A 55,984-nucleotide genomic window follows, 5' to 3' on the forward strand; every position below is an offset into this window, starting at 1 on the left:
CAGTCGGCGCTCGACAAGGTGAAGCCCGCCGGAGGCGGCGCGGAGTCGGGGAGCGGGGCGGAGGCCGGCGCAGGCGCCGGCCCCGGCGCCCCTGCTGGTGCGGGCGGCGATGCCGGTGCCGATGCCGATGCTGGTGCCGATGCCGGGCAGGACGCCGGCGGTGGTGTCACCAATGGGACCGGGACCGTCACCGGCGAGGTCGCGCAGACCGAGTACGGGCCGGTGCAGGTCCGGATCACGATGCGCGACGGCAAGATCGTCCAGGCTTCGGCGGTGCAGGCGCCCAGTGGCGGGAAGAGCACCCAGGTCTCCAACAACGCGGTGCCCAAGCTCAACCAGGAGACGGTGGCCGCGGGCAGCGCGGACATCGACTCGGTGTCGGGGGCGACCTACACCAGCGCCGGGTACAAGAAGTCCCTGCAGTCGGCGTTGGACCAGGCCGGTGTCTGAGTCGGTGGCCGAGCACGCCGAATCGTCAGCAGCTCCCGCCGCGGTGCGTCATGTGGAGGAGGTCATGGGGACCGTCTTCTCCTTCGACGTCCGCGGCGGGGATCCCGGTGCGGTCAAGGCGGCGCTGGAAGAGGCGGTTGCCGGGCTGCACCAGGTGAACGAGGTGTTCAGCACCTACCGGGAGGACAGCCAGGTGTCGCGGCTGGCCCGCGGTGAGCTGAGCGTCGGTGGCTGTGATCCCGAGGTCGCCGAGGTGCTGGAGCTGGCCGCGGAGGCGGAGCGGCTGAGCGAGGGCTGGTTCAGCACGTCGTACGAGGGGCGGCTCGATCCGACCGGGATCGTCAAGGGCTGGGCCGTCGAACGGGCGGCGCGGTCGCTGGCGGCGGTCGGGGCGAGCGGGGTGAGCGTGAACGGCGGGGGTGACGTCCAGATGCTCGGCATCCCCGGGCCGCAGCGGCCGTGGCGGGTCGGGGTGGCGGATCCCTTGCGGCCGGGGGGACTCGCGGCGGTCGTGTCGGCTGCCGGGGTGGATGAACTGGCCGTCGCCACGTCCGGGACGGCCGAGCGCGGCGCGCATATCGTCGATCCGCGGACCGGGCGGTCCGCCGTGACCGATCTGGTGGCGGTGACCGTGGTGGGGCCTTCACTGACCTGGGCGGACTGCTGGGCCACCGCTGCGTTTGCGATGGGTTCGCGGGCGGGGTTGCGGTGGCTGGAGTCGCTGCCGGATGTGGAGGCGTTGCTGGTGACGGCGGGGGACGAGGTGCGGTGCACCGGGGGGCTGGCGGCGCGGTTGGGGTGACCGGTCGCGGTGGCTGGGGCGGGGGTGGGTCGCGCGGCCCGGCGCTGACGGGGTGCCGCCTGCGCCCACCCGTGCCGCCCCAGGCGGCACGCATGCCCGCAGCTGCGACTGGGTGGGCAGAAAAAAAGTCGCCCGGTGATGTCGAGAACCCGTGGTCGGCTCCGTCCCTGCAGTGAACGCGGCCACAATGGGTCGCATCACACGGAGGAGAATCACCATGGCCAAGTACCTGCTGCTCAAGCACTACCGCGGTGCCCCGGCTGCGGTCAACGACGTGCCCATGGACCAGTGGACGCCGGAGGAGATCTCGGCGCACGTGCAGTACATGCGGGACTTCGCGGAGCGGCTGGAGAAGACCGGCGAGTTCGTCGGCGAGGTGGCCCTCGCCCCTGAGGGGACGTGGGTCCGGTACGACGGTGAGGGGCGCCCGCCGGTCACCGACGGACCGTTCGCCGAGACCAAGGACCTCATCGCCGGCTGGATGGTGATCGACGTCGACAGCTACGAGCGCGCCGTCGAGCTGGCCGGGGAACTGTCGGCCGCGCCCGGGGCGGGCGGGAAGACGATCCACGAGTGGCTGGAACTGCGCCCGTTCTACGGCGTGCAGCCCACCGTCACGGAGTGACCTCATCCATGGACGAGGCCCTGCTCCGCAGCCTCACGCCGAGCGTGCTCGCCGTCCTCGTCCGCCGCGGAGCAGACTTCGCGGCGGCCGAGGACGCCGTACAGGACGCGCTCGTCGAGGCGGTCCGCGTCTGGCCGTCCGACCCGCCTCGGGATGCGAAGGGCTGGCTGGTCACCGTGGCCTGGCGCAAGTTCCTCGACGCGACCCGGGCGGACACCGCCCGACGCCGACGCGAGGACGTCGTAGAGGAGGAGCCGGTACCAGGCCCCGCGCCCGCGGTGGACGACACCCTCCAGCTCTACTTCCTCTGCGCGCACCCCTCCCTGACACCCTCGTCCGCCGTCGCGCTCACGCTGCGCGCCGTCGGCGGCCTCACCACCCGTCAGATCGCCCAGGCCTACCTGGTGCCCGAGGCGACGATGGCGCAGCGCATCAGCCGGGCCAAGCGGACCGTTTCCGGCGTGCGGTTCGACCAGCCCGGCGATGTCGCCACCGTGCTGCGCGTCCTCTACCTGGTCTTCAACGAGGGCTACTCCGGCGACGTCGACCTCGCCGCCGAGGCCATCCGGCTCACCCGGCAGCTCGCGGCGGCGATCGACCACCCCGAGGTGGCCGGGCTGCTCGCCCTCATGCTGCTCCACCACGCCCGGCGCGCGGCCCGGACCGCGCCCGACGGCAGCCTGGTGCCGCTCGCCGAGCAGGACAGGAGCAGGTGGGACACCAAGTCGATCGCCGAGGGCGTCGAGATCCTGCAGACGGCCCTCGCCCGCGACCGGCTCGGCGAGTTCCAGGCCCAGGCCGCCATCGCGGCCCTCCACGCGGACGCGCCCTGCGCCGAGGAGACCGACTGGGTGCAGATCGTCGAGTGGTACGACGAGCTGACCCGCCTCACCGACAACCCGGTCGTCCGGCTCAACCGCGCGGTCGCCGTAGGCGAGGCAGACGGACCGCGCGCCGGCTTGGCAGCGCTCGCGGAGCTGGACGACTCACTCCCCCGCTACACCGCGGTCGCCGCCTACCTCCACGAGCGCGACGGCCACCTGAAGACGGCGGCCCAGCTGTACTCCGAGGCAGCCCAAAAGGCCCCCACGCTCGCGGAACGCAACCACCTGACGCGCCAGGCGGCCCGCCTCAATACCCAACGGTGACGCTAGCGCCCCTTCAGGGGCGCGGGGAACTGCGCGACAAGCCCCCACTCACCCGCACCCGGCAAAAACACCGCCCCACCCCCCTCAGTGCCCGTTCTGAGCCAACCGCAGCAAATGATCCGCGAGCGCCTGCCCACCCGTAGGATTCCGGCTGATCAGCAGCAACGTGTCGTCACCCGCGATCGTCCCCAGAATGTCGTGCAGCTCGGCCTGGTCGATCGCCGAGGCGAGGAACTGCGCGGCACCGGGCGGGGTACGGAGGACCACGAGGTTCGCCGAAGCCTCCGCGGAGATCAGCAGCTCCGCGGAGAGGCGCCGCATCCGCTCCTCCTTCGCCGACTCCCCCAGCGGAGCGCGCGGGGTACGGAAACCCCCCTCACTCGGCACCGCATAGATCAGGTCGCCGTCGGTGTTGCGGATCTTGACCGCGTTCAGCTCGTCCAGGTCGCGGGAGAGCGTCGCCTGCGTGACGGTCAGCCCGTCATCGGCGAGCAGCTTCGCCAACTGGCTCTGCGACCGCACGGGTTGCCGGTTGAGGATGTCCACGATCCGGCGGTGACGCGCGGTGCGGGTCTGCGGCACGGCAGGCCCGCTCGGCTGCTCGTGATCCTGCGCCTGGCTCATCGTCGTCTCATTCTCCGGAATGTCCGTCCCCTTCGGTCACCGCGTCCAGGACACCGGGCAGCGCCCGGAGGAAGGCGTCCACCGCGTCGTCGCCCAGGTTGAGGGGCGGCATCAGTCGTACGACATCGGGGGCGGGCGCGTTCACCAGGAAACCGGCGTCCTGGGCCGCGTGCTGCACCTGTGGCGCAAGCGGCTCGGTGAGCACGATACCCAGCAGGAGCCCCGCGCCCCGGACATGGGAGATCAACGAGTGGTTCAGTGACTCGATTCCGTGGCGCAAGCTCTCGCTCTGCCGCTTGACGTTCTCCAGCAACCCGTCGTTCGCGATGGTGTCGAGCACGGCGAGTCCGGCCGCGCAGGCGACGGGGTTGCCGCCGAAGGTCGTGCCGTGGTGCCCGGGCCGGAGCAGTTCGGCCGCCCGCCCGAAGGCCACGGTCGCGCCCAGCGGCAGCCCGCCGCCGAGGCCCTTGGCGAGCGTGACGACGTCCGGCAGGACGCCCTCGTGCGCCATGTACTCGAACCAGTGCCCGGTACGCCCGATCCCGGTCTGCACCTCGTCCAGCACCAGCAGGCTGCTCGTGGCGGCGGTGATCGCGCGGGCCGCCTTCAGATAGCCCGTCGGCGGGACCACGACCCCGTTCTCGCCCTGGATCGGCTCGATGATGACGAGGGCCGTCTCCTCGGTGACCGCGGCGGCCAGCGCCTGCGCGTCGCCGTACGGGACGTGGGTGACATCGCCGGGCAGCGGAAGGAAGGGCGCCTGCTTGCCGGGCTGCCCGGTGAGCGCGAGCGCGCCCATGGTGCGGCCGTGGAAGCCGCCGTCGGTGGCGACCATGTGCGACCGCCCGGTCAGCCGCCCGATCTTGAACGCACCCTCGACGGCCTCGGCCCCGGAGTTACAGAAGAAGACCCTGCCGTCCCGCCCGAAGAGCTGCAGCAGCCGTTCGGCGAGCGCGACCGGCGGCTCGGCGACGAACAGGTTCGACACATGCCCCAGCGAGGCGATCTGCCGGCTCACCGCCTCGACGATCGCCGGGTGGGCGTGACCGAGCGCGTTGACCGCGATACCGCCGACGAAGTCGACGTACTCCTTGCCGTCGGCGTCCCAGAGCTTCGCGCCCTCCCCGCGCACGAGCGGCAGTCGCGGAGTGCCGTAGTTGTTCATGAGCGCGCCCTGCCACCGCGTGGTCAGTTCCTGATTGGCGGTCATACGGCATCCCCCTCTTGCTCGTCGGGCACGACCATCGTGCCGATGCCCTCGTCGGTGAAGATCTCCAGCAGGATCGAGTGCTGGACCCGGCCGTCGATGACCCGGGCGGTGGTCACGCCGCCTCGCACCGCGTGCAGACAGCCCTCCATCTTCGGCACCATGCCGGAGGACAACTCCGGCAGCAGCTTCTCCAGTTGGGAAGCGGTGAGGCGGCTGATCACCTCGTCGCTGTTCGGCCAGTCCTCGTAGAGGCCCTCGACGTCCGTGAGGACCATGAGGGTTTCGGCGCCCAGCGCAGCAGCGAGTGCCGCAGCCGCCGTATCAGCATTGACGTTGTAGACATGTCCGTCGTCCTGGGAGCGGGCGATCGAGGAGACGACCGGGATCCGGCCGTCGGCGAGCAGTGCCTCGATCGCGCCCGTGTCGATCTCGGTGATCTCGCCCACCCGCCCGATGTCGACCAACTCGCCGTCGATCTGGGGCTGGTGTTTGATGGCGGTGATGGTGTGCGCGTCCTCGCCGGTCAGGCCGACGGCGAGCGGCCCGTGCTGGTTGAGCAGCCCGACCAGCTCCCGCTGCACCTGCCCGGCCAGCACCATGCGTACGACGTCCATGGCGTCCTCGGTGGTGACCCTGAGGCCCGCCTTGAACTCGCTGACGATGCCGTGCTTGTCGAGGGCGGCGCTGATCTGCGGGCCGCCGCCGTGCACGACGACCGGCTTGAGGCCGGCGTGGTGCAGGAACACGACGTCCTGGGCGAAGGCGGCCTTCAGCTCCTCGTCGACCATCGCGTTGCCCCCGAACTTGATCACGACGGTCTTGCCGTTGTGCCGGACCAGCCAGGGCAGCGCCTCGATGAGGATCTGGGCCTTGGGAAGCGCGGTGTGCTTGCGCGCGGGTGCGTTGCTCATGAGGAGTAGGCGCTGTTCTCGTGGACGTAGTCGGCGGTCAGGTCGTTGGTCCAGATGGTGGCCGTCTCGGCGCCCGCGGCGAGGTCGGCGACGATGTGCACCTCGCGGTAGCGCATGTCGACCTTGTCGCGGTCCTCGCCGACGCCGCCGTTCTTGCACACCCAGACGCCGTTGATGGCGACGTTCAGCCGGTCGGGCTCGAAGGCCGCGGACGTCGTTCCGATGGCGGACAGCACCCGCCCCCAGTTGGGGTCCTCGCCGTGGATCGCGCACTTGAGGAGGTTGTTGCGGGCGATGGAGCGGCCCACCTCGACGGCGTCGTCCTCGGTCGCGGCGTTGATCACCTCGACCTTGATGTCCTTGCTGGCGCCCTCGGCGTCCCGGATGAGCTGCTGGCCGAGGTCGTCGCAGACGGTCCGTACGGCCTCGGCGAACTCCTCGTACGCCGGGGTGATCCCCGAGGCGCCGGACGCGAGCAGCAGCACGGTGTCGTTGGTGGACATGCAGCCGTCGGAGTCGACGCGGTCGAAGGTCGTACGCGTCGCGGCGCGCAGTGCCTTGTCCAGGACGTCGGCGCGGAGGTCGGCGTCGGTGGTGAGGACGACGAGCATGGTGGCCAGGCCGGGGGCGAGCATGCCCGCGCCCTTGGCCATGCCGCCGACGGTCCAGCCGTCCTTGGTCACGACGGACGTCTTGTGGACGGTGTCGGTGGTCTTGATGGCGATGGCGGCCTTCTCGCCGCCGTGCTCGCTCAGCGCCTCGGCGGCGGTCTCGACGCCGGGCAGCAGCGTGTCCATGGGGAGCAGGATCCCGATGAGTCCGGTGGAGGCGACCGCGACCTCGGCGGCGTTCAGCCCCAGCGTGTCGGCGACCTTCTCGGCGGTCGCGTGCGTGTCCTGGAAGCCCTTCGGCCCCGTACAGGCGTTGGCGCCACCGGAGTTGAGGACGATCGCGGAGACCTGCCCGCCCTTCAGCACCTGCTCGGACCACAGCACCGGCGCGGCCTTGACGCGGTTGGAGGTGAAGACGCCCGCGGCGGCGAGGCGGGGCCCGTTGTTGACCACGAGGGCCACGTCCGGGTTGCCGTTCTCCTTGATCCCGGCGGCGATGCCCGCCGCCGTGAATCCCTTTGCTGCCGTGACACTCACGGTGCGACTCCGATCGTGGAAAGCCCGGTGGTCTCGTCGAGCCCGAGGGCGAGGTTCATGCTCTGGACGGCACCGCCCGCGGTGCCCTTGGTCAGGTTGTCGATCGCGCTGATCGCGATGATGCGGCCCACGGCCTCGTCGAATGCGACCTGCACCTGAACGGCGTTGGAACCGTGGACGGACGCCGTGGCGGGCCACTGTCCCGCGGGCAGCAGATGGACGAAGGGCTCGTCGGCGAATGCCTTCTCGTAGGCGGCGCGCAGGGACTCGCCGGTGACGCCGGGCTTCGCCTGCGCACTACACGTGGCGAGGATCCCGCGCGGCATGGGCGCAAGCGTCGGCGTGAACGAGACGGCGACCGGTTCACCGGCGGCGGCGCTGAGGTTCTGGATCATCTCGGGGGTGTGCCGGTGGCCGCCGCCCACGCCGTACGGCGACATGGACCCCATGACCTCGCTGCCCAGCAGATGCGGCTTGGGCGTCTTGCCCGCGCCGGAGGTGCCGGACGCGGCGACGATCACGGCCTCGGTCCCGGCGAGGCCGGCCGTGTACGCCGGGAAGAGTGCCAGCGAGACGGCGGTCGGGTAGCAACCGGGCACCGCGATGCGCTTGGACCCCTCCAGCACAGCGCGGGCGCCCGGCAGTTCGGGGAGGCCGTACGGCCAGGTCCCGGCGTGCGCGGAACCGTAGAACTTCTCCCAGTCCCCCGGGTCCCGCAGCCGGAAGTCTGCCCCCATGTCGACCACCAGCACATCCGGTCCGAGTTGCTCGGCGACGGCCGCGGACTGTCCGTGCGGCAACGCGAGAAAGACGACATCGTGCCCGGCGAGGACGTCCGCCGTCGTCTCCTGGAGCACCCGGTCGGCCAGCGGCAGCAGGTGCGGCTGGAGCGCGCCGAGCCGCTGACCGGCGTTGGAGTTCCCGGTCAGGGCGCCGATCTCGACCTCGGGGTGCACCAGCAGCAGACGCAGCAGCTCACCGCCCGCGTACCCACTCGCTCCGGCCACTGCCGCACGTACCGCCATGACAACCTCCTCCTGGAGAGCATGACTATACGTTTCGCTGCACGTTTATGCAATCCCGCCGAATTCGGTTGTCCGTCTGTTGATCAGCGGGATAGGGTCCCCCGGCATCCACAGGGGGATCACAGTAAGCGGGGGACATGGCAGACAATATCGGCGCGCCCACGAAGGACCCGAGCCCTGTGGGGCAGGCCGTGGCGGCCATAGTGCTGGTGGGGGCACTCGCCGCCGGTTTCTGGACGATGGCGAAGACCTCGGCCGCACAGGACAGCTCCCCACCGGCTCCCACATGCTCGGACGACAAGCCCGAGACGCCCCCCGCCTCCGGTCAGGTCTCCGGGCAGCAGCTGTGCGAGGCCCTGCACCGTCCCGACCTCGCCAGGCTGCTCGGCACGCCCGGGGAGACCGCGACCACCGTGTCCGGCAGCGACAGTTCCGTCGGGGAGTCCGACGGCGAGCAGGTCGCCACTCCCTCGGCGAGGGTCGAGTTCGCGACCTACACCGTGGAACTGACGGCCACCTACGACGACCTTCCGGTGACCGGATCCGCCCAGCTGCTGGGCCGTGACGCGCGTGACCGGAAGGTCCTGGGCCGCCCGGCGACCTTCTACTCGTCCCAGACCATCGCCCTCGACTTCCGGCTCGACGGAGGCGACTCCTCCAGCGCTCCCGGTGTCCCCGCCCGCGCCCTCACCGTGGCCCAGGACGCCAAGGACAGCGGCGGCTCCTTCGACCTGGCCATGTGGCGCGCGGACGGCAGGGTGCCGAACGACGAGGTACTGCTCGACGTCGCCGAGAAGGTGCTGCCGGCGATCCCGGGCTGGACAGCCGGCAAGTGACGCGCTCGCGCCGGGTCGGTCGCCGATCATCCGGTACCCCCGCCCACCCGACCGGCCGACGCGCTCGCGCCGGCGGCGGGGACAGCGACATCGCGGCCGCATCCTGATTCCGGTTGCAGCGCGCGGGTGCGAGGTCTCAGGCGAGCTCGAGCACGGCGCGAGGCCAGCACGGATCCTGGTGGCCCGAGCGAGTGCGGAACGTGCGCGTCGGCGCGGACCACAACAGGCGGCGCGGGCCACCGAAAAAAGTTCGCGGCCGACATCGCCGGGGTGCAACCGAGTTACCCGGGCGACTCCTTGCCACGCTTCGCCGCGTACGCCCGCGCCGCCCGCACCCGGTTGCCGCACTTCGTGGTGCACCAGCGCCGGGCTCCGTGCGAGCGCAGGAACCAGCGGGCGCAGCCCTGTGCGGCGCACTCGGTCAGCTGCTCGGCCTCGGAGCCGGTGAGCAGGTCGGTGGCGTCCTCGGCGAGCAGGGAGAGCGCGGCGGCGGCCGGGTTGCCGGCGTCGGGTTCGTCGGCGCGGTGCGGGCCGTCGGACGTCCAGGCGAGCCGGGGGGTGGACGGGGCCGCCGCGAGCGCGGAGTTGACCGTGGCCAGATCGTCGACGGCGGGCCGCTCGTGGGCGTCGTACGCCTCGAAGAGCGCCCGCACCGCCTCCCGCAGCCCCAGGAGCCGCCCGAACTGCCTGCCGCTCAGGGCCACCCGGTCCGGCAGCAGCTCATGGCGTACGAGCCACAGGTGCGCGGACTCGGTGTCGTCGAGCAGGTCGATGTCGCCGTGGCTGAGGGTGAAGCGCGTGTTGACCAGGGCCAGCGAGGTGTAGCGCTCCTCTCCGGGGACGAGGAGCTGGTGCAGGTAGACAGGGGCGTCGTGATCCACGGATCTCATGCTAATGGTTGCGGTTCTCCGTGAGAATGCCTAGCGTGCCTCACGGTGAACCATCACAGAAACCGTGAGAGGTGAGTGGCCGTGGGCTTCGACGTGGACGCGCTGCGCAAGGACTTCCCCATCCTGGGCCGGACGATGGACAGCGGCGCGCGTCTCGTCTACCTGGACTCCGGCGCCACCACCCAGAAACCGCTCCAGGTCCTGGACGCGGAGCGGGAGTTCTACCTCACGCACAACGCGGCCGTGCACCGCGGCGCGCATCAGCTCGCCGGGGAGGCGACGGAGGCGTACGAGAGCGCGCGCCGCACGATCGCGGGGTTCGTCGGGGCGGCCGAGGACGAGGTCGTGTTCACCAAGAACACGACGGAGGGCATCAACCTGGTCGCGTACGCGCTGGGCAACGCGGGCCGTGTCGGTCCCGGTGACCGGATCGTCGTCACGGAGATGGAGCACCACGCCAATCTCGTCCCCTGGCAGCAGCTCGCCGAGCGCACCGGCGCCACGCTGGACTGGTTCGGGCTGACCGACGAGGGCCGACTCGACCTCGCCCGGATCGACGAGCTGATCGACGAGCGGACGAAGGTCGTCGCCGTCAGCCATCAGTCCAATGTCCTGGGCACGGTCAACCCGGTGCGCGAACTCGCCGACCGCGCCCACGAGTTCGGCGCTCTGGTGGTGGTCGACGGCGCCCAGTCCGTCCCGCACCGACCGGTGGACGTGACCGGCCTGGGCGTGGACTTCCTCGCCTTCTCCGGGCACAAGATGCTCGGCCCGAACGGCATCGGCGTCCTGTGGGGCCGACGCGAACTCCTCGCGGATCTCCCGCCGTTCCTCACCGGCGGCTCGATGATCGAGATCGTCGAGATGGACCACAGCACCTTCCTGCCGCCGCCCCAGCGCTTCGAGGCGGGCGTCCCGATGACGTCCCAGGCGGTGGGCCTTGCGGCGGCCGTGGCCTACCTGGAGTCACTGGGCATGGCCGAGGTGGCGGCGTACGAGGATGAACTGACCGCCCGCGCCCTGCAGTTGCTCGGCGAGATTCCCGGCGTCCGCATCGTCGGCCCCCGCGACCTCGCCGACCGCGGCTCGGCCGTCTCCTTCACTGTCGACGGCATCCACCCGCACGACGTCGGCCAGATCCTGGACGAGCGCGGTGTCGCGGTCCGCGTGGGCCACCACTGCGCCCGTCCGATCGTCAAGCGGTACGGCATCCCGGCGACGACCCGGGCGACCTTCTACGTCTACAACACACCGGCCGAGGTCGACGCGCTGGTGGAAGGCGTGCGGGCGGCCCAGGCGTACTTCGGCGTCGCCTGAGCCGCCCGGAACGTCACCTCTGCTTGATCCGCAGGAAGGTGACCGAGTTCGCCGGGAAGGTGTACGTGAACTTCTTGGCAACCCCCTGGAAGGTGGACGTCGCCGGAGTCACCGGCGTGTCCGTCTCGGTGTTCACCTCGTCCGGGTCGGCGGCCAGGGTGGTCACCCGGGCCTTGGAGGCGACCTTGGCAGTGCCGAGGTCGATCGCCGTACGGGCCTGAGCGGACTGGGCGTTGACGACCTTGACGATCAGGTCACCGGTCTTCGCGTCCTTGGTGACGACCTGGCGGAACGGCTCGGCCGGCTTGTCGTCGGCGAAGCTGCCCCACTCCTGTCCGTCCAGGTAGAGGGTCACCTGACGGCCCCGCACCTTGATGTCGATGTCGTAGGCACGGCCCGTCTCGACCGACCCGGCCTTGGACATCAACGTCGACTTGCCGCCGTCCACGACCTGTTCGATCGCGGACTGGGTGTTGTTCCAGCCGCCCAGGTTCCACCAGTAGTAGTTGCCGGTGTCCTTGACCCCGAAGGCGACGAGGAAGCCCTCCTTGCCGGACTTCTTGGTGGCCTTCACATGCAGGTCGTAGTTCTTCCAGGCCGGGTCGCCGGCTGTGACCAGGGTGTTCTCGACGGCGGCATCCGTCTGGACGTACTGCCCGTCCTGGATGCTCCAGCTGCCGGTGCCGCCCGGCGTCCACTTCGACGCGTCACCGGAGAAGTCGTCGCCGAACAGCGTCGAACCGTCCTCGCCGGTGACCTTGACATCGTCGTACGCCGCACTGGTCGCCCAGGTCGACAGGCCGACGGCGCCGGTGATCGGGGCGCTGACGTTCGGGGTGTCGGTCGCGGTGGACGGGACGACACGATCGCCGACGTTGGTCATGAACAGCTTCTGGACCTCGTAGTTGGCCGAGTTCCAGGAGGCGTGGTTGTTGAACCAGATCAGGTCCGGGCGCCACTGCACATAGTCCTCGTTGGCGAGCAGCGGGGCGTAGGAGGCGAGCTTGACGATGTCGGCGTTGCGCTCCAGGCCGGTCATGTACGCGGCTTCGGACAGCGCGTTCTTGAAGGCGTTGCCCTGGGAGGCGTACTCGCCGAGGAAGACCTTCGGGCCGCTGCGGTCATAGCTGTCGTAGCGCTCGTTGTTCTGCAGGAACCACTGCGGGCTGTTGTAGTAGTGCTCGTCGACCATGTCGACGTCGCCCTCGCGGTTGAGCTTCCAGGCGGTGTCGAAGGTCGCGCCGGCGTCGTCCGGGCCGGAGTTGGAGATGACCGTGATGTCCGGGTACTTGGCCTCGATCGCGGCGCGGAACTTCTGGAAGCGGGCGAAGAACTCGTTGGGCAGGTTCTCCTCGTTGCCGACGGCGAGATGCGTGAGGTGGAAGGGCTTGGGGTGGCCCATCTCCGCACGCTTCTTGCCCCACTTGCTCGTCACGGGGCCGTTGGCGAACTCGATGAGGTCCAGGGTGTCCTGGATGTGCCGCTGGAGCAGCGCCTCGTCGTCGGTGGCCCGGTTCTGGCCGCAGCCGGTGACGAGGGCCGGTACGACGGGCAGCGGCATCGCGCCGATGTCCTCGGAGAAGCGGAAGTACTCGTAGTAGCCGAGACCGTAACTCTGGTTGTACCCCCAGAAGTTGGAGTTCGTGGCGCGCTGCTCGACCGGGCCGATGGTGTCCTTCCACTGGTACGAGCGCTTGCGCTGCCAGCCGGAGGCCTCGCTGTAGTCCTGCATGGAGCCGGTGTTGACCAGGCAGCCACCCGGGAAGCGGACGAAGCCGGGGTCCAGGGCCTCGATCTTCTCGGCGAGATCCTTGCGCAGGCCGTTCGGCTGATGCTTGTAGGTGTCGCGCGGGAAGAGGGAGACCTCGTCGAGCGAGGCGGCGCCCGACGAGGCGACGGTGAGGCGGCCGCGGTTGCTGGTGCGGGTCGCGGTGAAGGTGGCCGTGTACTTCGTCCAGCCGCCCTTCGCGGCGACCTGGCGGGTGGTCGCCAGCGTGCCCGGCGCGTCCTTCAGGGTGACGCTGAGCGTGGTGCCGCTCTGGGCGCGGGCCCACACCGAGAAGTCGTACCTCTTGCCCTGCTCGACGCGGATGCCGGTGTTGTATCCGGCGTTCGTGACCGATGAACCGGCGGCCAGGGAGAGGTAGTTGCGGTTGCGCTCGTTGAGACGCCCGGCGTCGTTCACGACCTCGGCCGTCCCGGCGACCGCCCAGGAGGTCAGCGGCGTGTACGAGCTGTTGTCGGCTGTGGAGTACTCGAAGGACCGGTTCTGCACCAGCTCGGCGTACAGTCCGCCGTCGGCGGCCCGGTTGATGTCCTCGAAGAAGACGCCGTACATCGTGTCGTCGATCTTCGCGCCCTGGGAGGCGGGGTCGACGGTGATCGCGTAGTCGGTGACGTCCTCGGCGTGCGCCGGGGCGGGCAGGGCGACGGCCGCCATCAGGAGGGCGGTGGCGGTGACGCCTTGTCTCCAGCGGGTGGTGCGTGACATGGATACTCCGCGGCTCTAGCTGTTCGAAATATCGGACTATGGTCAGCACTTCGAACGGCAAGATAGGTAGGGGACCCAGGCGCGTCAATGGGTCGCGCAGCAGCACATGTGACGGAAAGCGGTACGGAATGGGCGAGTTCTGGCCAGTGCCGGATGTGCTGGCGTATCTGGCCGGGCAGTGGCGGGTGGAGCGGTCGGTGCGGGATCTCGCCGGCGACGAGCGGGGGGAGTTCCGCGGGACGACCGCGTTCAGCCCGCTCGAAGGCGGCGGACTGCTGCACCAGGAGTCCGGCATCTTCGTCTGGCAAGGCGTTCCCCGGCCCGCCGAACGGACCCTGCGTTTCCTGCCGTCCCGGGAGCCGGGTGCGGCGGAGGTACGGTTCGCGGACGGCCGCCCGTTCCACGACCTGGACCTGACGTCCGGACGGCACACGGCCGACCATCCGTGCTCGGCCGACCTCTACCGGGGCGAGTTCACCGTCACCGACGCGGACCACTGGCGGACGGTGTGGCGGGTGCGCGGCCCGGCGAAGGACCTGGTCCTCACGACCGACTACGCGCGCGTGGGCTGAGCCGAGGCCCCCTCGAAGCGCAGATTCCAGCGCCCCGCCCGGCCCGTGACCGTGGTCGTCGACAAGGGGCGGACGTCGATGTTCCAGTACGTCGACGGCGACGCCTTCAGCGCGTACACCAACGCCGCGCGGATCACCGAAGGCTCGGCCACGGCCACGATCCGGCCTCCGTCGTCGACCGGCCGGGTGTCGAGCCAGCCGCCGACACGGGTGATGAAGGCGAGCAGCGACTCACCGCCGTGCGGCGTGCCGCGCGGGTCGGCCAGCCAGGCGTCCACCGCCTCCGGCTCACGCGCCATCGCCTCCCCCAGCGTGAGCCCGCGCCAGCGGCCCATGTCGCAGTCGCGCAGCGCGAGTTGCACCAGCGGTGCATAGCCGAGGGCGTCACCGGTGGCACGGCTGCGCGGCGTCGGCGAGCAGTAGCGCAGCTCGGCCGCCGCCAGCGGAATGAGATCCTGCGCGGCCCGCTGCACCTCGTCCCAGCCCGCCTGATCCAGCGGCCGGTCGTCCTCGAACCGCTCCGCCAGCAGCGGCGAGCTGCGCGCGGCGGCGACGAACGTGACCCGAAGTTGCATACGGGGATCGTGAGTCGTGGAAAGTGTGCAGGTCAAGGGGGATTACTCGGGAGTTACCCAGGGTGCGCGAGACCTTACCTCACGGTCAGGACCGATGGGGCAATTCACTCGAAAAACGCGACTGGCTTCCTACGGCTTCTCCCAGACCGAGACATGCCGCTCGCTCTCCCCCGTGAACGGCTCACGGGACCACCCCTGCCAGCGGTCCCGTAGCCGCAGCCCGGCGAGGCGGGCCATCAGGTCCAGCTCGGAAGGCCAGACATAGCGGAACGGGAGGGACCAGTGCTCGGCGCGGCCGTCGACGATGGTGACGTAGTTCGAACTCATCGCCTGGGTGGCGACGTCGTAGGTGTCGAAGGCCCATCGGGTGGGGCTGATGGTGAACGGTACGGCGGTCTGACCCGGCGGCAGCAGGCGCAGCTGCGGTACGCCGACCTCGACGACGAAACAGCCGCCGGGTGCCAGATGCCCGGCGGCGTTGCGGAAGCAGTCCACCTGGGCGTCCTGCGTCGTCAGGTTGTTGATCGTGTTGAAGACGAGGTAGGCGACCGTGAACTCGCCCGCCACCTGTGTCGTCGAGAAGTCGCCGATGGTCACGGCGACCTCGTCGCCGCCGGGCTTGTCGCGCAGCCGGTCCGCCATCGCCCGCGACAGCTCGATTCCGCGCACCGGCACCCCGCGCGCGGCGAGCGGCAGCGCGATCCGGCCGGTGCCGACGCCGAATTCCAGGGCCGCGCCGTCGCCGGCGAGTTCGGCCAGCAGGTCGACCGCCGGATTCACGACCTCCGGGCGGAACATGTCCGCCGCCGACCGGTCGTACCCGGCCGCGACGCTCTCTCCGAAGTACCCATCCTTGTCGTCCACGCCGGGACCGTACCGCTCACGGCCGCGCGGACGCCTGCCATTTTCGCCCGGTCACCTCGTCGAATGCCGTACGCAGCCGCCGTACCCCTTCCGTGATCTCGCCCGTCCCCGCCACGGCCGCGAAGCTCAACCGCACATGTCCGGCCGGGGGTTCGGCGCTGAAGTAGGGGCGGCCGGGGGTGAGCGCGACTCCCGCGCGCAGGGCGGCGGCGGTGAGAAGGGCCTCGTCGGTGCCGTCGGGCAGGCGCAGCCACAGGTGGTAGCCGCCGGACGGGATGTGCGGCAGGGCGAGTTCGGGGAGGCCGGCGCGGAGCGCGGCCGTCATTGTGTCGCGGCGTGTCTTCAACTCCGCGGAGAGCGACCGGAGATGGCGTGGCCAGGCGGGCGAGCCGGCGAGTTCGAGCGCGGCTTCCTGGAGGGGGCGCGGCACGAAGAAGGTGTCGACGATCTGAATGGCGCGCAGGCGTTCCAGCGCCGGGCCGCGTGCGGCGATCGCGCTCACCCGGAAGCTGGGCGAGGTGGCCTTGGTGAGCGAGCTGACGTGGACGACGACTCCGTCGGGGTCGTCGGCGACCAGCGGACGCGGCAGCGGGCCCGCGTCCTCGTGCACCAGCCGTCGTACGAAGTCGTCCTCGATCACGAACGCGCCCGCCTCCCGTGCGATGGCGACCACCTCCGCGCGGCGGTCCGCGGCGAGCACCGCCCCGGTCGGGTTCTGGAACAGCGGCTGGCAGACGAAGAGCCGGGCCCCGGTCGCCCGGAACGCGTCGGCGAGCAGGGCGGGGCGCACGCCGTCCGGGTCGACCGGCACCGGAACCGGCCGCAGCCCGGCCGCGCGGGCGATGGCCAGCATGCCCGGGTAGGTCGGCGACTCGACCAGGACGGGTGCGCCGGGCGGCGCCAGCGCGCGGAACGCGGTGGTCAGCGCCGCCTGGCCGCCCCCGCCGACCAGCATCTCGGCGGCGGTGACGGTGCCGCCGATCTCACGCGCGAACCACTCACGCAGCTCCGGCAGTCCGTCCATCGGCGGCCGGCCCCACGCTCCGGGCCGGCGTCCCGCACGGGCCAGCGCGGCGGTCAGCGCACGCTCGGGCTGGAGGGTGGGGTGCAGATAGCCGCCGGTGAACTCGATCACTCCGGGCGGCGGAGCGGCGAGCGAGACCACGACTCCGGACGCGTCCACCGAGCGCGGTACGACGTCGGAGGCGCCGTCCGCGCTGAGCGCGACCTCCTGCCAGGAGGTGTCCCCGGCGGGCGCGGCGGTCGTCCGGGGCCTGGCACGGAAGGCACCGGCGCCGGGGCGGGTCACCACCAGGCCCTCGGCGGCCAGCTGCGCCAGGGCGCGCGAGACGGTCACCGGGCTGACCCGGTACCGCTCGACGAGTGCCCGGCTAGACGGGAGCTTTCCACCTGGTGAGTAGCGGTCGAGTTCCTGTCGCAGCTGTCTCACCAGTTCACCGACGCTGCTACGCTTGTGCATGAGAACACAGAGTAGCGCTATCGCTCCGACCGGGATAGCGGTCAGCGGTCGGCCCGGTACCTCGATCGGCACTCTTCAGGCCGCCCTGGGAGTCGTCGCCTTCTCCCTCACCTTCCCCGCGACCGCATGGGGCCTGGAGGGGTTCGGGCCGTGGTCCCTGGTGGCCGTGCGCAGCGTGCTCGCGGCGCTGATCGCGGGCGGCTGTCTGCTGGTACTGCGGGTGCCGCCGCCCGGACGAGCGCACTGGCCGGGACTGGCCGTGGTCGCCGCCGGGGTCGTCGTCGGCTTCCCGCTGCTGACGACCCTCGCTCTGCGGACCTCGACCACCGCGCACGCCGCCGTCGTGGTCGGCCTGCTCCCGCTGACCACCGCGCTCTGCTCCGCCCTGCGGGTCGGCACCCGCCCCTCGCGCACCTTCTGGACGGCCGCGCTCGTGGGCGCCGCCGCGGTGGTCGTCTTCACCGTGCAGCAGAGCGGCGGGGCGCTGACCATCGCCGACCTGTATCTCTTCGGGGCGCTGCTGGTGTGCGCGGCCGGCTACACCGAGGGCGGCCGACTGGCCCGCACCATGCCGGGCTGGCAGGTCGTCGGCTGGGCGCTGGTGCTGTGTCTGCCGATCGGTGTGCCCGCCGCCGCGCTCGCCCTGTCGTACGAGCCGGTGCGGCTGACCGCGCACAGCGTGACCGGACTGCTGTGGGTCGCGGCGGGCTCGCAGTTCCTCGGCCTGGTCGTCTGGTACCGCGACATGGCGGCGATCGGCATCCCGAAGGCCAGCCAGTTGCAGTTGGCCCAGCCGCTGCTCACACTGGTGTGGTCGGTGCTGCTGCTGGGCGAGCACCTGACAGTGGCCGCCCCGCTCACGGCGGCGGCGGTGCTCGTGTGTATCGCCGTCACACAGAGGGCACGCGGCTGAGTAGGCCGTACGGCCCCGTCCCAACCGGCGCCCCGCGCCGTAAACTCAAGGCCGAAGGACCGTTGCTCCCGCACGAGGTGAGGAGGCCCTACAAGATGCGTGCAACCGTGGGCGACCAGCTTGTCCAGCACGGCAGGGTGGTCGGACAGCACGACAAGGTCGGCGAGATCGTCGAAGTGATGGGACGCGAGGGCAACCCCCCGTACCGCGTCAAGTTCGAGGACGGGCACGAGGGCGTGTGCTCACCGGGCCCCGACACCGAGATCCGCCACAAGGAAACCCGACACTAGCGCTCCGCTGGATGGGCGGTTCGCTTGCTGCGGGTCGGTGGGGGCTGGTCGCGCAGTTCCCCCGCGCCCCTGACGGGGCGCTGTTGCGCGCCCGGACCTCACCAGTCCCGCTCGGTCAGCGTGGGGGCCTGGTCGGCCGCCCGTAGTGGTCGGCGACGACCCGTGCCATCGCGCCGATCCGGTCCGTCGCCGCGTCCTTCGCGGCGAAGAAGACATGTCCGCGCGCTTCCGGATGGTTCTTGGCGAGCGTGAGATGCCGGGACAGCTCGCCGGCGTTCTGCCAGGCGGCGGGCTGCGCCGGGTCGCCCGCCTTGTAGAGCGCCTCGCCCACGTACAGCCGGGTCCCGCTGCCCCGTACGGCCGAGGCCCACCAGGGCAGGATCTTGGCGTAGTCGGCCGCCGCGAGGCCGATGTTCCAGTACAGCTGCGGGCAGATGTAGTCGATCCAGTTCTCGCGGACCCACCTGCGGGTGTCGGCGTACAGGTCGTCGTACGTCTGCACCCCCGCCCGGGTGTCGGAGCCGAGGGAGTCCGTGGTGGCGTTGCGCCACACCCCGAAGGGGCTGATCCCGAACTGCGTGCCCGGCCTGATCGACTTGATCCGGGCCGCCATCTCGCCCACCAGCCGGTTGATGTTGTCCCGCCGCCAGTCGGCCCGGTCCGCGAAGCCGCCGCCGTACAGATCGAAGGCGGCGGCGTCGTCGAAGGTCTGGCCCGCCACCGGATACGGGTAGAAGTAGTCGTCGAAGTGAACGGCGTCGACGGGGTACTTGCGCACCGCGTCGAGCATGGCCTCCTGGACGAAGGCGCGGACCTCGGGCAGCCCCGGGTTGTAGTAGAGCTTCCCGCCGTACGTCACCACCCAGTCCGGGTGCTTGCGGGCCGGGTGCGAGGCGACGAGCCGCTGCGGGTCGGTGTGATTGGCGATGCGGAACGGGTTGAACCAGGCGTGCAGTTCCAGGCCCCGGGCATGCGCCTCGGCCACGGCCGAGCCGAGCGGGTCCCAGCCCGGGTCCTTGCCCTGGGTGCCGGTGAGGTACTGCGACCAGGGCTCGTACGGCGAGGGCCACAGCGCGTCGGCCGTCGGGCGGACCTGGAAGATCACGGTGTTGAGGCGGTTGCGGACCGCGGTGTCCAGATGGGTGACCAGTTCCGCCCGCTGCTGGGACGGGCTCAGGCCCGCCCGGGAAGGCCAGTCGCGGTTGGCCACGGTCGCCAGCCACATGCCGCGCATCTCGGTCGCCGCCCGCGGATGCCGCGGCACGGCCGCCGCACTCGACGCCGGTGTGAGGGCCGCCAGCGCGGCCACCGCGAACGCCCGACGTGACAACCGTCCCATCTGCACACCCCATACGCTGCGGACCCGCTCGGTCACGGATCGTCTCCGCGCCCAGGATGCCCGTACCCCGGCGATCGATCATCGATACTTACGGGTAACGTGCACGATCGGAGCAGGCTCCACACAAATGGCGGCCTGCCGCAGGCGTCGATCAGTAAGGGGACGATGTGACCGACATCCAACGCGTCGGAGTCGTGGGCTGCGGACAGATGGGAGCGGGCATCGCCGAGGTGTGCGCCCGCGCCGGACTGGACGTGAAGGTCGCCGAGACCACCGGCGAGGCCCTGGAGATCGGCCGCACCCGGCTGTTCAACTCCCTTTCCAAGGCGGCCGAGCGCGGCAAGATCACGGCGGAGGAGCTGGAGGCGACGCAGGCACGGCTCGGCTTCACCACCGACCTCGGCGAGTTCGCCGACCGCGACCTGGTGATCGAGGCCGTCGTCGAGAACGAGCAGGTGAAGACCGAGATCTTCCAGGTGCTCGACCAGGTCGTGACGCGCCCGGACGCGATCCTCGCCTCCAACACCTCCTCCATCCCGCTGGTGAAGCTCGCGGTCGCCACCTCGCGGCCCGACCACGTCATCGGCATCCACTTCTTCAACCCGGCCCCGGTGCAGAAACTGGTCGAGCTGATCCCGGCGCTCACCACCTCCGAGGGCACGCTCAGCCGGGCCCAGGCCTTCGCCGAGAAGCTGCTCGGCAAGCACGCCATCCGCGCCCAGGACCGCTCCGGCTTCGTGGTCAACGCGCTGCTGATCCCCTATCTGCTCTCCGCGATCCGGATGTTCGAGTCGGGCATCGCCAGCCTCGAGGACATCGACAACGGCATGGAACTCGGCTGCGCCCACCCGATGGGCCCGCTGAAGCTGTCCGACCTGATCGGCCTGGACACGGTCGCCTCGGTGGCGTACTCGATGTACGAGGAGTACAAGGAGCCGCTGTACGCCGCTCCCCCGCTGCTGCAGCGCATGGTGGACGCGGGCCGGCTGGGCCGGAAGTCGGGGTCGGGCTTCTACACCTACGGCTGATTACGGACGGTCAGATTCCGGCCAAGTACACGGGCCCGGCACCGAAGAGGTGCCGGGCCCGTGTCATTCACACACCGTGTGCGCGCCGGGCTCGCATATGCCCCTCGCACACTCTCCCCACACACCCACCAGGCGAGTTCACTTTCTCTGCGCATGCCAGGGATGAGACACGACTACGGAAAGGAGCGGACTCGTGACCGCCGATCCCGAGCATCCGGTCGTAACAGGTGAACTCGCAGAGTTACGACGTCGCCTCGACGTCGCATACGCCCGCGTGGAGGGCGACCTGGCTCTGCTCACGCACCGTACCGAGGAGTCCGCCAAGGAACTCGACGAGCTGAACACCCGGATCAACACACTGGAACACGCGCGCTGGCCACTGCCCGCGATCGCCGCCCTCACCGCCGTGGGTGCTCTCGTCGTGGCGATCTGGCAGGCAGTAGGGCATTGATCAGGGACGTCGCATCAGGGCAAGACGTCCTGCCCCAGCCTGAGGTGGTGCAGCATCAGTAACGCGGCCGCCATGTTGGCGGCCGGGACCTCCCCACGGGCGACCATGTCGGGGACGAGTTTGAGGGGGACCCACTCCCGGCGGTCCGACTCGAAGTCGTCCACGGGCTGTCCGATGTACTCGCCCTCGTCGGCCCAGTAGATGTGGTGCCGGGCGTCGGTGAGCCCATTGGACGGCTCCACGCTCATCAAGTGGCGCAGCGGTCCCGGCCGCCATCCGGTCTCCTCCTCGAGTTCCCTGGCGGCCGCGCAGGCGATGTCCTCGCCGTCCTCGACGACGCCCGCCGCGAGTTCCCACCCCCAGCTGTCGGTGATGAAGCGGTGGCGCCACAGGAGGAGCACTTCATTGGCCTCGTTGACCACTGTGGCCACGGCGACCGGCCGCAGCCGTATGAGGAAGTGGTCCAGGTGCCGACCGTCAGGCAGCTCCACGTCTGCCAGGTTGACGGTGAACCAGCGGTTTTCATACACAGTTTGTTCGTTCTGTTTCGTCCACTGCACGGTTCTGCCACCTTCCGTCGAGTAAGTGGCAATATCGCAGCAGGGACTATGAGTGTCGGTGTTCGAGCGCCGGATTACAGCGGTACGCGCAGTGCTCCGTCGATGAGTTCGGCAGCCTCGGCCGTGCCCGCACAGCCGCTGCGCACCAAGTGCTCGCGTACCGCCCGGAGTCTGTCGCGCAGCCGCTGGGACTCCATCCCCCGGGCCTGTTCGGCCATCTGCACCGCGGTGGCCACCGCCTTGTCCGCGTTGCCCTGCCGCAACTCGATCGTGCTGAGCATGGCGAGCCGGTGCACCCGCCCGCGATCGTGGGCCGGGTTTCCGACGGCAGCCGCGGCATGCTCCCCCGCCGCCGCCAGCTCACCGAGGCTGAGAAGCGCCTCAGCCACCTGGACGTTGACGAGTCCCGGCTGGACATAGCCCGTCTCGTCGGGCTCGTATCCACGCCGGATGCGTTCGGCGGCCGTCTCGGCACGCCGGATGCAGGACAGGGCGCTCGTGCCGTCGCCCAGGTGCGCGTACGCCTTCGCCTGCATCGCGTACAGGTCGGAGGCGAGAGCCGGGGTGATGTGCTTGCCCGCCGCCCGCAGCGCGGCCTCCGCGAAGGCCACGGCCTGGCGGTGCTCCCGCATGAACAGGGCCTGGTTGACGAGGAGCGCGATGATGTACGCCCCGAGTCCCCGGTCCCCGCTGGCCTTCGCGAGCCTCAGCGCCTGGTGGAAGTAGCGCTGGGCGAGCCCGTGGGCATCGGAGTCGTATGCGCAGATCCCGGCGATCGCCACCAACCCGCCGGTGGCCCGGTGCACCTGGCGGCCGGTGGCGTCGGTGTAACTGCCGCGCAGCAGCGGCGCGGCCTCGGAGTTGAGGAAGCCGACGATCCGGGTGCGGGTCGCCATACCGCCGGCCTTGCGGTACATCTGCTCGTAGTGCGTACGGGCGGCGCGCAGCATCTCCAGGTCGGAGGGGGTGACCCGGTGCCGGCCGCCGCGGGAGACGTCGACGTCCTCCGGCGGGTTCTCCCACTCCCAGACCGGCATCACGGCGGGCGTGCCGGTGACGGCGGGAGCGCCCAGGATGTGCGGGCGTTGCTGTTCGTCGGAGCGCCACAGCGCGGTGGCCCGCTCGACGAAGCCGGACAGCGAGGTGCCGTGCGGGGCGGACGGCTCGCCGGGCACGCCGAGGCCGATGTCGTCGAGTGTGACGGAGCGTTGCAGTCGGGCGGCAAGTACCTCGCAGATCAGGTCGGGGACCTGGCCGCGGGGGCGCTGGCCCTTCAACCACCGTGCCACGGCGGTGTGTTCGTACCTGAGCGCGAGGCCGCGGGCCCGTCCCGCCTGGTTCACGTGTGCGGCCAGTCCCGCGTGTGAGATCCCCGCCTCGTCCAGGATCGCGTCGAGCAGAGTGTTGGGCTGCATGGGTTGCCCCCCGGGTGGCTCGGTGGCGTCAGATTAGTGGTTCCGTCTTCACACGGGGTGTGAACCGAGTGCGCGAATCCGCACCGTGCGCGCGCTGTTGCGGAGAGTTGCCGACCGGTTGACTGAAATGCCTCGTCAGAGGCCGGCCGGGCCGCCGGCTCCCCCTCGTACAGTGCGGCGGCCCTGCCGGGGGCTTGGCGGTGCGACTAAACGCCGTTGCGCTGAGGGTGGTTTGTCGGCTGCGGGTTGTGTGTGGTTGCTCGCGCAGTTCCCCGCGCCCCTATCGGGGCGTTGTAGTGCACCTGCGTTCGTTCGTTCCGTAGGACCAGTAGTGCTACGTCGTCCGTGAGTCTGCCTGCCGTGTGGCGCAGGAGTTGGGTGAAGACTGTGCCCAGGAGGGGCTGTGGGGTGTTCACGCCGTCGCTCAGGGCCTCCGTGAGCACGATCGGCAGCGGGAAGAACCGGCCATGAGCGTCTCGGGCGTCCTCGGCGCCGTCCGTGTAGAGGAGCAGCGCTTCTTCGGGCTTCAGTTGGCCGCAGGGTACGGCGGGCAGGTCGGGTGGGAGTGGGAAGGGGCCCAGTGGGGGCAGGGGGTCGGCGTGGGTGAGGGGTTCCACATGCGTGCCAGTGAGACGGTACGGCCAGGGGTGGCCGCAGTTGAGGGCGTGCATCTCGCCGTCCGGACCGATCTCCAGCAGCAGGACCGTGATGAACTCCTCGGCGACCGGGCTGTCGGGGGCGGCACGGGCGCGCTCGCGCAGATGACGGGCCAGCGCCCGCTCCAGCCTGCGCAGCACACCACCGAGGTCGGGCTCGTCGTGCACGGCCTCACGGAAGCTGCCGAGGACGGCGGCGACGGTGCCGATGGCGGCGAGACCGTGTCCGCGTACGTCGCCCATCACGGCCCGTACGCCGTGCTCGGTGGCGATGACCTCGTACAGGTCGCCGCCGATGACCGCGCCGCGCTCCGCGGACAGTTGGGCGGCGGAGACGTGCAGTCCGTCGATACGGGGCGGCAACGGCCGTAGCAGCACACTCTGGGCGGCGCCCGCGACCCGGCGCACCTGCCGCAGCTCACGCAGCAGCGCCTGCCGGACATGGACGATCAGCCCCGTGCCCACGGCGAAGAAGACGGCGCTGGTGACGATGCGTGCCCCGAACCCGTTCTGCTGGGCGAGCGGACAGGCCATCTTGTACGTGATCGCTATGGCGCCCCACACCGTCGGCAGCCCGATCGCGAGCACCCGGCGCCCCGCCCTGCGGGGAACCCCAGCCTTGATGCGGTTCATGCCGATGGCCCCCCAATAGGCCCTGACAGCACAGAATCGGACCGGCCCCGAAAGACCGGTCCGATTCTGTCGACCACATGGCCCGGAAGAACCAGATCACCCCAAAAGGTCACCCCATTGAGTGAGGTGACTGCAGCGCCCCTTTAGGGGCGCGGGGCTGTGTCAATTTGCGGCTCCGCCGCGTGGGCGCGACAAGCCACGACGAAACCCGCACCCGGCAGACCACACAATCCCCCACGGCGCCTAGCCCCTCAGAACAGCCCCTACACGCTCACCCGCAAGGGCAACCGCCGCATCCCGAGCCGCAGAAGCCTCATCAACGGTCAGCGTCCGATCCCCCGCCCGGAACCGCAGCGCATACGCCAGCGACTTGCGGCCCTCCCCGAGCTGGTCCTCGTTCTCGTAGACGTCGAACAGCCGGATCGCCTCGAGGAGTTCACCCGCGCCCTCACGCAACGCGGCCTCCACATCGACCTGCGGCACGAACTTGTCGACGACCAGGGCGACATCCTGCGTGGCGACCGGGAACGTGGAGATGCTCGGCGCCTGTGGCGTGCCGTCGCCGACCTGCTCCAGAGCGTCCAGGTTCAGCTCCATCGCACAGGTACGCGCGGGCAGGCCCAGGGCCTTGAGCACACGAGGGTGCAACTCGCCCGCATGGCCCACGACCGTCTCCGTGCCGTCGAGGACGACCACGAACTCGGCGCAACGGCCCGGGTGCCACGGGCCGTACTGACCGCTGCGGATGATCAGGTCAGCCCCGGCTTCCCGCGCGGCGACGCGCCCCGCGTCCACCGCGTCGGCCCACCCCCCCGGACGGCCCTCGCCCCACCAGCCGGCCTGCTCGCGCGCGCCCGCGAGGACGACCGCGACATGCCGCGGCTGGTCCGGCAGCACGGCGTTCAGCGCGGCGATCTCCTCGTCCGTGGGACGCCGGTCGACCGGCAGATGGGGGGTGGCGACCCGCTGCTCCTCGCCCGGCTGGAAGACCAGCCCGGTCTCGAACAGGGCGAGGTCGTGCGAGCCGCGGCCGTCATTGCGCCGCAGCGCGCCCAGCAGGCCCGGCAGCAGCGACGTACGGAGCGCGGGCTCCTCGTCGTTGAGCGGGTTGACGAGCTTGACGACGCGGCGGGCCGGGTCGTCCGCGTCCAGGCCGAGCTGGTCGAAGACCTGCTCGGCGATGAACGGGTAGTTCGGCGCCTCGACGTATCCGGCTCCGGCCAGCGCCCGGCCGACGCGGCGGTGCAGCCGCTGGCGGTGGGTCAGGCCCCGGCCGGAGGGCGGCTTGGGCAGCGTGGAGGGCAGGTTCTCGTAGCCCTCCAGGCGGATGACCTCTTCGGCGAGGTCGTTCTGCTCCAGGAGGTCGGGCCGCCAGGACGGGACGGTGACGATCAGCTCGTCCTGCCCGTACACATCACAGCCGACCTGCTGGAGGCGGCGTACGACGGTCTCGCGGCCGTAGTCGACGCCGGCGACCTTGTCCGGGTGGTCGGCCGGGACGGTGATCGTGTGCGGTGCGGACGGGGCGATGACCTCGGTGACCCCGGCCTCGGCGGTGCCGCCGGCGAGCAGGACCAGCAGGTCGACCGTGCGCTGGGCGGCAGCGGCGGCGGCCTGCGGGTCGACGCCGCGCTCGAAGCGGCGGGACGCCTCGGAGGACAGCTTGTGGCGGCGGGCGGTGCGGGCGATCGCGACCTGGTCGAAGTGCGCGGCCTCGATCACCACGTCGGTCGTCGCGTTCTCGACGTCCTCGTGGTCGGCGATCTCGGTGTTGGCGCCGCCCATGACTCCGGCGAGCCCGATCGGTCCGCGGTCGTCGGTGATCACCAGGTCCTCGGCGTGCAGCTTCCGCTCGACGCCGTCGAGGGTGACGATCTTCTCGCCCTCGGCGGCCCGGCGGACACCGATCGTGCCCTGGACGAGGGAGCGGTCGTAGGCGTGGAGCGGCTGACCGAGTTCCATCATCACGTAGTTGGTGATGTCGACGGCGAGCGAGATCGGGCGCATGCCGACCTTCTGCAGGCGGCGCCGCAGCCAGATCGGGGAGCGCGCCTCGGAGCTGAGGCCGGTGACCGTACGGGCGGTGAAGCGGTCGCAGCCGAGCGGGTCGGAGACCTGGACCGGGTAGCCGAAGGCGTTCGGGCCGGGGACGTCGAGGAGGGCCGGGTCGCGCAGCGGGAGGCCGTAGGCGATGGCGGTCTCGCGGGCGACGCCGCGGATGGACAGACAGTCGCCGCGGTTGGCGGTGACGGCGATGTCCAGTACCTCGTCGACGAGTTCGAGCAGCTCGATGGCGTCCTTGCCGATCTCGGACTCCGGCGGCAGCACGATGATGCCCTTGGTGCCGTCGTCGCCCATGCCCAGCTCGTCGCTGGAGCAGATCATGCCGTGGGACGTCTTGCCGTAGGTCTTGCGGGCGCTGATCGCGAAGCCGCCCGGCAGGACCGCGCCGGGGAGCACGACCACGACCTTGTCGCCGACGGCGAAGTTGCGGGCGCCGCAGACGATCTCCTGGGGCTCACCGGTGCCGTTGGCGGTGCCGACGTCGACGGTGCAGAAGCGGATCGGCTTCTTGAACTCCGTCAGCTCCTCGATGGTCAGCACCTGGCCGACGACCAGGGGGCCCTTGAGGCCGTCGCCGAGCTGCTCGACGGTCTCGACCTCAAGACCGGCCGAAATGAGCTTGGCCTGCACGTCACGACCGGTCTGCGTCTCCGGCAGGTCGACGTACTCCCGCAGCCAAGAAAGCGGGACCCGCATCAGATCTCCATCCCGAACGGCCGGGTGAACCGGACGTCACCCTCGACCATGTCTCGCATGTCCTCGACGTTGTGGCGGAACATCAGCATCCGCTCGATGCCGAACCCGAAGGCGAAGCCGCTGTACTTCTCCGGGTCGACGCCGCAGGCGGTGAGCACCCGCGGGTTGACCATGCCGCAGCCGCCGAGCTCGATCCAGCCTTCGCTGGAGCAGGTACGGCAGGGCCGGTCGGGGTTGCCGACGGACTCGCCGCGGCAGACGTAGCAGACCATGTCCATCTCGGCGGACGGCTCGGTGAACGGGAAGAAGTTCGGCCGCAGCCGCGTCTTCATGCCCTCACCGAACAGTGACTGGACCATGTGGTCCAGGGTGCCCTTGAGGTCCGCCATGGTGAGGCCCTCGTCCACGGCGAGCAGCTCGACCTGGTGGAAGACCGGCGTGTGCGTGGCGTCCAGCTCGTCGGTGCGGTACACGCGGCCGGGGCAGATCACGTACACCGGCAGCTCACGGTCGAGCAGCGAGCGGATCTGCACGGGCGAGGTGTGCGTGCGCAGGACGACGCCGGAGTCGGCGGAGCCGTCCGCGCCCTCGATGAAGAACGTGTCCGCCTCACCGCGGGCCGGGTGGTCCGGGCCGATGTTGAGCGCGTCGAAGTTGAACCACTCGGCCTCGACCTGCGGGCCCTCGGCGACCTCGTAGCCCATGGCCACGAAGACGTCCTCGATGCGCTCGGACAGAGTGGTGAGCGGGTGGCGGGCGCCGGCCGGTACGCGGTCGTACGGCAACGTGACGTCCACCGCCTCCTCGACCAGCACCCGGGCGTCACGCTCGGCCTCCAGTTCTGCCTGGCGGGCGGTGAGCGCCTTGTTCACGGCGCCGCGGGCCATGCCGACACGCTTGCCGGCCTCGGCCTTGGCGTGCGGGGGCAGGGCCCCGATCTCGCGGTTGGCGAGGGCCAGCGGGGAGGTACCGCCGGTGTGCGCGACCTTGGCCTCCTGGAGCGCGTCGAGGGAGTCCGCGGCGGCGAAGGCGGCGAGCGCCTCGTCCCGCATGCGCTCGATCTCTTCCGGTTTCAACGCCTCGACCTCGACTGGGTCGTACGACTTATTCGGTGCCGACATCTCTTCCCGTGCTTCCGATTGGCTGGCTGAAGGTCCCCGTCGCCGACTCGTCAGGGCGGTATCCGGGACACATGGGTGCCAAAGGCCGAGTCTAACGGGGTGGAGGTATGCGAATGCGCCCGCGGGCCGCTCAGGCCAGGTAGGCCGGAGTGCTCACGGGCAACGTAAATCGGAACTCGGCGCCGCCGCCGGGGGCGCGGCCGACCGTGATGGTGCCGCCGTGGGCCTCGACGATGCCCTTGACGATGTAGAGCCCGAGGCCGGTGCCGCCGCGCTTGCTGCCCCGCCAGAAGCGGGTGAAGACGCGGTTCATGGACTCCTCCGGGATACCTGGGCCCTCGTCGCTCACGGTGACCGATGTGCCGGTGTCCTCTCCCTCGCGGGGGGACGTGGCTGGCGTTACGTCAATCGTGACGGTTCCCTCGCCGTGCCGCACGGCATTTTCCAGCAGGTTGCTGAGCACCTGGTCGACCTTGTCGGGATCGGCCCACAGGTCGGGCAGCGGCTGTTCGACGCGGAGCAGGAACCGGTCGGCGGGCAGCCCCGCGGCGACGTATGCCTGGATGTGCCGGCCGACGGCGGCGCCGATGTCGACGGGCTGGCGGCGCAGTTCCAGCCGCCCGGAGTCGATGCGGGAGATGTCGAGGAGCTCGGCGATGAGCCGGGTGACGCGGTCGGCGTCGGCGTCGACGGTCTCCAGCATCAGCCGCTTCTGGTCGTCGGTGAACCTCTCCCACTTGGCGAGGAGGGTGGCGGTGAAGCCCTTGACGGAGGTGAGAGGGGAGCGCAGTTCGTGGGCGACGGTCGCTATCAGTTCGGCATGGCTGCGCTCGGTGCGGCGGCGGGCCTCGGTGTCGCGGAGACAGACGACGACGCGGTGGACGGGACCGGTGGGTTCGGTCCGGACGTATCGCGCGGAGACGAGGACTTCGCGCCCGCCGGGCAGCAGCAGATTCCGCTCGGGCTGGCCGACCCTGATGGCGAGGCCGCCGTACGGATCGGTCAGCTGCCACCAGCGCCTGCCCTCCAGGTCCTCTAATGGCAGGGCCTTGTCCAGCCGCCGGCCGAGGGCGTCGGCGGCGGGGACGGCGGTGATGCGCTCGGCGGCGGCGTTGAAGCAGACGACCCGCCCGTGCTCATCGGCGACGACGAGGCCGTCCGGCAGCTGATCGGGGTCGATGCCGAGCCCGGCGACATCGCCGGACGGCCGGGACACGGGCGGTCGCCCCACGTCCCGTGCTCCCGGCGCGTTGCTGGTGCCGATGGTCATCCCCGTACCCCACCTCTCACGACGGCGCAGGGCCCCCGAGCAGGTCACCCTACTAGCTCACGGTGACGGAGCGGCACCCTCCGGAAGCGCGCTGTGCACGCGCGGACGCATAGAGACATACGGCGGCGGCGGTGGCGAGGTTCAGGCTCTCGGCCTTCCCGTGGATCGGAACCCGCACGACGGCGTCCGCCAGCGCGCGGGTCTCCTCCGGCAGCCCCCACGCCTCGTTCCCGAACACCCAGGCCGTCGGCCCGCCCATGGTGCCCTTGTCCAGCTCGTCGTCCAGGTCGTCGGTCCCGGCCCCGTCAGCGGCGAGAATCCGTACCCCGGCGTCCTTGAGCCCCGCCACGGCCCGCTCGACGGGGACCCCGACGGCGACCGGCAGATGAAACAGCGACCCGACGGAGGCCCGCACGGCCTTGGGGTTGTACAGATCGACGGACGCGTCAGTGAGTACGACCGCCTCGGCGCCGGCGGCATCGGCACACCGCAGTACGGTCCCGGCATTCCCCGGGTCCCGCACATGCGCCAGCACGGCGACCAGCTTGGGACGGGCGGCGAGGATCTCCTCGAACGGCGTGTCCAGGAACCGGCAGATCCCGACGAGGCCCTGCGGGGTGACAGTGGTCGAGATCTCGGCGATGACCTGCTCGGAGGCGAGGTGCACGCGCGCGCCGATGTCCCGGGCCCGCCCGACGATGTCGGCGTACCGCTCCGCGGCCTCCACGGTGGCGAACAACTCGACCAACGTGTCCGCCTGCTCCCCCGCCTCCCGCACAGCCTGCGGCCCCTCCGCAAGAAACAGCCGCTCCTTCCCCCGGAAGTTCCGCTTGGCCAGCCGCCGGGCGGCGGAGACCCGGGGGGACCGGGGGGAGATCAGCTCGGGAGATACGGGGGGCATGCAGCTCACCTTCGGAAAGAAGACCGGTGCTCACACAGCAACGGACCCGCAGGCAGAAACCCACGGGTCCGTTCAGTCACGTCGGCTCGAAGCCAGCGCCAGCGTCACGCGGCCTTCGGCGCGTTGACGTCCGCCGGCAGCGCCTTCTGCGCGACCTCGACGAGCGCGGCGAACGCGGTCGGGTCGTTGACGGCCAGCTCGGCCAGGATCTTGCGGTCGACCTCGATGCTCGCGGCGTTCAGACCCTGGATGAAGCGGTTGTACGTGATGCCGTTGGCGCGGGCAGCGGCGTTGATGCGCTGGATCCACAGCCGACGGAAGTCACCCTTGCGCTTCTTGCGGTCGTTGTAGTTGTAGACCAGCGAGTGGGTGACCTGCTCCTTGGCCTTGCGGTACAGGCGCGAGCGCTGACCGCGGTAGCCGGAGGCCTGCTCGAGGATCGCCCGGCGCTTCTTGTGGGCGTTGACTGCCCGCTTGACGCGTGCCACTTGTTAACTCCTTGTAGCGGGGCCGTGGTTGGACTCACACGGCCCGGAATCGATTGGGTCCCGGTCCTGGCGTACGGCGCTCGGTGATCGGAAGATCAGGCGCCCGTACGTCACTTGCCGAGAAGCTTCTTGATCTTCTTGGCGTCGCCCGGGGCCATCTCGGCGTTGCCGGTGAGGCGACGCGTCAGTCGGGACGACTTGTGCTCGAGCAGGTGGCGCTTGCCGGCGCGCTCACGGAGCACCTTGCCGGAGCCGGTGACCTTGAAGCGCTTGCTGGCACCGCTGTGCGACTTGTTCTTCGGCATAGCGCCGTTCTCTCCTCGTCAGTGGCGCTCCGATGCCCGGTCGTGAAACCGGGCACGGTGGAGCGTCGCTCTTGTATCGGTTATGTCCTGGGGACTCGCGTCCCCCGGGATCACGCGTCGGCGGAAGCCTCGGCAGGAGCCTCGGCAACCTCGGCGCCCTCAGACTCCGCGGCGTTCTGCGACTTGCCGGGGTTGGCCTTCGCTTCCGCCTTACGGGCTTCCTGCGCCTGGCGAGCCTCGGCCATCGCCTCGGTCTTCTTCTTGTGCGGACCGAGAACCATGATCATGTTTCGGCCGTCCTGCTTCGGGTTCGACTCAACGAAACCGAGGTCCTGGACGTCCTCCGCGAGACGCTGCAGCAGTCGGTAGCCCAGTTCGGGACGGGACTGCTCGCGACCACGGAACATGATCGTGATCTTGACCTTGTCGCCCTGCTTGAGGAACCGGACGACGTGACCCTTCTTGGTGTCATAGTCGTGCGGGTCGATCTTCGGCCGGAGCTTCATCTCCTTGATGACCGTGTGCGCCTGGTTCTTGCGCGCCTCACGGGCCTTCATGGCCGACTCGTACTTGAACTTCCCGTAGTCCATGAGCTTGCACACGGGCGGACGGGCGTTCGCCGCGACCTCGACCAGGTCCAGGTCGTACTCCTGCGCAAGCTCCAGGGCCTTGGCCAGGGGGACGATGCCCACCTGCTCGCCACTGGGACCGACAAGTCGCACCTCGGGAACGCGAATCCGGTCGTTGATGCGGGGCTCGGCGCTGATGGATCCTCCTCGGTAGCACCACACGACTGTCTGGAGGACAGCCGCGTAACGTCTCTTTTCGATAGACCTAACCGCGCCGAAGCACAAAAAATGCCCCGGACGATCACAGGCGGGGCTCCTCGAACTACCGGAGCGACCGCCGCGAGGATCGCGGGGCGCACTTTCGGGCGGATGCCCGTCGCTGGACGGGACCGCCTGACCGGTGACCCGCCGCCCGGGGGGCGGTCAGGTGGGAGTTCGAAAGCCTCCACTTGTAGGTCGGGCCCGGTGCCGTGAGGCATGCGCGTCCGACCGGTCGTTACACAAGGTTAGCAGCAACCCGGGGGTGGTGCGAACCGGCGTGCATCGGGGCCTATCGTGTCCGGCATGAGTGAGACCCCTCCTGAGACGCCCGACTTCGACGCCATGACCCGCGACATCGCCGAGGTCCCCGCGGTCGAGGTGATCGTGACGGTCGCCGTGAACCTGATGAGCGCCGCCGCGGTGAAGCTCGGTCTGACCGAGGAGGGCGAGAAGCACAAGGACCTGGACGAGGCCCGCAAGCTGGTGTCCGCCCTCGCCGGCCTCCTCGACGCGAGCGCCACCGAGATCAGCTCCTTCCACGCGGCCCCACTGCGCGACGGCCTGAAGTCTCTCCAGCTGGCGTTCCGCGAGGCATCGATCGTCCCGGACGAGCCGGGCCAGGGACCGGGCGAGAAGTACACCGGCCCGATCTACGGCTAGCTCATCCCCGCACGTAAAAGGGCTCGCCCGGCGGCGTCGCCCCGGCCGGGAGCAGTGCCAGGTCGAGGCCGTGCACCAGGCGGGCCCTCAGTGTTTCGTCGGCGGCCAGACGCTCGGCCAGGGTGCGGGCGGCGGGGCCCGGGGTGGCGTCGGGGTCCAGGACGAGGGCGAGCGTACCGTCCGCCTGTCCGGGGCCGAGGTAGGCACGGAGTACGGCGGGCTCGGCGGCCACGGCGGCGCGTACGGCTCCGGTGACGGCGGGGTCGGCGAGCGGATCGGTGGTCGTACGGCCCTCGGCCAGCGCCAGCAGCGCGGGCCTGGTCAGCTCGTACGGCACAGGACCGGCCAGGTCCAGCACGATGGTGTCCGCCTTCTCGTGCGCCGCGGCCTGCAGTGCCTGGTGCAGAGGTACGGCGACGGGGCGGGCCTCCGGGTCCCAGCGGGCCAGCGAGTCGGTGGAGGTGAAGGCGGGCAGGGCCGTGCGGGTGCCGGCCTTCAGGGTCGGTACGGCCATGTCGCTGGTCTTCTCGCGGCGCAGCCCGTTCTCGTCCTCCTCGACCTCGCCGAGGACGGCCACGACGGGGACGAGGAGCCGGGCGCCCTTCAGTGCCTCGAGCACCGGCTCCACAGCGGTACGGTCCTCGGCCCAGGCGGCGAGCGCCGCGCTCAGCCGGGGGTCGGCGGAGCCGTCGTCGTCGGAGAAGCCGGAGTTGGGAATGTTCTTGTTCGCCACGGTCACCGACCCTATCGGGGGGATGCTGCTGCGGTTGTGCGGCCCCGGAAACCCGGCCGTGACCCCTTCAGCGTTTTCTCAGACATCCCTGACACACATCTAACGTCCGTCTAACAGACAGCACAGCCGACTGCCCGACGATCGCGGCCATGGAGTCTTCCAGCGCCGCCCCCCGCGCTCCGTCCCGCCGCCGCACGCTGGCGTACGCCGCCCTCGCCGCGGTCGCGGTCGTGGGCGGTACGGCAGGGGGGACCGTGTACGTGAAGGCGCAGGCGCACTCCGGTGCGGGAGCCGTATCGTCGGTCTCCGGGTCGCCGTCGGTCTCGGCGAGCGAGGAGGCATCGGTGGCATCAGTGGAAGCGGTGGCGCAGCCGGTGGTGGACCAGGACGAGCTGCTGGCCGAGGCGATGGAGTCGGTGACCGTCGAGGACGGTGCCGAGGTGTCGGTGGCGGTGCTGGACCTGGCGTCCGGCGCGAGCGCCTCGTACGGGGACGGTCTCTTCGACACCGCGAGCATCGTCAAGGTGGACATCCTGGCGGCACTGCTGCTCCAGGCACAGGACGCGGGACGTGAGCTGACCGCGGCGGAGAAGTCGTACGCCACGGCGATGATCGAGCACAGCGACAACACCTCCGCGTCGGCCCTGTGGCGGACCATCGGGAAGGCGGCCGGGCTCGACGCGGCGAACGAGCGTCTCGGGCTCACCGACACCGAGGGCGGCGAGGACATGCTGTGGGGGCTGACGCAGACCACGGCGGCCGATCAACTCGTGCTGCTCCAGCAGGCGTTCGGGGAGGAGGACTCGGAGCTGACCGAGGCCTCGCGGTCGTACATCCAGAGGCTGATGACGCGGATAGCCGCCGGGCAGCAGTGGGGGGTGTCGGCGGCGGCCCACGGCTCGGCGTGGGCGCTGAAGAACGGCTGGCTGCCGCGCAGCACCACCGGGCTGTGGGACATCAACAGCATCGGGCGGGTCACCGCCGACGGTCACGGGTGTCTGGTGGCAGTGCTGTCCGACGGCAACTCGACGCAGGCGAAGGGAATCTCGCTGGTCGAGGCGGCGGCGCGGGCCGCGGTCTCGGTGGTCGGCGATGAGGGGTCGACTGCGTCCGCTTCGGCCTCGGTTTCCTGAGCGGGTCGGGCGAAGTCGGCAGCGCCCCGAAGGGGCGCGGGGAACTGCACGACCAGCCACGACGGCGCCGCAGACGAAAGACGGCACATCGCGGCACAACGCGGAGCGCTACGCGTCGTCGTACCGGCGCCCGCGCCACACCACGACCGCGACGACCAGCAGGACGCCGCCGAGGCTGCCCGCCAGCGGGGCGGCCCAGCTCGACGTCGTGTCCTCGGCCTCGGCGGCGTCGGGGCCCGAGCCGAAGTACTTGTCGTCGTAGGCCGCCGCGTGCAGGCGCTTCGGTTCGAGGCGGCCGGCGGCCTTGATGGCGGCGACCGGGTCGACGAGGCCGTAGCCGCGGGAGTCGTCGCGGCCGCTCGCCGGGGCGTTGCGGGCGGTGTCCTCCAGCAGCTTCTTGATCTGGGCCGGGGTCAGTCCCGGGTGGGCCGCCTTGACGAGGGCGACGGCGCCGGAGACGAAGGCCGCGGCGGCACTCGTACCCCATCCCTCGTAGTACTTGCGGTCGGGGTCGGCGATGACGATGTCGACGCCGGGGGCGCTGACGGTGGCGTACCAGCGGCGGGTGGAGAAGGCGGCGCGGGTGCCGTAGCGGTCGACGGCGGTCGCGGCGATCACGCCCGGGTAGGCGGCCGGGTAGGAGATGTGGTCGCCCTTGTCGCCGCCGTTGCCGGCGGAGGCGACGACGACGGAGCCCTTCTTGAGGGCGTACTGGACGGCTTCGTCCTCGGCGGGTTCGGGATGGGCGGACTTGGAGTCGTCGCCGAGGGAGAGGTTGATGACGTCGGCTCCGTGGTCGGCGGCCCAGCGGATGCCTTCGGCGAGGGCATTGCCGCGGGTGTTGCGGGCCTTGCCGCGGGCGGAGTCGCCGTCTTCGAGGATCACGCGGACAGGGAGGATCTTGGCTTCGGGGGCGATGCCCATGACGCCGTCGCCGTTGCCCACGCCATGGCCGTGACCGGCGATGATGCCGGCCATGGCGGTGCCGTGGCGGGCCCAGGCGCGGTCGCCCCGGTCGGCACCGAAGCCGATCATGTCCTTGCCTTCGAGGACGTTGCCGGTGAGGTCGGGGTGGTCGGACTCGACGCCGGTGTCCAGGACGGCGACGGTGACGCCCTCGCCCTTCGTGGTCTGCCAGGCCTCGTCGGTGTGCATGGCCTCCAGGGCCCACTGCTGGGCGCGTATGCCGTCGGCGTGGGCGGCGGTGGGCGGCACCAGGGCGATGGAGGCGGCGAGCAGGACGCTGACGACGCCGGCGCGGCGGGTTGCGGTCATGACGGCTGCTCCGTGGGCGAGTCGACGGTCTTGCGCAGCGCCCGTTCGACGCGGTCGGCGAGGCCCCGCGCCTCCTGGCCCAGGCCTGCCTGGGCGACGGCCGTGGTGGCGCCGGATGCCATGGCTTTGGCGGCGGGCTCGGGCTCGTCGACGGTGCGGCCGTCGGCCCAGCCGGAGACGGCGTAGACGACGACCGGGGCGTCGGTGAGGACGGAGACGGTCCACGAGGCGCGCTGCTCGCTGCCGAACCCTGCGGCGACGGTGTCCTTCGCGGCGTACGGGCGGGGCATCAGGTCGGTACGGCTGTCCAGGCTCTCGTTCTTGAACCGGGTACGCAGGGCGGCCATGGCGGCAGAGTCGCCCTTGGTGAAGAGCAGACCGACGGTGGTGACATAGCTCTGGGTCGCGTCCGTGTAGGTGGCGCGCAGCAGGCGCTGGCAGCCAACGGGGGCGAGGGCCTTGCGCAGCAGCGGGTCGAAGGCGTCCGCGCAGCCGCTGTCCGGGGCGACGGCGACGCGGGTCCAGGTACGGTCGGCGCCGCCGGGTCCGGCGCCCTGGCCTTCGACGCTGGGCGGGAAGAGCTGATCGACCGGCACGCTGTGCCACAGGCTCCCGGCCGCGGCGAACGCGCCGCTCGTGCCGCCCTCGCCTCCGTCGGGGAGGAGCCAACTCCCGGTCACCGCACCGCCGATCAGCCCGAGCCCGAGCACGAGGCAGGCTGCCGCCACGACGGTACGATTCCGCACCCGGCCCCCCAGCGGACGCGGACGCGCCCGGTCGTCATATCCCTCGGGCTCCCCCAACGACACGAACGGCCCTGCCGTCCCGCCCGGCGTCATGGGCGCGCTCCAGGAGAACGCGGGGTCGGGCGAGAAGGGCCGCCCAGCCGCCGGCGGCGAGTCGGGCCGCGGAGGCACACCACTCCGGCCGGACTCCCCAGAGGGCGCCGGATCCGCCGGGACCGGGCGCAGACGCGTGGTCCTCTCGGAAACGGTCTCGGCAGGTATCGGGGGCGCCACCGGACGCCGCGAGGTCTCAGCAGGCACCGCCGGCACGTCGGGACGCCGCGGGGTCTCGGGGGGCAGTGGTTGGGCGACCGGTCGCCGCGGGGGCTCGGCGGGGGCGGCGGCCGGATGACGCGGGGGCTGGGCCGGAGCCGCGGGTACACCCGGGCGCTGCGGGGGTTGGGCGGGAGCCGCGGGTACACCCGGGCGCCGCGGCGTCTCGGCCGGAGCCACGGATGCACCCGGGCGCTGCGGGGGTTGGGCGGGAGCCGCGGGTACACCCGGGCGCCGCGGCGTCTCGGCAGGCAACGGTTGCGCGGCGGGTCGCGTCAGCGCCTCGGCGGGCGCGGGGGGTACGGCGGCCGAGCGACGCGGGGGCTGGGCCGGAGCCGCGGGTACGCCCGGTCGGTGCGGGGGCTCGGCGGGAGCCACAGGTACGCCCGGTCGGTGCGCCGGCTCGGCCGGAGCCGCGGGTACGCCCGGTCGGTGCGGGGGCTCGGCGGGAGCCACAGGTACGCCCGGTCGCCGCGGCGTCTCGGCAGGCGCCGCAGATCCACTCGGACGGTGCGGGGGCTCGGCGTTCGGTGCCGGTACGGCCGGATGGCTCGGCGGTTGCTGTGCCGGCCGTGGCGGTGCGGCGGTGTCGGTGCCTGTCGGGCGGGCGGCAGTCTCCGTGCCTGTCGGGTGGGTGGTGGGTGGTGGGGTGTCCGGGAAGCGGGCGGAGGCCTTCGGTGGGGGCGGTGGAGCGGTGGGGGCGGTGTCCTGGGGGGACGGGCCGCGCAGGTCGGTGAGGTGGGGCTGAGTGCCGGAGGGGGCGGATGCGCCGCGTCCGTGCGTTGCGCCGTGCGCCGACGTGCCGGTGGCGTCCGGCCGGGAACTCCCGCCTTGCGACGGCACGTCGGGCATCGGGGCGCCGCTCGATGACGCATCCGGACCCGTCCCGCGTGTCACCGTCCGGCTTTCATTCCGCACCGGGATCTCCGCCGTGCCCCGCGTCGCTGCCTCACCGTCACGCCGAAGCGGCATCTCCGCCGCACCCCGCGGCGGCGCCTGACCGGCACCACCCCGTCCCGGTGCCGCCGCCGTGCCGTTCACCGACGCCTCTGCGGACGTACCGTTCACCGGCTGCTCGGTGGATGACTGCCCGCCGGTCCCCGGCTGGTCGTAATCCGCCGGAACCGTGGGCGGCTGAGGTGGGCGTGGGGGTACGGAGGCGCGCCTCGCTTCCGTGCTCATGCACCCCCCGTTTCCTCGTGCCCGGGCCTTGCGCGGGCCGGAGTCGTTCCTGCGTGCGTGCGCGCAACTCTACGGGTTGCCCCCGGTCGAACGGGAACCGGTCCACAACGCCGGGGCATCTGCCCGGAACGTCCCCCTACCCTGCGGTAATCCAGTCTGGCAGGCTTCGTTCATGACTGCGCGCGCCGCCGACCGGGCCCGTTACGACCGGGCCACCGCCCATCTCGACGCCCCCCTCGCGATCGTGGACCTGGATGCCTTCGACGCCAACGCGGAGGATCTGATCCGCCGGGCGGGCGGAAAGCCGGTCCGGGTCGCCAGCAAGTCCGTACGCTGCCGGACCCTGCTCGAACGCGCCCTCGCCAAGGACGGCTTCGCGGGCATCATGTCCTTCACCCTCGCCGAGTCCCTGTGGCTGGCGCGGTCGGGCTTCGACGACATCCTGCTGGCCTACCCGTCGGCGGACCGCGCCGGATTCGCCGAGCTGGCCGGTGATCCCAAGCTGGCCTCCGCGGTGACCGTGATGGTCGACGACCCGGCGCAGCTCGCGCTCATCGACGCCTCCCGCGACGGCGGGCGTGAAGTGGTGCGGGTGTGCCTGGAGTTGGACACGTCCCTGAAGCTGCTCGGCGGGCGCGTGCGGGTCGGGGCGCGGCGGTCTCCGCTGCACTCCCCCGCCCAAGTCGCCGACATGGCCCGTACGGTGGCCCGCCGTCCCGGCTTCAAGCTCGTGGGGATCATGGCCTACGAGGGGCACATCGCCGGCGTCGGTGACGCGATCGCGGGCCGGCCGCTGCGCTCGCGTGCCGTCCGGCTGATGCAGGCCGCCGCCCGCCGGGAACTCGCCGAGCGGCGGGCCGAGGTGGTGCGGGCGGTGCGGGCCGTGGTGCCCGACCTGGAGTACGTCAACGGCGGCGGGACCGGCAGTGTGCAGCACACCGCCGCCGAGGACGCCGTCACGGAGATCGCGGCCGGGTCGGGACTGTATGTGCCGCGGCTGTTCGACAACTACACCTCGTTCAGCGGACGTCCGGCCGCGCTGTTCGCCCAGCCCGTGGTGCGCCGGCCCGGCGTCGGGGTCGTGACCGTCCTCGGCGGCGGCTATCCGGCGTCCGGTGCGGCCGGGCTCGATCGGCTGCCCGTGCCGTATCTGCCGGAGGGGCTGCGCTACGACCCGCAGGAGGGGCCCGGCGAGGTGCAGACGCCGCTGCTCGGGCCGCCCGCCGACGATCTGCTGATCGGCGACAAGGTGTGGTTCCGGCATGCCAAGGCCGGTGAGCTGTGCGAACGGTTCGACGCGCTGCAGCTGATCGAGGGCGACGCGGTGACGGCGACCGTACCGACGTATCGCGGCGAGGGTCTGACGTTCCTGTAGCGCGTCAGTCCGTCGGGCCGATGCTGCTGCCCACGCCTCCGCCGCCGTCCTCGTCGCCGGTCACCTTGATTCCCTCGGTGATCCGGTCCATGTCGGACAGCGGCGGCCCGTCCGCGCCCGCGTCGAACACATAGCGGACGATGACCCGGGACTCCGTGCCGACGCCGGACGGGAAGGCCAGCGACTGGACGTAACCGCCGGGGCCGTTGGCCGTGCTGACCTGCCAGCGCACGTAGTACCCGGCGCGTCCCGCCACGGCGACCTGTCCGGACCCGACGAGCTTGTGGGACTCGATGCCGCCGAAGGGGTGCCGTCCGATGCGGTCGCGGTCGTAGGCGTCACCGGCCGCATCCGGGATGTCCGCCTTGGCCAGGGCCTCGGGGGACTTCTCGTCGGTGCCGGTGACCGTGCGGGAGATGACGAGGCCGTGGCGGCAGACTCCGGCGTCGGCCGGGCAGTCGTAGGTGCCGTCGGTGGTCATCAGGACGTCGGGCTCGGCGACGTACTGGGGGCGGGCCCAGCCGTCGATCAACGGCAGGGTGATGCCGTTGAGTTGGTCGACGACCACGGCGGGGTCGTCGGCGGACGGCTCGCTCGTGGACGGAGACGGAGTCTCGCTGGTCGGTGCCTCGGCGGTGGGCGTCGCGATCGTCGGGTCGGCGATCGGGTCCGGGCCACCGCCGCGGTCGTCCCGGCCGAGGACGACCGCGCCGGTGACGATCGCGACGACGAGGACGACGGCCGCGCTGGTGACGGCGATGGCCTTGGCGCGTCCGGAGGCCCCGCCGGCGGACGGCGGGGCCTGCGTCGGCGGCGCGGGGATCTCGGGCGTGCGCCGGTGCTCGGTCCAGGCCGTTCCGTCCCACCAGCGCTCCAGGTGCGGGGCGGAGGGGTCCCGGTACCAGCCGGGCGGGGGCGTCATGCTCATATCCCCGCACTGTAGGGCGAAGGCCTACAGGGGCGTGACGTACGCCCCCGAGATTCCGCCGTCGACGAGGAAGTCGGTGGCGTTCACGAAGGAGGAGTCGTCGCTGGCCAGGAAGGCGACCGCGGCGGCGATCTCCTCGGCCTCGGCGAACCGGCCGAGGGGGATGTGGACGAGCCGGCGTGCCGCCCGCTCCGGGTCCTTGGCGAACAGCTCCTGCAGAAGCGGGGTGTTGACCGGTCCGGGGCAGAGCGCGTTGACGCGGATGCCCTCGCGGGCGAACTGCACGCCGAGTTCGCGGGACATGGCCAGGACGCCACCCTTGGACGCCGTGTACGAGATCTGCGACGTGGCCGCGCCCATCCGGGCCACGAAGGACGCCGTGTTGATGATCGAACCCTTGCCCTGGCGCCGCATGTAGGGGATCGCGGCCTTGCAACACAGGTAGACGGAGGTGAGGTTGACCTCCTGGACGCGCTTCCAGGCCTCCAGGCCGGTCTCCAGGATGGAGTCGTCGTCGGGCGGCGAGATACCCGCGTTGTTGAAGGCGATGTCGACACTGCCGTAGGTGTCGTACGCCGTCTTGAACAGCGCCTCGACCTGCTCGGCGTCGGTGACGTCGACCTTCACGAAGAGCCCGCCGACCTCTTCGGCAGCCGCCTTGCCGCGCTGTTCGTCCACGTCGCCGCAGACGACATGCGCGCCCTCGGAGGCGAGCCGGCGGGCGGTGGCGAGGCCGATGCCGCTGCCGGCTCCGGTGATGACGGCGGTGCGGCCGACGAGACGCCTGCAAATGTTTTCTGCGGTCACTGTGCGGGGCCCTCCGTGCTGATGAAGACGTTCTTGGTTTCGGTGAAGGCGGCCAGGGCGTCCGGGCCCAGCTCGCGGCCGACGCCGGACTGCTTGAAGCCGCCGAAGGGGGTCCAGTAGCGGACCGCGGAGTGGGAGTTGACGGACAGGTTGCCCGCCCGGACGGCCTGCGAGACGCGCAGGGCGCGGCCCAGGTCGCGGGTCCAGAGGGAGCCGGCGAGGCCGTACGGGGTGTCGTTGGCGAGGCGGATCGCGTCCTGCTCGTCGGTGAAGGGCAGCAGGACGGCGACCGGGCCGAAGATCTCCTCGCAGGCCGCCGCGGAGTCGTGCCGCTCCCCGGTCAGCACGGTCGGCGCGAACCAGAAGCCGGGGCCGTCGGGGGCACCGCCGCGCAGGGCCGGGGCGTCCTCGGGGACGAACGACCGTACGAGGTCCAGCTGTTGACGGCTGATCAGCGGGCCCATCTGGGTCTTCTCGTCGGCGGGGTCGCCCACGACCACCGTGGACAGCGCGTCGGCGAGCAGGTCGCGGACCTCGTCGTAGACGGACTCCTGGACCAGGATCCGGGTGCGGGCGCAGCAGTCCTGGCCGCTGTTGTCGAGGAAGGAGAAGGGGTCGATCGCGCTCTTCAGGTCGGCGTCGGCGAAGACGATGTTGGGGCTCTTGCCGCCGAGTTCGAGGGTGACGGGCTTGACCAGGCGGGCGCAGCGCTCCATGACTTCGCGGCCGGTGCGGGTGGAGCCGGTGAACACGATCTTCGCCACGTCGGGGTGGTCGACGAGGGCGCGGCCCGCGACATGGCCGTATCCGGGGAGGACCTGGAACAGCCCCTCGGGCAGGCCCGCCTCCAGCGCGAGTTCGGCCAGGCGCAGCGCTGTGAGCGGGGTGGTCTCGGCCGGTTTGAGGACGACCGCGTTGCCCGCGGCGAGGGCCGGGAAGGAGCCCCAGGCGGCGATGGGCATCGGGAAGTTCCAGGGCGCGATGACGCCGACCACGCCGAGGGGTTCCTGGAAGGTGACGTTCCAGCCGCCCGGTACGGGGATCTGCTTGCCGAGGAGGCGTTCGGCGCCCCCGGCCGCGTACAGCAGCAGGTCGCGGGCGTTGCCGGCCTCCCAGCGGGCGTTGCCGAGGAGATGGCCCGCCTCACGGACCTCCAGCTGGGCCAGCTCCTCGATGTGCGTGTCGACGGCGTCGGCGAAGCGGCGCAGCAGCCGGGCTCGGTCGGCGGGGGCGGCGGCCGCCCAGGACCGCTGGGCGACGGCGGCGCGGGCGACGGCACGGTCCACGTCGGCCGCGTCGGCGGCGGGGACGGTGGCGACGACCTCCTCGGTCGCGGGGTTCAGTACTTCGAGTTCGTGCTCGGCGGACAAGAAGGGCCTCACATACGTTCGAAGGAGCGGCGCAGCTCCCAGTCGGTGACCGCGGCGTCGAAGGCGTCCAGCTCGACGCGCGCCATGTTGCGGTAGTGCGCGACGACCTCGTCGCCGAAGGCCGCCTTGGCGATCGGGCTGTTCTCCCACAGCTCGGCGGCCTCGCGCAGGGTGGTGGGGACGTGCTCGAAGTCGGCGGCGTAGGCGTTGCCGGGGCAGGGCTCGGGCAGCTCCAGCTTCTGCTCGACGCCGTACAGCCCGGCCGCGACCAGTCCGGCCACCGCGAGGTGCGGGTTGACGTCGCCGCCGGGCAGCCGGTTCTCGAACCGCGTCGAGCGGCCGTGGCCGACGACGCGGAGGGCGCAGGTGCGGTTGTCGTAGCCCCAGGCGACGGCGGTGGGGGCGAAGGAGCCGGGCTGGAAGCGCTTGTAGGAGTTGATGTTGGGGGCGTAGAGGAGGGAGAAGTCGCGCAGGGCGGCCAGTTGTCCGGCGAGGAAGTGGCGCATCACCTCGGACATGCCGCCGGGGCCATCGCCGGGCATCACGTTGTTCCCGGCCGCGTCCGCGAGCGAGAGGTGGATGTGGCAGGAGTTGCCCTCGCGCTCGTTGTACTTGGCCATGAAGGTCAGGGACATGCCCTCCTGGGAGGCGATCTCCTTGGCGCCGGTCTTGTAGACGGCGTGCTGGTCGCAGGTGACGAGGGCCTCGTCGTAGCGGAAGGCGATCTCGTGCTGGCCCGGGTTGCACTCGCCCTTGGCGGACTCGACGGTGAGGCCGGCGGCCGCCATCTCGTTGCGGATGCGGCGGAGCAGGGGCTCGATGCGGCCGGTGCCGAGGACGGAGTAGTCGATGTTGTACTGGTTCGCCGGGGTGAGCCCCCGGTAGTTCGCGTCCCAGGCCTGCTCGTAGGTGTCCTTGAAGACGATGAACTCCAGCTCCGTGCCGACCTGGGCGGTGAGGCCGAGTTCGGCGAGGCGTTCCAGCTGGCGGCGCAGTATCTGGCGCGGGGCGGCGACGACCGGGGAGCCGTCGGTCCAGGCGAGGTCGGCGATCACCATGGCCGTGCCCTCGTTCCAGGGGACGCGGCGCAGGGTGCTCAGGTCGGGGTGCATGGCGAAGTCGCCGTAGCCGCGGTCCCAGGACGACATGGCGTAGCCGTCGACGGTGTTCATCTCGGTGTCGACGGCGAGGAGGTAGTTGCAGCCCTCGGTGCCGTGGTGGAGGACCTCGTCGAGGAAGAAGCGGGCGGCGAACCGCTTGCCCTGGAGCCGCCCTTGCATATCGGGGAAGGCCAGGACGACAGTGTCGATCTCACCGCCCGCGACGAGGGCGTGCAGCTCCTCGACGCCGAGCGGGGGTGTGCGGTCTGCCACGGGAAGGGCCTCCTTCGGGCTTCTGCGCGCTGGTTTCGACCAGGCCGAGAGCCATAAGGTATTGCCGAGAACCATTGCTTGGGAAGGGGGCACGGCCATATGCCGGTCGATCGCGACGGCACCGCTCAGGACGGGCTGGCCCCGGTGCTGCGGCCGGTGCGCGCGGGCAACGGTTTCGAGGAGGCGCTGGAGCAGATCCTCCAGGTCGTCCGCCTCGGCCTGGTGCCCGGCGGCGAGCGGCTGCCCGCCGAGCGGGAGCTGGCGGAGCGGCTCGGCATCAGCCGGGTCACCCTGCGCGAGGTGCTCAAGGTGCTCCAGGACCAGGGGCTCGTCGAGTCTCGCCGCGGGCGGTACGGCGGGACCTTCGTGCTGCCGCGCAAGGACGGCGGCGGCGAGGACGAGCTGCGGCGACGGGTCGCCGAGGTCGACATCGAGGACATGCTCCGCTTCCGTGAGGTGCTGGAGGTCGGCGCGGCCGGCCTGTGCGCCGCGCACGGCCTGACCGACGAGCAGACCGCCCGGCTCCGCGAGGCCCTCGCCCGCACGCAGGACGCTCCGCTGTCCGACTACCGCCGGCTGGACACACTGCTCCACCTCACCCTGGCCGAGCTGTGCGGGTCACCGTCGCTCACCGCGCAGTACGCGGCGGTCCGGGCCACGGTCAACGACCTGCTGGACTGCATCCCCCTCCTCGTCCGCAACCTCGAGCATTCCCAGCGGCAGCACCTCGCGATCGTCGAGGCGGTGCTGGACGGGGACGCGGACGGGGCGCGGGAGATGATGCGGGAGCACTGCGGGGGGACGGCGGCGCTGTTGCGGGGGTTCCTGACCTGAGGGTGGGCTTGCTGTTGGAGGATGGTTACGGCAATGGTGTGAGCGCGATCCATTGACGGGAGCGGGAGGACGTATGACCGGCAGGCCGTTGATCGGCATCAGTACATATCTGGAGGCCGGGACCCGTTGGGGCGTGTGGGAGCTGGAGGCCGCGCTGCTGCCCGCCGGGTATCCGCGGCTCGTGCAGGCGGCGGGCGGGCTGGCCGCGATGCTGCCGCCGGACGAGCCCTCGCTCGCCGCATCGGCCGTGGCGCGGCTCGACGGGCTGGTGATCGCGGGCGGGCCGGATGTCGAGCCGGTTCGCTACGGCGCCGAGCGCGACGCCCGGACCGGGCCGCCGGCGCGGGCGCGTGACGCCTGGGAACTCGCGCTGATCGAGGCCGCGTTGCGGGCCCGCGTGCCGTTGCTGGGCATCTGCCGGGGCATGCAGCTGCTGAATGTCGCTCTCGGCGGGACGCTCGTGCAGCATCTCGACGGGCATGCGGAGGTGGTCGGTGTGTTCGGGCGGCATTCGGTCAAGCCCGTGCCGGGGACGTTGTACGCGGGTGTCGTCCCGGAGGAGACGGCCGTGCCGACGTATCACCATCAGTCCGTGGACCGGCTGGGGGCCGGGCTCGTGGCGTCGGCGCATGCGGCGGACGGGACCGTGGAGGCGGTGGAACTTCCTTCCGTTGGGTGGGTGTTGGGGGTGCAGTGGCATCCGGAGATGGGCGAGGATCTGCGCGTCATGGGCGCGTTGGTGCGTGCGGCTGCTTCCTGAGCCAGGCGAGGGTTGTGGAGTGCGCGAAGGGTTTTCGCCCCCGCCGCCCCTACCGGTCCCATCCCCCAGGGGCTTCGCCCCTTCGACCCCACCAGGGGCTCCGCCCCTGGACCCCGTTCGGGGGCCAGCCCCCGGACCCCCGCCAGCCCCCGGACCCCCGCTCCTCAAACGCCGGAGGGGCTGAAAAAGATCCCGCCGGAGGGGCTGGATTGTGCGGCAGGGGCTGGACTGGCTGGGCTACCCCCGCGTCAGCGACAGCAAGTCCCTCGCCGGGCCCGTCGGGCGGTGGCCCGTTGGCCAGACTGCTCGGAGGTCTCTTGCCAGGGAGACCTTCTCGAGTGGGACGCGCACCAGTCGGCGCATGGAGAGTTCCTCGCCGACCGCCAGTTCGCTGAGGACCGCGGGGCCCGCGCCGCTTACCGCCGCTGCCTTTACCGCCGTGGTGGAGGAGAGTTCGATCAGGGGTCTGGCGAGGCCGCCCAGGGCTGCGTCGAGGACCTGGCGGGTGCCGGAGCCCTTCTCGCGGAGGATGAGGGGGGTTGCCGCCAGTTCAGCCGCCGCCAGGGGGCGTCGGCGGCGGGCCCAGGGGTGGTTGGGGGCCGTGACGACGATCAGGTGGTCGTGGGCTATGACCACCGAGTCGAGGCTGGTCGGGACGGACAGGCCTTCTACGAAGCCCAGGTCGGCTTCGTCGGAGAGCAGGCGTTGTGCCACCGCTGCCGAGTTGCCCGCGTGGAGGGACACCGCGGTGTCGGGGCGGGCGGCGCGCAGGGCCAGGAGCCAGCCCGGCAGGAGGTATTCGGCGATCGTCATGCTGGCCGCGACCCTGAGGCGTGAGTCCCTTCGGTCGCGCAGTGCCTGGGCGCCCGCGTCGAAGGCCTCGGCCGCCTCGACGATTCTGCGGGCCCAGTCCGTCACCAGTGCGCCGGCGTCGGTGAGGCGGGAGCCGCGTGGGGAACGGTCCACCAAGGCCACGCCCAGCTGGCGTTCCATCGAGCGGATCCGGCTGCTCGCCGCGGGCTGGGTGATGCCCATTTCGCGGGCCGCTCCGCCGAGGCTGCCGAGCCGTGCGACCGCCAGCAGCAGTTCCAGGGCTCCCAAGTCCGGCACCCGGTGGGCGAGGAGGGCCGGAGGGCGGTGGGGTTCTTCCGTGGCGCTGCTCATAAGGTCAGTTTATGCCCTCATAGACACGCGCCCTCTGGTCGGCGACCTTCCGCGACGGCACCGTGGCTGTATGGTCACCGCAGCCCAGCTCCTCCCTCGTGCCACCGCACGACCCCCGCGCGTCCCGGCCGTCCGTCACCTCGGACCCAACTGGTACGCCACCGTCATGGGCACCGCCATCGTCGCCACCGCCGGCGCCGCCCTGCCCGCTCCCCTCTCCGGCGCCCCCGGCCTGCGTGCCCTCTGTGCCACGGTGTGGGTCCTCTCGTTCCTCCTGCTCGTCGCACTGCTCTGCGCCCGGGCCCTCCATTGGGTTCACCACCGCGACCAGGCCCGCGCCCATCTCCTCGACCCCGCCGTCGCGCCCTTCTACGGCTGCCTCGCCATGGCCCTGCTGGCCGTCGGCGGCGGTGCCCTCACCGTCGGACGGGACTGGATCGGGACGGACGCGGCGGTCGCCCTCGATGCCGTGCTGTTCACCGCCGGCACGGTCGTGGGGCTCGCGGCAGCTGTCGCCGTCCCGTACCTGATGGCCGTACGGCATCGGGTGGAGCCGCATCAGGCCACGCCCGTATGGCTGCTGCCCCTCGTCGCTCCCATGGTGTCCGCCGCGCTCGGGCCGCTCCTCGTGCCGTATCTGCCGCCGGGGCAGGCTCAGGAGACTCTGCTGCTCGGCTGCTTCGCGTTGTTCGGGCTCAGTCTTCTGGCGACGCTGCTCATGCTGCCGCTGGTCTTCGGCCGGCTGATCACCAGGGGGCCGTTGCCGCTCGCGCTCACGCCCACGCTCTTCCTCGTGCTGGGGCCGCTCGGGCAGTCCACCACCGCCGTCGGCCACTTCGCGAACGTGGCCCCCGGGGTCGTGCCCGCCCCGTACAGCGACGGGTTGGGGATCCTCGCCGTTCTGTACGGCGTGCCGGTGATGGGCTTCGCCCTGCTCTGGTCGGTGTTCGCCACCGCCCATGTGCTGCGTGCCCGGCGGGACGGGATGAGGTTCGCCATGACCTGGTGGGCGTTCACCTTTCCGGTCGGCACGTGTGTCACCGGCGCGCAGGCGCTGTCGCGGCACACCGGGCTCGTCGCCTTCGAGTGGCTTGCGACTGGCTTGTACGTCGTCGTGGTCGTCGCCTGGGGCACGGCCGCCCTGCATACGGCGCGCGGACTGGTCAGCGGTGAGCTGCTCGCAGAGCCTCGGCCAGCACTCGTGGGGCCTCGGTCAGCGACGGGCCGTACCAGGTGAGGTGGCGTCCGTCGACCAGTGCACAGGGCAGGTCCGGGAAGGCCTCCGGTCCGTCGTCCGGCGTGAAGCGGTACGGCTCGTCCGGGAGCACCACCAAGTCGGGGGCAGCCGCGCACAGTTCGGCCACGGGGATGCGGGGGTAGCGCTCGGGGTGGGTCGCGTACAGGTTGTCCACGCCGAGGCGGGACAGTACGTCGCCCGCGAAGGTGTCCCGGCCCAGGACCATCCATGGGCGGCGCCAGATGGGGACGACCGCCGTCGTGCGGGTCTGTGGGGCCGGGAGCGCGGACCAGGACGTCTCCGCCTCGTCCAGCCAGCGGGGGCGGCTCTTCGCGCCGCAGGCGGTCAGCGTCCGCTCCAGTTCGCTGAACGCCTGCGGCACGCTCCGCACCTCGGTGACCAGGACGGCGATGCCTCTGGAGCGCAGGGCCTGGAGGTCCGGTGCCTGGTTCTCCTCCTCGTTGGCGACGACCAGGTCGGGACGGAGCGCGGTGATCCGGCCGATCGCCGGGTTCTTGGTGCCGCCGACGCGGGGCACGTCCAGGTCCGCCGGACGGGTGCACCAGTCGGTGGCGCCGACGAGGGTCCCTGGCAGTGTCCGGGCGACGGCCTCGGTGAGCGACGGGACGAGGGAGACGACTCTCACCGGCGCGGCCGGTCCCGGACGGCCTCGATGTGCTCGGCCACCGCGACGACGACCACCCGGGTGTCCGGCTCGGTGGCGCGCCAGCGGTGACGCACCCCGCCGGTGAGGTACAACGTGTCGCCACGGCCCAGGCGGTAGGCGCGGCCCTCCGCCTCGATCTCCACCGCTCCGTCGGCCACGTACATCAACTGGTCGTTGCGGTACTGGAATTCGCGGCCCGCGTCATGGTCGCCGGTGAACTCCGAGGCGTGCATCTGGTGGTGACCGCGCACCAGGGAACGCGTGCTGGGTTCCGGACCCGGTTCGCACTCCGCGCGGACGACGTCGACGCTGCACGCCGGGTCGGCGGCGGCGAGGAGTTCGACGGCGGTGGTGCGCAGGGCGTCGGCCATCTTCTCCAGGGAGCTTCTGCTGGGGCGTGCGCGGTCGTTCTCGACCTGGCTCAGGAACGGGACCGACAGGCCGCTGCGCTCGGCCACGACGGCGAGCGTGAGCTCCAGCGCCCGCCGCCGCCGCCGCACGGCCGCGCCCACGCGAAGCGGTTGTTCTTTGTGGTCGCCCATCGCTCCGGCTCCCTCCTTCGCCTTCGCTCGTCGGTCCGCTGCCGGTGCACCGCCATCCGGGCGCACTCCTTCTGATGAGTTCTCTGCACCCTACGCATGTTCGGCAAACCGTTTCATGCGCCTGTCACATCGCCGACACACAGAGTGCCGGGCGACCTCACAGTTCTCGCCAGTAGATCAGCTCTGCGGATTCTCCGGGCGCGGATTCCTCCTTAGGGGCGAAGAGGCCGACCAGGAGGGCCGGGTGACCGTGGACAGGGCCCTGACCCTGGTTCAGCACGAATGGGGTGCTGTTCAGTTCAATGCGCGCGCGGTCCCCCGTGTTCCCGGGCTCGGGGGCGACGTAGCGCTGTGTGGTTGTCCGGATTCTTTTCGTGGGCGGAGACAGAGAACGGCGCGCGCCCCGGTCCGTCAGGTGCCGGGGCGCGCGCCGGGTCAGGTCGCCGGCTGGGCGGCCGGAGTCATCCGGTCCACCATGTCCGGGTGCTCCTTGAGCCAGGCGGCGACGGCCTCCTCCTCGTGGCCCTGCCCGCGGTTCTTGATCTCCTGCTCCAGGGTGCCGAGCTCGTCCTCGCTCATCTTGAAGTTCTTGATCCACTTCGTGAGCTGCGGGTACCGCTCGGGGAAGTCCTGGTTGGAGATGGTGCGGATGGTGTTGCCCTCGCCGAAGTACTTCTCCGGGTCGGCGAGCTTGGTCAGCTTGTACTCGCTGTACGCCCAGTGCGGCGACCACAGGACGACGGCGATCGGCTCCCGCTTGGCGTAGGCCCGCTTGAGCTCGGCCAGCATCGCCGGCGTGGAGCCGTCGACGACGTCGTACTCCTTGTCGAGGCCGTACCCGGGCAGGACCTTCGTCTTGAGGAGGTTCATCTCGCCGGTGCCCGGCTCGATGCCGATGATCTTCCCGTCGAAGGTGCCGGCCTTGCCCTTGAGGTCCTCGAGGGAGTCGATGCCCTTCACATACGAGGGGACGGCGACTTCCAGTGACGTCGGCTCGTACCAGGTGCCCAGGTCGTTGAGCTTGTCCTTGTGCTGATCCCAGTAGTTCGACTGGGCGTAGGGCAGCCAGGCGTCGAAGTTGAGATCGAGGTCGCCGGAGGCCAGGCCGGTGTAGACCGGGCCGACGTCCATCTGCTTGAGGTTCAGCTTGTAGCCGCGCCGTTCCAGGACGTTCTTCCACAGGTAGGTGACGGCGACGTCCTCGTCCCAGGGGAACCAGGCCACGTCCAGGGGACGCTTCGCCTCGGCCGGGCCCGCGGTGCTCTGCACCGGGGCCAGCTTGTCGACGACACCCGGGTTCGACTTCAGCCAGGTGCGTACGGCTTGCTGCTGCTTGCCCTGGCCGGCCTTGTTGATCTCCGACTCCAGGCTGGTGAGCTGTTCCTCGCTCAGCTTGAAGTTCTTCAGCCACTGGCTGACGACCGGGTTCTCCTGGGTGAAGCCCTTGCGCGCGAGGGTGTGCACGCCGTCGCCCGAGCCCCAGGCGCCCTTCGGGTCCTTGAGCTTCTTCAGCTTGTAGTCGCTGTACGCCCAGTGCGGCGACCAGAGCGTGACGACGATCGGTTCCTGCTTGGCGTAGGCGCGCTTGAGCTGTGCCAGCATCGCCGGCGTGGAGCTGTCGACGACCTTGTACTCCTTGTCGAGGCCGTACTCCTTGAGGACCTTGCTCTTGAGCAGGCTCATCATGCCGGCGCTGGACTCGATGCCGGTGATCTTGCCGCCGAACTCCGCGGCCTTGCCCTTGAGGTCGTCGAGAGAGTCGACGTCCTTCATGTAGGCGGGCACGCTCAGCTCCAGAGAGGTGGGGCCGTACCAGGCGCCCAGGTCCTCCAGCTGCTTGCCGTACTTCTTCCAGTACTGCTCGTGCGTGACCGGCAGCCAGGAGTCGGTCTGGAAGTCGATGTCGCCCTGGGAGAGCGAGGTGTAGAGCGGTCCGGCCTCGAACTGCTTGGTCTCCACCTCGTAGCCGCGCTGCTCCAGCACCTCCTTCCAGAGGTAGGTGGAGGCGACGCCCTCGTCCCAGGGGATGTAGCCGATGCTGATCTTCTTGCCCTGGCCGACGTTCGTGCCGGAGGCGACCGGTTCGGTCTTGTCGCCGCCGAAGACGCCCATGCCGCCCGCGACGAGCGCGAGGACGACGACGCCGACCACGGCGACGGCCGGGCGGGGACGGTACGACCAGATCTTCAGGCCCTGCGCGGCACGCAGCCGGGCGGCGGCCCGGCGGCCGAGCGGCGAGACCTGGGTGCCCAGCGCGCTGGTCATGCGGTCGAGGTAGATCGCGAGGATCACGATGGCGATGCCCGCTTCGGCGCCCAGGCCTACGTTGAGCTGGCCGATCGCCTCGTTCACGTCACCGCCGAGGCCGTCGGCGCCGACCATGCCGGCGATTGCGGCCATGGACAGGCCGAGCATGATGACCTGGTTCACACCGGCCATCACGGTGGGCAGCGCCAGCGGGAACTGGACGCGCATCAGGGTGTCGCGCGGGGTGGTGCCGAACGCCTCGGCGGCCTCGACCAGTTCCTTGTCGACCTGGCGGATGCCCAGCTCGGTCATGCGCACGCCGGGGGCGAGCGCGAAGATCAGGGTGGCGACGATGCCCGCGGCGGCGCCGCTGCCGAAGAAGAGGATCGCCGGGATGAGGTAGACCATCGCCGGCAGCGTCTGCATCAGGTCCAGCACGGGCCGTACGACCGCGCTGACCCGGTTCGAGCGGGCCGCCCAGATGCCCACGGGCACCGAGAGGACGAGCGCGATGACGGTGGCGACGAAGACGAGTGACAGCGTCATCATCGCGTTCTCCCACAACTCCAGGGAGATGATGAAGGCGAATCCCGCGAAGGTGAGGATGCCGGCGAGCGTGCCGCGCAGCCAGAAGGCGATCACCGCGAAGATGCCCGCGAGGAGCAGCGGCTCGGGCGCCTGCAGCACGGAGTCGACGCCCTCGTAGGCGCCGCGGAAGACCTCTTCGAGGAAGTCGAAGAGCCATCCCAGGTGGGTGGTGAGCCAGTCGACCGCGTCGTTGACCCAGGAGCCGAACTCGATCCTAGGCACGGGCCGTCACCTTCTCTCCGCCCTTGTCGCGCGGGGAGTCGCACGGCGCGGGGGCCCCGGTCTCGTCACCGAGGAAGCCGACGAGCCGCTGGCGCGGTACGACGCCGACCAGCTTGCCCTTCCCGTCGAGCACGGCGACGGGGTGGGAGAGCCGGGCGCTGATGGCGCACAGTTCGGCGAACGGCGTCTCGGGCGTTGCCGTCGCGCACTGACAGTCGGCCTCATCGCCGCGCAGCTCCGTGTCCATGACGGAGGACGCGGTCAGGACGCGGGAACGGTCGACGTCCTTGGTGAAGGAGGCGACGTAGTCGTCGGCGGGGCGCACCAGGATGTCCTCGGCGGTGCCGATCTGGACGATGCTGCCGTCGCGCATGACGGCGATGCGATCGCCCAGGCGCATGGCCTCGTTGAGGTCGTGGGTGATGAAGACGATGGTCTTCTTCAGGCGCTGCTGGAGCGTCAGGAGCTGGTCCTGCATATCGCGGCGGATCAGCGGGTCGAGCGCGCTGAACGACTCGTCCATCAGCAGCAGATCGGCGTCCGTGGCCAGGGCTCGGGCCAGGCCCACGCGCTGCTGCATACCACCGGACAGCTCGTCGGGCCAGGACTTCTCCCAGCCGGCCAGGCCGCACATCTCCAGCGCCTCGGTGGCGCGCTTCTCCCGCTCGGCGCGGGGCACTCCCTGTACGGCGAGGCCGTAGGCGGCGTTCTCCAGGACACTGCGGTGCGGGAACAGCGCGAAGTGCTGGAACACCATGCTGATCTTGTTCGCGCGGACCTCACGCAGTTCCCGGGCGCCGAGAGCGGTCAGGTCCTGTCCGTCGAACCGGACCTGTCCCGCAGTCGGCTCCAGGAGCCCGTTGAGCATGCGCAGCAACGTGGACTTGCCTGAACCCGACAGGCCCATCACAACGAATATCTGTCCGGGTTCCACGGTGAAGGACGCGTCGACCACGGCAGCGGTGGTGCCGTCGGCCCGCAGTTCGTCCCGGTCGGCACCTTGCCGGAGCCGGTCGACTGCTTGATCCGGTCGTCTGCCGAACACCTTGTACAGATGCTCTGCCTCAAGGGTTGATGACACGCGTATCTCTCTGCTCGGGGGCCAGGAAACGGGCGGCGCCGGCGCTAAGAAGTTGAAATGCGCAACCGGCCTCGCTCCGAGGCGGCGCCTGCCCGCGCCATGGCAGGTCAAACGCTTGAGTGGTCCAGTTCACAAGGCCTTTACTTATGTGCCGTGAACGCAATGAGCTGGGCATATGGGTGATGCATCCGGGTGACTGTCGGTGCCGTACGGCATGATGGCGAGCCGTGATGGGACGACTGATGCTCCTCGACACCGCCTCGCTCTATTTCCGCGCCTATTTCGGCGTTCCGGACTCCGTGAAGGCCCCGGACGGCACGCCGGTGAACGCCGTGCGCGGGCTGCTGGAGTTCATCGACCGTCTGGTCAAGGACCACCGTCCGGACGCTCTGGTGGCCTGCATGGACGCCGACTGGCGGCCGCAGTGGCGGGTCGACCTGATCCCCTCGTACAAGGCGCACCGCGTGGCCGAGGAGCATGAGGTCGGCCCCGACGAGGAGGTCGTGCCCGACACGCTCTCGCCACAGGTGCCGGTCATCGAGGACGTCCTGGACGCGCTCGGCATCGCGCGCGTGGGCGTCGAGGGGTACGAGGCGGACGACGTGATCGGCACGTTCACCGCCCGCGCCACCGGCCCGGTCGACATCGTCACCGGCGACCGCGACCTGTACCAGCTGGTGGACGACGCGCGCGGGGTGCGAGTGCTGTATCCCCTCAAGGGCGTCGGCACGCTCCAGCTCACCGACGAGGCGTGGCTGCGCGAGAAGTATGGCGTCGACGGGAGGGGGTACGCGGATCTGGCGACGCTGCGCGGGGACCCGAGCGACGGCCTGCCCGGCGTGCCCGGCATCGGCGAGAAGACAGCGGCCAAGCTGCTCACCGAGTTCGGGGACCTGGCCGGGATCATGGCCGCGGTCGACGACCCGAAGGCGAAGCTCACCCCGTCCCAGCGCAAACGGCTCGACGAGTCGCGGCCGTACGTCGCGGTGGCGCCGACGGTCGTGAAGGTCGCGGACGACGTCCCACTGCCGGACGTCGACACGACCCTGCCGCGTACGCCGCGCGATCCGGCGGCGCTGGAGAAACTCGCGGCCCGCTGGGGTCTGGGCGGATCGCTGCAGCGGCTGTTGACGACACTTGATACATGACAGGCACCGTCGTGTGATGCATGCCATATCGGCGTGAAGTACTCAGAAATTCTTCACGCGCGAGGTGTTAACTGGGGGGAAGTGCTAACTTAGGCAAACCTAAGCTAAGGGAACAGGGAGGCCGCCATGGCAGAACGTCCGGCCCGCAAGCCGCGGAAGCCCCATGCCGCACAGGTCGTGCGTACCGAACGGCTGACCCCTCATATGCAGCGAGTCGTTCTCGGCGGCGACGGGCTCGCGGACTTCGCGGCGGGCACCTGCACCGACCACTATGTGAAGCTCCTGTTCCCGACCGGGGGCGCGACCTACCCGGAGCCCTTCGACCTGGACCGGATCCGGGCCGAATTCCCCCGCGAGCAGTGGCCGGTGACCCGCACGTACACCGTGCGGCACTGGGACGCGGAGCACCGCGAGCTGACGCTGGACTTCGTCATTCACGGCGACGAGGGGCTGGCCGGGCCCTGGGCGATGCGGGTGCAGCCCGGCGAGACCGTGCGGTTCATGGGCCCCGGCGGCGCCTATGCCCCCGACGCGAGCGCCGACTGGCATCTGTTCGTAGGTGACGAGAGCGCGCTGCCCGCCATCGCCTGCGCTCTGGAGGCCCTGCCCGCCGGCGCCAAGACCTTCGCCTTCGTCGAGGTCTCCGGCCCCGAGGAGGAGCAGAAGGTGGACTCCGACGTGGAGATCATCTGGCTGCACCGCGGGGACCGGCCCATCGGCGAGGCGCTGGTGGAGGCCGTACGGGCGCTGGAGTTCCCCGAGGGCCGGGTGCACGCGTTCGTGCACGGCGAGGCGGCCTTCGTGAAGGAGCTGCGCGCGCTGCTGCGGGTCGAGCGGCAGATCGCGCGGGAGGACCTCTCGATCTCCGGCTACTGGCGGCTCGGCCACAACGAGGACGGCTGGCAGGCGGCCAAGCGGGAGTGGAACGCGCGCATCGAGGCGGAGCAGGAGGGTGCGGCGCCGGCCGCATGACAACGGACCAGGGCGGCCCGCGCGTTGATGGCGCGGGCCGCTTTTCGCGGTCTCAGACCGACCGCTGGTAGGACCGGAACGTCCGGATCGACAGCCACACCGCCGCGACCGCCAGGGCCAGCAGCGCGCCGCCGTGGCTGAGTACGTCGCCCCAGTCGGGGTGGTCGGACAGGGCTGAACGGCCCGCGACCATCGCCCAGTCGAGCGGGTTGAAGTCGGCGATGTGCCGTGGGAGAGCGCCGTAAAGGCGCTGGACGGAAGGTCAGCGAGCAGCAGGAAACGTGGCCGAGTGTGCGCTCACATACTCCTCCGCGCAGGCGAGTCATCCACCTCGGCCTCCTCATCTGGACGCGGAGCAAAGTTAATGGTCACTTTCATGGAGGGAAGCCGGTACGCGGGCGTCAGAGGGGTGCCCTCATACTCGCCCAGCCTGAGGATCGCCTTCTCCCGGATCCCCTCCTTGAGCCATCTGCTGGCGTTGTTGTAGATGGTCTGCCAGCGTCCGAACTCCTCATCGGGGAGCTCATTCCAGCAAATCCCATTGCGCAGCTTGTAGAGCGCGGCGTCCATGACGAGACGGCGGTCCACTGCGCGCCCCCTCAGCTTCGGAAACCGGGAAGAAGGCCTGCACCCGCTCCCGCTGATCGTCAGTGAGGCGGTCAGGAATGGTGAGCCCATGCTTCTCGAACCAGGCTTCAAA

General features: G+C 70.9%; 53 protein-coding genes and 1 pseudogene (1 of these 54 only partly in view). 19 read left to right on the forward strand and 35 right to left on the reverse strand.

What is annotated here, in order from left to right:
• The 4 genes from QQY66_RS08260 to QQY66_RS08275 form a co-directional block, all read left to right on the forward strand.
• Positions 1-450: the end of an FMN-binding protein gene (locus tag QQY66_RS08260; RefSeq protein ID WP_301978430.1), read on the forward strand. It extends 747 nt beyond the left edge of the window; 450 of the gene's 1,197 nt are visible here — the last part of the coding sequence; the start codon falls outside the window, past its left edge; the stop codon is at positions 448-450.
• Complete coding sequence (locus QQY66_RS08265; RefSeq protein WP_301978431.1) at positions 443-1,252, forward strand: FAD:protein FMN transferase; 810 nt, start codon at positions 443-445, stop codon at positions 1,250-1,252. The genes QQY66_RS08260 and QQY66_RS08265 overlap by 8 nt, the downstream gene beginning before the upstream one ends.
• 217 nt (positions 1,253-1,469) lie before the next feature.
• On the forward strand, positions 1,470-1,877 hold the full coding sequence (locus QQY66_RS08270; protein WP_301978433.1) for a YciI family protein: 408 nt from the start codon (positions 1,470-1,472) through the stop codon (positions 1,875-1,877).
• Between the two features lie 8 nt (positions 1,878-1,885).
• Positions 1,886-3,025: an RNA polymerase sigma factor gene (locus tag QQY66_RS08275; RefSeq protein ID WP_301987230.1), complete on the forward strand. Its 1,140-nt coding sequence runs from the start codon at positions 1,886-1,888 to the stop codon at positions 3,023-3,025.
• A gap of 84 nt (positions 3,026-3,109) precedes the next feature.
• On the opposite strand, the gene QQY66_RS08280 is transcribed toward QQY66_RS08275, so the two are convergent.
• The 5 genes from QQY66_RS08280 to argC are packed head-to-tail and all read right to left on the reverse strand — an operon-like array spanning position 3,110 to position 7,943.
• Complete coding sequence (locus QQY66_RS08280; protein ID WP_301978435.1) at positions 3,110-3,649, reverse strand: arginine repressor; 540 nt, start codon at positions 3,647-3,649, stop codon at positions 3,110-3,112.
• A gap of 7 nt (positions 3,650-3,656) precedes the next feature.
• Positions 3,657-4,859, reverse strand: a complete 1,203-nt coding sequence (locus tag QQY66_RS08285) for an acetylornithine transaminase (protein WP_301978437.1) — start codon at positions 4,857-4,859, stop codon at positions 3,657-3,659.
• Positions 4,856-5,770 carry an acetylglutamate kinase gene (gene argB / locus QQY66_RS08290; protein WP_301978438.1) on the reverse strand — a complete coding sequence of 305 codons (915 nt, stop codon included), beginning with the start codon at positions 5,768-5,770 and terminating at the stop codon, positions 4,856-4,858. The genes QQY66_RS08285 and argB overlap by 4 nt, the downstream gene beginning before the upstream one ends.
• Positions 5,767-6,918 (reverse strand): bifunctional glutamate N-acetyltransferase/amino-acid acetyltransferase ArgJ, encoded by a 1,152-nt coding sequence (gene argJ, locus QQY66_RS08295; RefSeq protein WP_301978439.1) that lies wholly within the window; start codon positions 6,916-6,918, stop codon positions 5,767-5,769. Before argJ ends, argB begins: the two co-directional genes overlap by 4 nt.
• Complete coding sequence (gene argC, locus QQY66_RS08300) at positions 6,915-7,943, reverse strand: N-acetyl-gamma-glutamyl-phosphate reductase (RefSeq protein WP_301978440.1); 1,029 nt, start codon at positions 7,941-7,943, stop codon at positions 6,915-6,917. The genes argJ and argC overlap by 4 nt, the downstream gene beginning before the upstream one ends.
• Positions 7,944-8,080: 137 nt before the next feature.
• On the opposite strand from argC, the gene QQY66_RS08305 reads away from it, so the two are divergent.
• On the forward strand, positions 8,081-8,779 hold the full coding sequence (locus QQY66_RS08305; RefSeq protein WP_301978441.1) for a DUF6215 domain-containing protein: 699 nt from the start codon (positions 8,081-8,083) through the stop codon (positions 8,777-8,779).
• 281 nt (positions 8,780-9,060) lie between these two features.
• Here the strand turns inward: QQY66_RS08305 and QQY66_RS08310 are convergent, their stop codons facing one another.
• The gene (locus QQY66_RS08310) at positions 9,061-9,669 is read right to left on the reverse strand and encodes an ABATE domain-containing protein (protein ID WP_301978442.1); all 609 of its coding nucleotides are present in this window, start codon (positions 9,667-9,669) and stop codon (positions 9,061-9,063) included.
• 81 nt (positions 9,670-9,750) lie between these two features.
• On the opposite strand from QQY66_RS08310, the gene QQY66_RS08315 reads away from it, so the two are divergent.
• Positions 9,751-10,986: a cysteine desulfurase gene (locus tag QQY66_RS08315; protein ID WP_301978443.1), complete on the forward strand. Its 1,236-nt coding sequence runs from the start codon at positions 9,751-9,753 to the stop codon at positions 10,984-10,986.
• 13 nt (positions 10,987-10,999) lie between these two features.
• On the opposite strand, the gene QQY66_RS08320 is transcribed toward QQY66_RS08315, so the two are convergent.
• A complete protein-coding gene (locus QQY66_RS08320; RefSeq protein WP_301978444.1) occupies positions 11,000-13,477 on the reverse strand; it encodes an alpha-L-arabinofuranosidase C-terminal domain-containing protein in 2,478 nt (825 codons plus the stop codon).
• A gap of 128 nt (positions 13,478-13,605) precedes the next feature.
• Here QQY66_RS08320 and QQY66_RS08325 point away from each other — a divergent pair, with 128 nt between their 5' ends.
• Positions 13,606-14,049, forward strand: a complete 444-nt coding sequence (locus tag QQY66_RS08325; protein ID WP_301978445.1) for a DUF6314 family protein — start codon at positions 13,606-13,608, stop codon at positions 14,047-14,049.
• On the opposite strand, the gene QQY66_RS08330 is transcribed toward QQY66_RS08325, so the two are convergent.
• The 3 genes from QQY66_RS08330 to QQY66_RS08340 form a co-directional block, all read right to left on the reverse strand.
• On the reverse strand, positions 14,031-14,624 hold the full coding sequence (locus QQY66_RS08330) for a histidine phosphatase family protein (protein WP_301978446.1): 594 nt from the start codon (positions 14,622-14,624) through the stop codon (positions 14,031-14,033). The two genes, QQY66_RS08325 and QQY66_RS08330, sit on opposite strands and share 19 nt — an antisense overlap.
• A 129-nt stretch (positions 14,625-14,753) precedes the next feature.
• Entirely contained in the window at positions 14,754-15,488 is a 735-nt protein-coding gene (locus QQY66_RS08335) for a class I SAM-dependent methyltransferase (RefSeq protein ID WP_301978447.1), read from the reverse strand.
• Positions 15,489-15,504: 16 nt separating this feature from the next.
• Positions 15,505-16,968: a PLP-dependent aminotransferase family protein gene (locus QQY66_RS08340; RefSeq protein ID WP_301978448.1), complete on the reverse strand. Its 1,464-nt coding sequence runs from the start codon at positions 16,966-16,968 to the stop codon at positions 15,505-15,507.
• On the opposite strand from QQY66_RS08340, the gene QQY66_RS08345 reads away from it, so the two are divergent.
• On the forward strand, positions 16,967-17,881 hold the full coding sequence (locus tag QQY66_RS08345) for a DMT family transporter (RefSeq protein ID WP_301978449.1): 915 nt from the start codon (positions 16,967-16,969) through the stop codon (positions 17,879-17,881). The genes QQY66_RS08340 and QQY66_RS08345 overlap by 2 nt on opposite strands.
• 95 nt (positions 17,882-17,976) lie before the next feature.
• Positions 17,977-18,171: a DUF1918 domain-containing protein gene (locus QQY66_RS08350; protein WP_301978450.1), complete on the forward strand. Its 195-nt coding sequence runs from the start codon at positions 17,977-17,979 to the stop codon at positions 18,169-18,171.
• Between the two features lie 115 nt (positions 18,172-18,286).
• Here the strand turns inward: QQY66_RS08350 and QQY66_RS08355 are convergent, their stop codons facing one another.
• Entirely contained in the window at positions 18,287-19,510 is a 1,224-nt protein-coding gene (locus tag QQY66_RS08355; protein ID WP_301987232.1) for a glycoside hydrolase family 10 protein, read from the reverse strand.
• A gap of 167 nt (positions 19,511-19,677) precedes the next feature.
• Between QQY66_RS08355 and QQY66_RS08360 the strand changes: the two genes are divergently transcribed.
• Complete coding sequence (locus QQY66_RS08360) at positions 19,678-20,538, forward strand: 3-hydroxybutyryl-CoA dehydrogenase (RefSeq protein ID WP_301978451.1); 861 nt, start codon at positions 19,678-19,680, stop codon at positions 20,536-20,538.
• 193 nt (positions 20,539-20,731) lie between these two features.
• Positions 20,732-20,989 (forward strand): hypothetical protein, encoded by a 258-nt coding sequence (locus tag QQY66_RS08365; protein ID WP_301978452.1) that lies wholly within the window; start codon positions 20,732-20,734, stop codon positions 20,987-20,989.
• A 14-nt stretch (positions 20,990-21,003) separates the two neighbouring features.
• Here the strand turns inward: QQY66_RS08365 and QQY66_RS08370 are convergent, their stop codons facing one another.
• The 10 genes from QQY66_RS08370 to infC form a co-directional block, all read right to left on the reverse strand.
• Complete coding sequence (locus tag QQY66_RS08370) at positions 21,004-21,549, reverse strand: NUDIX hydrolase (RefSeq protein WP_301978453.1); 546 nt, start codon at positions 21,547-21,549, stop codon at positions 21,004-21,006.
• Between the two features lie 74 nt (positions 21,550-21,623).
• Positions 21,624-22,964 (reverse strand): transcriptional regulator, encoded by a 1,341-nt coding sequence (locus QQY66_RS08375; RefSeq protein WP_301978454.1) that lies wholly within the window; start codon positions 22,962-22,964, stop codon positions 21,624-21,626.
• Between the two features lie 206 nt (positions 22,965-23,170).
• Positions 23,171-24,253, reverse strand: coding sequence for a PP2C family protein-serine/threonine phosphatase (locus tag QQY66_RS08380; protein ID WP_301978455.1), 1,083 nt, complete (start codon positions 24,251-24,253; stop codon positions 23,171-23,173).
• 243 nt (positions 24,254-24,496) lie between these two features.
• Positions 24,497-27,013, reverse strand: coding sequence for a phenylalanine--tRNA ligase subunit beta (pheT, locus tag QQY66_RS08385; protein WP_301978456.1), 2,517 nt, complete (start codon positions 27,011-27,013; stop codon positions 24,497-24,499).
• Positions 27,013-28,134 carry a phenylalanine--tRNA ligase subunit alpha gene (gene pheS / locus QQY66_RS08390; protein WP_301978457.1) on the reverse strand — a complete coding sequence of 374 codons (1,122 nt, stop codon included), beginning with the start codon at positions 28,132-28,134 and terminating at the stop codon, positions 27,013-27,015. The genes pheT and pheS overlap by 1 nt, the downstream gene beginning before the upstream one ends.
• Positions 28,135-28,264: 130 nt before the next feature.
• Positions 28,265-29,404 (reverse strand): ATP-binding protein, encoded by a 1,140-nt coding sequence (locus QQY66_RS08395; protein WP_301978458.1) that lies wholly within the window; start codon positions 29,402-29,404, stop codon positions 28,265-28,267.
• Between the two features lie 52 nt (positions 29,405-29,456).
• Positions 29,457-30,305, reverse strand: coding sequence for an RNA methyltransferase (locus QQY66_RS08400; protein ID WP_301978459.1), 849 nt, complete (start codon positions 30,303-30,305; stop codon positions 29,457-29,459).
• A 104-nt stretch (positions 30,306-30,409) separates the two neighbouring features.
• The gene (gene rplT / locus QQY66_RS08405) at positions 30,410-30,793 is read right to left on the reverse strand and encodes a 50S ribosomal protein L20 (protein ID WP_301978460.1); all 384 of its coding nucleotides are present in this window, start codon (positions 30,791-30,793) and stop codon (positions 30,410-30,412) included.
• Positions 30,794-30,903: 110 nt separating this feature from the next.
• Positions 30,904-31,098, reverse strand: coding sequence for a 50S ribosomal protein L35 (rpmI, locus tag QQY66_RS08410; RefSeq protein WP_007829094.1), 195 nt, complete (start codon positions 31,096-31,098; stop codon positions 30,904-30,906).
• 110 nt (positions 31,099-31,208) lie between these two features.
• On the reverse strand, positions 31,209-31,889 hold the full coding sequence (gene infC, locus QQY66_RS08415; RefSeq protein WP_301978465.1) for a translation initiation factor IF-3: 681 nt from the start codon (positions 31,887-31,889) through the stop codon (positions 31,209-31,211).
• Between the two features lie 342 nt (positions 31,890-32,231).
• Here infC and QQY66_RS08420 point away from each other — a divergent pair, with 342 nt between their 5' ends.
• Positions 32,232-32,588: a DUF1844 domain-containing protein gene (locus tag QQY66_RS08420; protein WP_301978466.1), complete on the forward strand. Its 357-nt coding sequence runs from the start codon at positions 32,232-32,234 to the stop codon at positions 32,586-32,588.
• A 1-nt stretch (position 32,589) separates the two neighbouring features.
• Here the strand turns inward: QQY66_RS08420 and QQY66_RS08425 are convergent, their stop codons facing one another.
• Positions 32,590-33,321, reverse strand: a complete 732-nt coding sequence (locus QQY66_RS08425) for an SseB family protein (RefSeq protein ID WP_301978468.1) — start codon at positions 33,319-33,321, stop codon at positions 32,590-32,592.
• Between the two features lie 149 nt (positions 33,322-33,470).
• On the opposite strand from QQY66_RS08425, the gene QQY66_RS08430 reads away from it, so the two are divergent.
• On the forward strand, positions 33,471-34,454 hold the full coding sequence (locus tag QQY66_RS08430; protein ID WP_301978469.1) for a serine hydrolase: 984 nt from the start codon (positions 33,471-33,473) through the stop codon (positions 34,452-34,454).
• A 108-nt stretch (positions 34,455-34,562) separates the two neighbouring features.
• Here the strand turns inward: QQY66_RS08430 and mycP are convergent, their stop codons facing one another.
• Together mycP and QQY66_RS08440 are read right to left on the reverse strand one after the other, a co-directional pair.
• Positions 34,563-35,729, reverse strand: coding sequence for a type VII secretion-associated serine protease mycosin (mycP, locus tag QQY66_RS08435; protein WP_301978470.1), 1,167 nt, complete (start codon positions 35,727-35,729; stop codon positions 34,563-34,565).
• Positions 35,726-36,457 carry a hypothetical protein gene (locus QQY66_RS08440; protein ID WP_301978471.1) on the reverse strand — a complete coding sequence of 244 codons (732 nt, stop codon included), beginning with the start codon at positions 36,455-36,457 and terminating at the stop codon, positions 35,726-35,728. The genes mycP and QQY66_RS08440 overlap by 4 nt, the downstream gene beginning before the upstream one ends.
• A 1,684-nt stretch (positions 36,458-38,141) precedes the next feature.
• Between QQY66_RS08440 and QQY66_RS08445 the strand changes: the two genes are divergently transcribed.
• The gene (locus QQY66_RS08445; RefSeq protein WP_301978472.1) at positions 38,142-39,344 is read left to right on the forward strand and encodes an amino acid deaminase/aldolase; all 1,203 of its coding nucleotides are present in this window, start codon (positions 38,142-38,144) and stop codon (positions 39,342-39,344) included.
• Positions 39,345-39,348: 4 nt separating this feature from the next.
• Here QQY66_RS08445 and QQY66_RS08450 read toward each other — a convergent pair whose 3' ends face one another.
• From QQY66_RS08450 to QQY66_RS08465, 4 genes are read right to left on the reverse strand one after another with little or no spacing between them, the layout of a single operon-like run.
• Entirely contained in the window at positions 39,349-40,266 is a 918-nt protein-coding gene (locus QQY66_RS08450; protein ID WP_301987234.1) for a DUF2510 domain-containing protein, read from the reverse strand.
• A gap of 30 nt (positions 40,267-40,296) precedes the next feature.
• Complete coding sequence (locus QQY66_RS08455; RefSeq protein WP_301978473.1) at positions 40,297-41,079, reverse strand: 3-oxoacyl-ACP reductase; 783 nt, start codon at positions 41,077-41,079, stop codon at positions 40,297-40,299.
• A complete protein-coding gene (locus QQY66_RS08460) occupies positions 41,076-42,449 on the reverse strand; it encodes an aldehyde dehydrogenase (RefSeq protein WP_301978474.1) in 1,374 nt (457 codons plus the stop codon). Before QQY66_RS08460 ends, QQY66_RS08455 begins: the two co-directional genes overlap by 4 nt.
• A gap of 8 nt (positions 42,450-42,457) precedes the next feature.
• On the reverse strand, positions 42,458-43,822 hold the full coding sequence (locus QQY66_RS08465) for a glutamine synthetase family protein (protein WP_301978475.1): 1,365 nt from the start codon (positions 43,820-43,822) through the stop codon (positions 42,458-42,460).
• 99 nt (positions 43,823-43,921) lie between these two features.
• Here QQY66_RS08465 and QQY66_RS08470 point away from each other — a divergent pair, with 99 nt between their 5' ends.
• Both QQY66_RS08470 and QQY66_RS08475 read left to right on the forward strand, forming a co-directional pair.
• Positions 43,922-44,656 carry a FadR/GntR family transcriptional regulator gene (locus QQY66_RS08470; protein ID WP_301978476.1) on the forward strand — a complete coding sequence of 245 codons (735 nt, stop codon included), beginning with the start codon at positions 43,922-43,924 and terminating at the stop codon, positions 44,654-44,656.
• A gap of 73 nt (positions 44,657-44,729) precedes the next feature.
• Positions 44,730-45,416 carry a gamma-glutamyl-gamma-aminobutyrate hydrolase family protein gene (locus QQY66_RS08475; RefSeq protein WP_301978477.1) on the forward strand — a complete coding sequence of 229 codons (687 nt, stop codon included), beginning with the start codon at positions 44,730-44,732 and terminating at the stop codon, positions 45,414-45,416.
• A gap of 237 nt (positions 45,417-45,653) precedes the next feature.
• On the opposite strand, the gene QQY66_RS08480 is transcribed toward QQY66_RS08475, so the two are convergent.
• Entirely contained in the window at positions 45,654-46,580 is a 927-nt protein-coding gene (locus tag QQY66_RS08480) for a LysR family transcriptional regulator (protein WP_301978478.1), read from the reverse strand.
• A 70-nt stretch (positions 46,581-46,650) separates the two neighbouring features.
• Between QQY66_RS08480 and QQY66_RS08485 the strand changes: the two genes are divergently transcribed.
• Entirely contained in the window at positions 46,651-47,817 is a 1,167-nt protein-coding gene (locus QQY66_RS08485; protein WP_301978479.1) for a TDT family transporter, read from the forward strand.
• Here QQY66_RS08485 and QQY66_RS08490 read toward each other — a convergent pair.
• The 4 genes from QQY66_RS08490 to QQY66_RS08505 all read right to left on the reverse strand — a co-directional run bounded on the left by QQY66_RS08490 (position 47,744) and on the right by QQY66_RS08505 (position 53,164).
• On the reverse strand, positions 47,744-48,463 hold the full coding sequence (locus tag QQY66_RS08490; RefSeq protein ID WP_301978480.1) for a helical backbone metal receptor: 720 nt from the start codon (positions 48,461-48,463) through the stop codon (positions 47,744-47,746). The two genes, QQY66_RS08485 and QQY66_RS08490, sit on opposite strands and share 74 nt — an antisense overlap.
• Positions 48,460-49,026, reverse strand: coding sequence for a helix-turn-helix domain-containing protein (locus QQY66_RS08495; RefSeq protein WP_301978481.1), 567 nt, complete (start codon positions 49,024-49,026; stop codon positions 48,460-48,462). Before QQY66_RS08495 ends, QQY66_RS08490 begins: the two co-directional genes overlap by 4 nt.
• 435 nt (positions 49,027-49,461) lie before the next feature.
• Positions 49,462-52,083 carry an ABC transporter permease/substrate binding protein gene (locus QQY66_RS08500; RefSeq protein ID WP_301978482.1) on the reverse strand — a complete coding sequence of 874 codons (2,622 nt, stop codon included), beginning with the start codon at positions 52,081-52,083 and terminating at the stop codon, positions 49,462-49,464.
• Complete coding sequence (locus QQY66_RS08505; RefSeq protein WP_301978483.1) at positions 52,076-53,164, reverse strand: glycine betaine/L-proline ABC transporter ATP-binding protein; 1,089 nt, start codon at positions 53,162-53,164, stop codon at positions 52,076-52,078. The genes QQY66_RS08500 and QQY66_RS08505 overlap by 8 nt, the downstream gene beginning before the upstream one ends.
• Before the next feature lie 230 nt (positions 53,165-53,394).
• On the opposite strand from QQY66_RS08505, the gene QQY66_RS08510 reads away from it, so the two are divergent.
• Positions 53,395-54,312, forward strand: a complete 918-nt coding sequence (locus QQY66_RS08510) for a 5'-3' exonuclease (RefSeq protein WP_301978484.1) — start codon at positions 53,395-53,397, stop codon at positions 54,310-54,312.
• Positions 54,313-54,438: 126 nt separating this feature from the next.
• The gene (locus QQY66_RS08515; RefSeq protein WP_301978485.1) at positions 54,439-55,284 is read left to right on the forward strand and encodes a siderophore-interacting protein; all 846 of its coding nucleotides are present in this window, start codon (positions 54,439-54,441) and stop codon (positions 55,282-55,284) included.
• Between the two features lie 52 nt (positions 55,285-55,336).
• Here the strand turns inward: QQY66_RS08515 and QQY66_RS08520 are convergent.
• A pseudogene (locus QQY66_RS08520) lies at positions 55,337-55,513 on the reverse strand (ABC transporter permease); the annotation flags it as partial.
• A 68-nt stretch (positions 55,514-55,581) separates the two neighbouring features.
• The gene (locus QQY66_RS08525) at positions 55,582-55,872 is read right to left on the reverse strand and encodes a transposase (RefSeq protein WP_301978486.1); all 291 of its coding nucleotides are present in this window, start codon (positions 55,870-55,872) and stop codon (positions 55,582-55,584) included.
• Between the last annotated feature and the right edge of the window lie 112 nt (positions 55,873-55,984).

Source organism: Streptomyces sp. DG2A-72 (assembly GCF_030499575.1).
Classification (GTDB): Bacteria; Actinomycetota; Actinomycetes; order Streptomycetales; family Streptomycetaceae; genus Streptomyces.

Bases quoted from the DNA above. Each gene is read 5' to 3' on its own strand.
- QQY66_RS08270 (WP_301978433.1), top strand. From the start codon at position 1,470: ATGGCCAAGTACCTGCTGCTCAAGCACTACCGCGGTGCCCCGGCTGCG.
- QQY66_RS08275 (WP_301987230.1), top strand. From the start codon at position 1,886: ATGGACGAGGCCCTGCTCCGCAGCCTCACGCCGAGCGTGCTCGCCGTC.
- QQY66_RS08280 (WP_301978435.1), bottom strand. From the start codon at position 3,649: ATGAGCCAGGCGCAGGATCACGAGCAGCCGAGCGGGCCTGCCGTGCCG.
- QQY66_RS08285 (WP_301978437.1), bottom strand. From the start codon at position 4,859: ATGACCGCCAATCAGGAACTGACCACGCGGTGGCAGGGCGCGCTCATG.
- argB (WP_301978438.1), bottom strand. From the start codon at position 5,770: ATGAGCAACGCACCCGCGCGCAAGCACACCGCGCTTCCCAAGGCCCAG.
- argC (WP_301978440.1), bottom strand. From the start codon at position 7,943: ATGGCGGTACGTGCGGCAGTGGCCGGAGCGAGTGGGTACGCGGGCGGT.
- QQY66_RS08305 (WP_301978441.1), top strand. From the start codon at position 8,081: ATGGCAGACAATATCGGCGCGCCCACGAAGGACCCGAGCCCTGTGGGG.
- QQY66_RS08310 (WP_301978442.1), bottom strand. From the start codon at position 9,669: ATGAGATCCGTGGATCACGACGCCCCTGTCTACCTGCACCAGCTCCTC.
- QQY66_RS08320 (WP_301978444.1), bottom strand. From the start codon at position 13,477: ATGTCACGCACCACCCGCTGGAGACAAGGCGTCACCGCCACCGCCCTC.
- QQY66_RS08325 (WP_301978445.1), top strand. From the start codon at position 13,606: ATGGGCGAGTTCTGGCCAGTGCCGGATGTGCTGGCGTATCTGGCCGGG.
- QQY66_RS08330 (WP_301978446.1), bottom strand. From the start codon at position 14,624: ATGCAACTTCGGGTCACGTTCGTCGCCGCCGCGCGCAGCTCGCCGCTG.
- QQY66_RS08345 (WP_301978449.1), top strand. From the start codon at position 16,967: ATGAGAACACAGAGTAGCGCTATCGCTCCGACCGGGATAGCGGTCAGC.
- QQY66_RS08340 (WP_301978448.1), bottom strand. From the start codon at position 16,968: ATGCACAAGCGTAGCAGCGTCGGTGAACTGGTGAGACAGCTGCGACAG.
- QQY66_RS08350 (WP_301978450.1), top strand. From the start codon at position 17,977: ATGCGTGCAACCGTGGGCGACCAGCTTGTCCAGCACGGCAGGGTGGTC.
- QQY66_RS08355 (WP_301987232.1), bottom strand. From the start codon at position 19,510: ATGGGACGGTTGTCACGTCGGGCGTTCGCGGTGGCCGCGCTGGCGGCC.
- QQY66_RS08375 (WP_301978454.1), bottom strand. From the start codon at position 22,964: ATGCAGCCCAACACTCTGCTCGACGCGATCCTGGACGAGGCGGGGATC.
- QQY66_RS08380 (WP_301978455.1), bottom strand. From the start codon at position 24,253: ATGAACCGCATCAAGGCTGGGGTTCCCCGCAGGGCGGGGCGCCGGGTG.
- pheT (WP_301978456.1), bottom strand. From the start codon at position 27,013: ATGCGGGTCCCGCTTTCTTGGCTGCGGGAGTACGTCGACCTGCCGGAG.
- pheS (WP_301978457.1), bottom strand. From the start codon at position 28,134: ATGTCGGCACCGAATAAGTCGTACGACCCAGTCGAGGTCGAGGCGTTG.
- QQY66_RS08395 (WP_301978458.1), bottom strand. From the start codon at position 29,404: ATGACCATCGGCACCAGCAACGCGCCGGGAGCACGGGACGTGGGGCGA.
- QQY66_RS08400 (WP_301978459.1), bottom strand. From the start codon at position 30,305: ATGCCCCCCGTATCTCCCGAGCTGATCTCCCCCCGGTCCCCCCGGGTC.
- rpmI (WP_007829094.1), bottom strand. From the start codon at position 31,098: ATGCCGAAGAACAAGTCGCACAGCGGTGCCAGCAAGCGCTTCAAGGTC.
- QQY66_RS08420 (WP_301978466.1), top strand. From the start codon at position 32,232: ATGAGTGAGACCCCTCCTGAGACGCCCGACTTCGACGCCATGACCCGC.
- QQY66_RS08430 (WP_301978469.1), top strand. From the start codon at position 33,471: ATGGAGTCTTCCAGCGCCGCCCCCCGCGCTCCGTCCCGCCGCCGCACG.
- mycP (WP_301978470.1), bottom strand. From the start codon at position 35,729: ATGACCGCAACCCGCCGCGCCGGCGTCGTCAGCGTCCTGCTCGCCGCC.
- QQY66_RS08445 (WP_301978472.1), top strand. From the start codon at position 38,142: ATGACTGCGCGCGCCGCCGACCGGGCCCGTTACGACCGGGCCACCGCC.
- QQY66_RS08450 (WP_301987234.1), bottom strand. From the start codon at position 40,266: ATGACGCCCCCGCCCGGCTGGTACCGGGACCCCTCCGCCCCGCACCTG.
- QQY66_RS08470 (WP_301978476.1), top strand. From the start codon at position 43,922: ATGCCGGTCGATCGCGACGGCACCGCTCAGGACGGGCTGGCCCCGGTG.
- QQY66_RS08475 (WP_301978477.1), top strand. From the start codon at position 44,730: ATGACCGGCAGGCCGTTGATCGGCATCAGTACATATCTGGAGGCCGGG.
- QQY66_RS08480 (WP_301978478.1), bottom strand. From the start codon at position 46,580: ATGAGCAGCGCCACGGAAGAACCCCACCGCCCTCCGGCCCTCCTCGCC.
- QQY66_RS08485 (WP_301978479.1), top strand. From the start codon at position 46,651: ATGGTCACCGCAGCCCAGCTCCTCCCTCGTGCCACCGCACGACCCCCG.
- QQY66_RS08495 (WP_301978481.1), bottom strand. From the start codon at position 49,026: ATGGGCGACCACAAAGAACAACCGCTTCGCGTGGGCGCGGCCGTGCGG.
- QQY66_RS08510 (WP_301978484.1), top strand. From the start codon at position 53,395: ATGGGACGACTGATGCTCCTCGACACCGCCTCGCTCTATTTCCGCGCC.
- QQY66_RS08515 (WP_301978485.1), top strand. From the start codon at position 54,439: ATGGCAGAACGTCCGGCCCGCAAGCCGCGGAAGCCCCATGCCGCACAG.